We start from the raw sequence: 43,497 nt of genomic DNA, 5'->3' as shown, positions 1-43,497 counted from the left end.
ATTTTTAATCCAATCTCGAAATAGCTCTTGAAAATGCTCTGGGTCAAGGGCTCTATAAAAGCGTCGAAATGTGTCATCACTTGGTATGCCATTTTTGTAAGGTAAATATTGTCTTAAATAATCTATCTTGGCCTTGCCAAAATCCTCTACATCTTGCCAACCTTCAGCACCACAAATTGCAGCACTAAGTGTACATAACAAAATTTCTGACATCGTATATAAACGATTACGTGTTGATCGTGGATCATCAAGTGAAATAAAAAAATCTAAAAATCCTTCTTCCAGCTTCATTCCTATATCCATTTAAATGAAGCTAGCCTCTCATTATTTACCGATTTAAGCTAGATTTTTTTCATGAGGTGGCCCTGCTTAAGAATATTATAGGGCTGGCTCTATGGAAGCCAATTGCCTCTTCACGGAAAAACGAGCCCCTATCCATCCAAGTATAATAGAAAAAGCTATAAGTAACAAGATTTGTCTTATCGATAAACTAGTTAGCGGATAGTGCATTTGATAAACAACGGTGAGGCGATTGATTACCATTCCCAAGCTTAGGATAAAAATATTTACTAAAAAAACAGCAACCAAGGCTCCCGCTAAGCCATACCATATTCCAGAATATAAAAAGGGGCGGATAATAAAGGGATCGGTTGCGCCAACAAGTTTCAAAATTTGAATTTCTTCGTAGCGATTTTGGATGGCTAAACGTAAAGTATTACCAATAATTAATACCACGGCTAAAGCTAATAAAACTAACATCGCATTAGAGAGCTTGGTGGCAAAACCTAGAAGCGTATGTAAACGCCCCACCCACTCCATATCCACTTTGGTTTGCTCTACTTTCGCAAGCTTACTTAATTGACGAGCTAACATGTCTAAATTAGCGGCAGAATCAATATCGATAGTCGGAGTCACCTCAATCACTGCCGGTAAAGGGTTTTCCGGAAGATAATGCATAATATCCTGCATTCCTTCCTGCGCCGTAAGTTCGGTTAATCCCTCCTGGGCCGATTTTAAAGACGCATGCCCAACACCCGCTGTCGCCTGGACTTGCTCTAACACCGTTTTTTCTTCATTTTCGCTTAAGGCAGGTTGCAAATATAATGAAAGATGCCCATTCCGTTTCCACCCCGAGGTGAGCTGGCTGATGTTATCAGTAAAAACCCAAAATAACGCGGGCAAGGCTAAAGCGATGGCAATAACAATAACAGTCATTAGGGTAGCAAAGGGTTTGCGACACAGTAAGTTGAGGCTAGATAGGGCAGCTTGCAGATGATAGCTTAGAATAGACTGTATTATTTTTAGCACATTCGCCCCTCACGCAACATCAAAATACGATGCTTCTTACTCGCGATTAAGGCCAGATCATGAGTCGCTATTAAAATACTCACCCCAACCTGATTAAATTGTTCAAAAATCGTCATGATTTCGGCAGAAAGTTGCGGATCTAAATTCCCGGTTGGCTCATCAGCCAATAATAAAGAAGGCTTATGGACCACTGCCCGAGCTAAGCCAATTCGCTGTTGCTCACCACCGGATAAATGCATAGGAAGCATTTTTTCTTTATTCAATAAGCCGACCATATCTAAAGCGGCATGAACACGTTTGGCTATCATAGGATAAGACAAGCCTTGTATTTGCAAGGGCAGAGCCACATTATCAAATACGCTTCGATCATTGAGCAATGAGGGGGATTGGAAGGTGATGCCTAAGCGACTTCGGTGGGCTGCCACATCTTTTTTGTGAAGCTGATTCAAACGTAAACCATTAACTGTTAATTGGCCAGAAGTTGGCCACTCCAATAAGGCAATAAGCTTAAGCAAAGTGCTTTTCCCAGCTCCTGAACGGCCAGTGAGAAAGGCCATTTCCCCTTTTTGCAAAGAAAAATTAACCTGGCTGAGCGCTTCAAATCCTCCCGGATATCGTTTACTGACCTGGTCAAATGTGATCATCATTAAAATAGTGCACCAACGAATTGCTCTGCATCAAAGGGTCTTAAATTATCAATACCCTCACCTATCCCTAAATATCTAAATGGTAAGCCTAGCTCGTTAGCTATGGCAAATAAGATCCCACCTTTCGCAGTTCCATCAAGCTTGGTCATAGTGATTCCGGTTAACTGGACTGCTTCGTGGAATTGTCGGGCTTGAACTAAGGCATTTTGACCGATACTCGCATCCAGAATCAGCATGGTCTCATGAGGAGCCTTAGCATCCAATTTTTGCATCACCCGTTTTACCTTTTTTAACTCTTCCATTAAATTACTTTGAGTATGTAAACGACCCGCTGTATCTGCAATCAAAACATCTATCTTTCGTGCTTTAGCAGCTTGTAAAGCATCAAAAATGACCGAGGCACTATCAGCGCCGGTATGCTGAGCGATAACGGGGATACCATTCCGCTCCCCCCATACTTGTAACTGCTCGACCGCTGCAGCACGAAAAGTATCGCCGGCCGCAAGCATCACTTTTTTTCCTTGATTTTGCAGTTGCTTGGCGAGTTTGCCGATCGTGGTTGTTTTTCCTGCGCCATTCACCCCGACCATCAAAATAACATAAGGAGAATGATCCTCTGTAGCAAAAGAAAGTGCTGGGGAAACCCCTAAGATTTTTTGTAGGTGTTCTTTTAAGGCTTCATACACCATATCCCCATCAGATAATTGTTTTCGCGCTAAACCTTCAGTTAATTCTTTTAAAACCTTTTGGGTGGTTTCCATGCCGAGATCCGCACTGACAAGTAAGGTCTCTAATTCTTCTATTAATTCAGGGCTTATCTCTTTTTTTCCTAATAATAGACGCCCAATACCATCACCTAGTTGATGACGGGTTTTACTTAAACTGCGTTTAAAGCGAGCAAAAATACCTTCTTTGGGTACGCTTGATTCGACCTCATCTAGCGGCTCGATAGTTTCTTCTGACTCAATCGCAAGACTAGTTTCATCACTAACACTTTGATTTTCAATGCTATTTTCTATCTTTGAGTCTTGATTTCGTTTAAACCATTTAATCATTTAGTGTACAAATCCTGAGAAATGTGAAATTCTATCACCTTTTTCGCTTAAAGGTTAAGTTGTGTACAAAATACTTGCTACCCTATTCATGTTACTATCTTGCCAGACCTTCAGCCAAGTGCAAGAGTTTAAATTGAATAATGGCTTAAAAGTACTGGTAAAGGAAGATCACCGCGCTCCGATAGCTGTATCCATGATTTGGTATAACGTAGGCTCCGCGGATGAGCCCGGAGGAATTACCGGTGTTTCACATGCTATAGAGCATATGATGTTTAAAGGAACTGCTCAATATCCTTTAGGTATTTTTTCCAAGACCATTGCGGCCTTAGGTGGTAAAGAAAACGCCATAACAAATAATGATTATACCGCTTATTTTGAAAAGGTCTCAGCTAACCAATTAGCAACTTGCTTTGCCTTAGAAGCAGATCGCATGAATAATCTTTTATTGGATGCTAATGAATTTGCCAAAGAAATTAAGGTGATTCAAGAAGAACGACGAATGCGTACTGATGATAATCCGCAAGCACTCGCTTTTGAGCGTTTTTTAGCCACGGCCCATCTAGCTTCCGCTTATAACCACCCCGTCATTGGCTGGATGAATGACTTACAGCAAATGCAGGTTGATGATTTAAAACAATGGTATCAGCGCTATTATGCGCCCAATAATGCTACTTTAGTCGTTGTAGGGGATGTTAAACCTGAGGCAGTATTTTCCTTAGCCAAAAAATATTTTGACGCCCTTCCCTCAAAACCCCTACCCCACCGAGAATCACAACAAGAACCCCCTGCCCTAGGGAAAAAAAGTATTATTGTACATGGGCATGCCCAATTACCGCTGTTACTAATCGGCTTTACTGTTCCCAGTGTAAAAACGGCAGAGCGTCCTTGGGAGCCTTATGCCTTAGAACTTATTGCGGGTATTTTAGATGCCGGCAATGGCGCTCGTTTTACTAAAGAATTAATTCGGAAAAATCATGTTGCGGCTGGCGCAGATGCCTATTATAACCTCTATGCCCGTTATCAAACCCAATTTATAGTTTATGGCTCACCCAGTCAAAACCGCAGTAATGCAGATTTAGAACAAGGCTTTTTAGCACAGCTTAATCAACTTAAAACACAATTAGTCAATCCTCGGGAACTACAGCGGGTAAAAAATCAAATTATTGCGCAAAAAACCTTTGAAAAGGACTCTATTTTTGGTCAAGCCATGGAGTTAGGACTTCTAGAAACTACGGGGATTGGCTGGCAACATACAGATAAGTACAATGACGCGATTAATAAAATAACCCCGGAACAAATTAAAGAAACGGCGCAACGTTATTTTCAAGAGAATAATATGACAGAAGCTGAGTTAAAACCGATTATAGAAGGTAAATCATGAGTTCCTTTAAAAACATCCTGAGTCTTGTATTACTGGTTGTTACCCCCTTAAGTATTGCCAATACGTTTAAAACTGAGCACTGGACAACTAAAAATGGTGTAACGGTTGTTTTTTATCAAGCCCCTGAGGTACCCATGCTTGATATTAGTATAGCCTTTGCTGCAGGTTCGGCCTATGATCAAAAAAGCTACGGTTTAAGTGCCCTTACGGCCCAAATGCTCAATGAGGGCAGCTCGGGTATTGACTCAACTACTTTAGCAGAACAGCTTGATAATACAGGCGCTCAATTTGATACTACCACCAATAAAGACATGGTTGTCTTTAGTTTACGTACCTTAACCAGCAAAGAAGAATTAAACCAAGCGACCTCAACCTTTGCTCAAATCCTTAATCATCCCGATTTTCCGCAAGAGGCCTTAGAAAGAGAAAAAAAACAATTTTATATGGCTATTGCCCAAGCACAAAGCTCTCCTGACACCATGGCCACCGATGTATTTTTTCAACACTTGTATCAAGAACACCCTTATGCTCATCCCACCAATGGTACGGCTACTAGTATCAAAAAAATTAAACGCGAGGAGGTTGTTCAATTTTATAAACAATACTACGTAGCGAATAATGCAACTCTAGTCTTTGTTGGCGCTATAGACAGTCAAACAGCCCATCAGTTAGCGGATAAATTAACCCTGAATCTAAGTCCAGGAAAAGCAGCCGCCCCTATTGACAGAGCCCCTCCCTTAGCTGCGGCTAAACAGGTTCATCTCCCCTTCCCCTCTTCTCAAACTACGATACGCTTGGGGCAATTAGGGATTGATCACAGCAACCCCCATTATTTTCCCTTGATGGTAGGAAATTATATTTTAGGTGGCGCAAGTTTAACCTCAAAATTGGCCATAGAAGTCCGTGAAAAGCAAGGTTTAACCTACTCTATTGAGAGTCAATTCGTACCAATGCCTGGCCCAGGCCCATTTGTGGTCGCTTTATCCACTCAAAATCAACAAGTCAATGCTGCGGTAAGCCTCACTGAGGAAGTGCTTAACACTTATATACAAAATGGTCCAAGCCTCAATGAATTAGAAGCAGCCAAGAATTATTTAAAAGGAAGTTTTCCCCTCTCCTTAGCGAGTAATAAGACAATAGCCAGTTTACTTCTACGGATGACTTTTTATCATTTACCTGCTGATTATCTTGATACTTACCTGGATAAGATTAATAAAGTTACTCAAGACGACATCAAAAAAGCTTTTCAACAAGAAGTACATCCAAAGAAATTATTACAAGTTACGGTGGGGCAAGTTTGAAGCAAGTAATACGGATTATTGGTGGCTTATATCGCGGGAAAAAAATTCATTTCCCCGCGGTAGAAGGGTTGCGTCCTACTCCAGACCGGGTAAAAGAAACCCTATTTAATTGGTTAATGCATGATATTAAGGATGCACGTTGTTTAGATGCTTTTGCCGGTAGTGGCTCTTTAGGCTTTGAAGCCTTTTCTAGAGGTGCATCCAAAGTCGTTCTTGTAGAGCGCTCCTTGTCTGCTCATAATAATTTGCAAAAAATTATCAAAGAGTTTAATAGCTCTAATTTGCAGCTGATTAAAGAGGATGCTCGTACCTATCTACAACAAAGTAGAGAGCAATACGATCTTATTTTCTTAGATCCCCCTTTTGCGGAAAACTACCTTCCGAGCTGTGTGCAATCTATTGTGAAAAATAATTTATTAATCAAGGGCGGTCTACTGTATTTGGAAACTCCAGAAGAAATAGAGCTCGCACCTGAGCACTGGAAATTAATTAAATTAAAACGAGTTGGTCAAGTAGTTTCGAGCCTATTTGAAAAACTATAACTATATCTTGACAAGGAGCTTAGCTCCTGTTTCAATCAAGTCATACTTCTAGATATTAAGAACATTGAATGAGCAAGAAAATTGTCATGATGTTTGTGATTTCGACATTCCTCGCCGGATGTCATCATGTTACATTTAAAAAACCTCCGATGAATAACCCCAGTGATGATGCCTCCATTAAATTAGCAGAAGCAGCAGTCTCTGTGAGTGATTCTATGCTTGAGATGGCTAAAATTGAAAAGGTCATCACCCCCCCCAATAAAGATAATACACTGACCATTCCTAATGCTTACAATCTGCAAGCCAGGGCTAGTGTTGACTGGTCTGGTCCCGTTGAAGAGCTCACAGCGCGGGTTGCGAAATCAGCTCACTTCAAATTAAGAGTGTTAGGTAAAGCCCCTGCTGTTCCTATTCTTATTAGTTTAAGTATCAAAGATCAAAGTCTTGCCGAAATTTTGCGTAATATCGATTATCAGGCTGGAAAGAAAGCCTATATTTACGTTTACCCTAACAGTCAGGTTGTTGAGTTACGCTATGCGAAAATCTATTCCTAGTAGTATTACTGCTATTGCTTTATCCTTAATCCTAGTGGGATGTGGTTCTTCTCGGGGTAATTTAGGGGATACGGGCTCTCTAGAGGGCATTCAAGCCATGGCTAGTCCTAAATACACGCGCAATAAGAAAAAGCAAAAAATTGGTAGAGTGCGTGAGATGGCTCTTAAAGAAATTGCACTAAGTTTAGGAGCTCAAGCGGGTCTTGCTTGGCGTGCTAAAATTATTGACGAAGCGTTGACGAAACAAACCAGAAATCTAGATACTATCTATGATTTTAATTCTTTAGTATTAGAGCATAATATCTTGCCTCCTGTATTGCTTGAAGGCCGCAATACACTTAATTTAGCGGATGAGCAAAGTATAAGAATTTCAGATCGCACTTATAAAGTGGCAAAACAAGCACATTTCATTACGACCCCACCCACATGGCGCCAATATTTATGGATGGATTACATGAAGCCTGAGCCGCCTAACTCTACCTTGTTACCAAAAACCAAGATAGAGAAAGACGTATGGTGTATTTATACTGCTAGAGGTTGGAAGAAAGGTATAGAGCAGGCCAATACTATTTTAGAAGAAAGTTTAGCACGTCTCAAAGAGGATTTTGGTGGAATAATCCTTTATAGAAAATTACTAGCGATGAATATGGTATCACCTCCTTATGTATCTCATACGGATTTAGGGGTGACGGGTGATGGCTCAGAAATTCGTATTGATGATCGTGTACTGAGGATTACTGCCCTCCCAGCGCTTAATGTGAATAGTGATGAGTGGAAAGCGGCTGTTGCTAAAGATGAAAATGCCCTGGAGCAATTCAAGAATATGGAAAAAGTCGCAAATCAGTCTAAAATTATAATTACCAACAAAGCTTGGCAACCTGTAATTACACCAGTCAACTGATTAGAAACTATGAGCAATATTCGACTAATGCCCGATGAACCAACGCGCTTTACTCCAGTGTTTATGGACAAAATGCTGGAGCATGCGGAAAGTTTAAATGCCTCGGATATCACCATTCAAACCGGTGAGCCTATTTTTGCAGAAGTTTATGGTAAATTAATTAAAATTACTAACCGACGCCTATCGAATACCGAGTTGGGTGATTTAATTAACGCTATTTATGGTCCTAACGCGACTACTCAACTTCTCTCTGGTCAAGATATAGACACGCATTATGAATTTCGCCCGAATCGTGGCGTTCGTTATCGTTACCGGGTTAATGGAACAGCCTGTTTAGTTGAAGGCCATGACGCCATTCAACTTACTTTAAGAACCATTCCTACCACGCCACCGCATATCAGCATGATGAACTTGCCGGATAATGTGCTGGAGGCCGTAGCTCCGCAAGAAGGGATTGTATTTATTACCGGGGCAACTGGCTCAGGAAAATCCACTCTCCTTGCCTCGATCATTCGCTCACTTATAGAAAATGACGACTCGCATCGTAAAGTACTGACTTATGAATCACCTATTGAGTTTGTTTATGATGAAATCGAAACCGTTTCTGCAGTGGTTAGCCAATCAGAAATTCCACGTCACTTGCCTAATTTTGCTGATGGAGTTAGAAACGCATTGCGCAGAAAACCTCGTTTAATCATGGTGGGTGAGTGCCGTGACGCAGAGACGATAAGTGCTGCACTAGAGGCCGCATTAACCGGACACCCCGTTTATACCACGCTTCATACTTCAGGGGTGGCGGAAACTATGCGACGATTGGTTACCTCCTTCTCTGGTGAAGAGCGCTTAGGAAGAACTATTGATATTTTAGAAACTATTCGTCTTTGTATTTGGCAGAAATTAGTCCCTACTGTAGATGAGAAGCGAGTAGCCTTACGCGAATATCTAGTTTTTGACGAAGAGGTTCGCGATATTTTACTTGAAAGTGATCCCAATGAGGTGACATCTGCAACCCGTAAGTTAGTCCGTCAACGCGGCCAATTGATGACCCAAGATGCAAAAATGAAATTTGAACAAGGCATTATCAGTGAACGAGTCTACAAGCTCATCATCGCTGGCGCCAAAGAATACCAGCAATAAGGATTCTATTGCTCTAGTTACACTCCAGCGTCGCGCTGCTTGCGCATTCCTAAGCTATACTAAATAAAAAGAAAATTCGCTCAGTTATACATTATTGATAGCGCTTAATTTTCCTGGCAACTATGGCCAGAAAATTAATAAGGATAAACGTGTCCTCTACATTCCAACCATTATTTAAAAGTAAAACCTTTTGGTTTGCTATTGCTTTAGCGATGTGTGATTCTGCCGCAGGTACTGTCGGAAGTATTTACGGCTATAGTATCATTCTGTCTAATTATCCGGCCAGCGCTCTTATTTATTATATCGTACTACAAACTATTGTAACCTCACTCTTACGTGGCATCGGTTTACGTTTACTTACTAAAAACTATAAAAAAAACGCGTTAATCCAATACCTAGGTTTTGCCTTAGTTTTCTTGATGGGGATAATCCTCATGCAGTTTAAGGCTTATGCTATACCTTTTGTGGTGGCTATCATTACATCAGGAATCACCTCTCTAGCAACGATTATTTGTTGGAGTATGCTCTCGTTAGCTTTTGGGATGCGCGAATACAAAAGTGTAGCTAAATATTGCAACCAAGCTGCATACTTAAGCTCCATTATCTTTAGCTTTGTCGTACCACTACTAGTATTGTTTTATTCTAACACTTCTTTACTAATCTTCGTTACCTTAATGCTCATACTATGCGGACTCGCGATTTGGAAACTACCAGTTTACCAAGAGGATAAAAAACCACAAGGTAACAAAAAAATTAAGCCTAAAGCCATTAAATATGCTTTGTATTATTACATGATGCTCTTTACTGTCTTAATCACCACCATTATGGGTGTTAGTCAATACATTATGAGAGTTGAGTCGGCCTCCTATTTTACCCATGAACAATTAAGCTCCTTTTTTGGTTATTTTTCTGGAATTACTAATTGTATTGGCCTGCTCATCGCCTCAACCTCTGAACGAGTATTAAAACGTTTTGGCTTACAAGGACTACTTTACTCTATCCCTTTAATTGCCTTGGTTAACGCTCTTGCTGTTATTTTATACCCTAGCTTTTGGACTATTATTGCTTTAGGCTCCATCCGATCTATTTTTGGTTTTAGTTACGGAGCGTATAGCGCGGAAATTACTTTAAATATTTTACCAGCAAGCATTCGGTTTATTACCAAGGCCAATATAAAATCCACCGCCAGTGTTGTGTCGATGATCTTACTCGTAATTTTTACGTTGGGGAAAACTAGCGTTTATTATCTCACCTGTTGGATTCTTCCTCTAGCTCTTATCGCCCTGTTCTTTGCTTATAAAGTAAAACAATATTATAAGGTTACTCTACAACAAGAATCAGCCTTTAAGCGCTTTAACATCCTCGAGGAAATTAGCCCCGCCACCCAACCTATTTTACAAGACATAGCAATAAAGGCCATTCAAGAGCCCGATATCTATACCGTGTTTTATGGTTTAGATCTAATTAATAAACTCTATGCTGATAAGTCGCTTCCCTTAGCAGTTTTTAATTTGCTTGAGCATAAGGATGGTCTCGTACGTAATGAACTTATTAATCTTATTCGCTCGAGAGAATCACCTCATGCCCTAGCTTTTTTAATAAAGCATCTGCCAGGGGAAACCGAGTTAGAGCTCCAACGCAAAATGATTGAAGAAATAGCGCGCCTAAATTTGGATGCTGCCTTTAGCGTTTGCAAGACAAGTTCCCATGACTTATTTTTTCCAGTGATTAAAAATTTATCCGACTTTCTTAATGCTGTTGATAAGCAAGAAGCCTTAAACTATTTTGCTAGGCTCAGTCAAGATCCCAATCCCATACTACGAAAAATGTTAGCCTCATTTATAGGCGCTTTTAAAATTAAACCCTTATCCATTCATTTAAAAAGCCTCATCTTGGATAAAGATAATAGCGTGAGCGATGAAGCCTTACGAGCAGTTGCGCTCATTGAAGATGAGTCCTTGATTCCTGAACTAATTAACTTCATATTAAGTAAAAAAAATATTAGGTCTCAATTGGCCCTTCTCTCCTTTGGAAAAAAAGCACTACCGCACTTATCATCGGTTGCGTTTGCCCCAAGACAAAGTAAAACCATTATTAAATTAATTTCTTTGATTTCAGCAAGAGAAGCGGAGGACGCATTAATCTCAATCGCTCAACAAGGGACGATGTATCATCGCAGCATCGTTGCCAACTATGCCAATGCGCGGGCATGTAAACTAGTGTCAAGTTATGCGTTTAAACAAAATGCCTATACTTTGATGGAAGAGGAATTTAGTCAGGTATTAAGGCTGGAAGAGAAAATAAAACACACCAAACAAGCCGCGGTACAAACAGAAATAAAATTGCGAATTACTCTTGCCAAAACTATGTTTATTCAATGGCTCGCCATTGCCGTCTCTCCTAAAGAAATCAATCAACTTCTCACCTCGTTGATCCAAAACCAAAAGGAAAATGAACAAGTATTTGATAAAGCAATTGAACTTTTAGAACTCTATGTTCATGATAAGAAAATAAGTGCTTATATTTCCTTTTTATTTGAACATAAAGAAATAGGACTTAGCGATAAATTCCCCCTTCCCTATAAAGATCTTTGGTTGGAGCAAATTATGAAAAATCCAGATCAATATTCCCCACTGCTCTCTATAGTTTTTGAATTGCGTTCCGTGCGCTTATTTCATGATTTACCCGCTGAACTATTATTGGCACTTGCTGAAGATGCTCAATACTTGAACTTCAATCCAGGAGAATTAATTTTCGCTAAAGATGATCTTTCTGATGGTTTATACTGCTTAACCCAAGGACAAGTGGACATTATCCGCGATGAAAAAACTGTAACAACAATTATGCCACCTGGTTTTTTTGGAGAATTGGCCTTATTAGATAATGCAACTCGAGTAGCAAGCGCGGTAGCACAAACCTCATGCACTGTCCTCTTTATTGAGAAAGATGTATTTAACCGGATAGCCGATGATGTTCCCGATATCTTACGCACAGTGATTAAAATAATTTTAGAATATTTACGTAGCAATCTTGAGCATAGAACTTAAATCTACTGACTAGTAAACTAGGCCAAATTAAGTATGATGGGAGGACAGCAATAAACCAGGATGTTTTAATGATCTTAAAAAAACCCTACACCCTGTTATCCTTTTCCCTTCTTATTTTTCCTTTGGTAACAAGCGTTTATTCCTCCACTAAGAATCAAAGCCCCTCACCTACAATCCGTTTAAAAATTGTAGGAATTAATGATTTCCATGGCCAAATTAGCACTGGAAGGCTAGAGGGAAAAGCAGAAGTAGGAGGAGCTACGGTTTTAGCGAGCTACCTCAAAGAGGCTCAAAGTAGCATGGCGGAAAATACGATAATCACCATCATGGGTGATTTAGTAGGAGCCTCACCTCCTGCCTCGGCGTTATTGCATGATGAACCGACTATCTTATTCATTAATAGTCTTGGAAATAACCATTGTACAAGTCAAGAGCGCATGAATCCGGAATGTAATATTGTCGCAACTCTTGGAAACCATGAGTTTGATAAAGGACAACAGGCACTTTTAGACTTAATTTATGGCGCAGGCAAACCACCGATTAATAATTGGTATCCTATGGCTGAATACCAAGGCGCAGCCTACCCCTATATATCCGCTAATATTCTTAATGCAGAAACCAATAAGCCCATGTTTCCTCCTTATATTATTAAGCAAGTGCATGGAATTCCGATTGCCTTTATCGGAGCTATTGTAAAAAATACCCCTGAAATGAGTTTCCCTGCTCATATCAAAGGTCTTAAATTCATCGATGAGGCCGAGGCAATTAACTCCTATCTTCCTGAAATTAAAGCCCAAGGGGTAAACATTATTATTGTATTAATTCATGAGGGCGGAGAGCAAAAACCCTATGAGGGCCCCACGCAACAGGACACGGAGGTCCATGGGGCGATTAAAGAAATTATTTATCGCTTAAATGATGAGGTTGATGTGGTCATGGCGGGGCACACCCACCAATTTATGAATGCGTTCTTACCCAACCACCATGGCAAACAAGTTCTAGTAACTCAAGCCAATAGCTATAGCAGCTCCTATGCGGAAGTTAGTTTGGATGTGGATGAGAAAAATCACCACCTAGTGAAGAAAGAGGCAAGGATAATAACTACTTTTGCTAATCAGTGGCCAGGTACAACACCTGATCCACAAACTCAGTATTTAGTCGACTTAGCAGAAAATAAAGTGGCCCCTATCATTCAAGAACCCATAGGCAGCGCTTACTACCCTTTATTAAGAAAGCAAAATGCAGCGGGCGAGTCTAACTTAGGGAATTTAGTTGCTGATGCATTTAAAAAAGCTATGAATGCTGATCTTGCTGTCCATAATATCCATGGCCTACGCGCTGATATCCCTGCAGGAGCAATTACTAAAGGAGCCGTCTATTCTGCCCTTCCGTTTGCCAATACTGTGGTACTAGTTAGCCTAACAGGACAAGATATTTATGATCTATTGGAGCAACAATGGCAAGGCAGCTACCCTAATATGCTGCAAATATCGGGTATTACCTATACTTATGATACGAAGCAACCCCTGGGTAAACGAATACAAGGCATTGAATTGTTTAATGGACCTTTACTACGAGAGAAAGTTTATACTATTGCTACCACTGATTTTTTTGCTAATGGCAGTGGGGTGTTTTCAGTTATGAAAAAAAGCAAAATGCTAAAGCAAGGTGATAGCGATTGTCAGGTTCTTATCGATTATATTAAACAAGGCGCCCAACCGATTAAAATAGAGATTGAAGATAGGATAAAAAGTACCTAGCTACCACTTGGAAATGAGCTAATAAGCCCTAATGAACAAATCCCGAATTGGGTAACAATTCGGGATTTGGAAGTGAGTATTACAGTGGTTTGGGCACAGGGCCTCCACCTCCTCCGGGAGGGGCGGCGCCTCCAGGAGGGGGAGAGCCGCCTTGGGGCGCTGAACCACCTGGAGGTTTAGCGCCACCACCTCCTCCACCGCCGCCTCCGCCGCCCTCATCACCACTTGAAGCAGTAACTTCACCGGAGGATGCGCCCTCATTCATTTTCTTCCTTAAGCTGCCAATGGCTTTCTGAGCATGAGCACCCATTTGTTTATTCATTTGACCTTGAGCATCTTGAGTAGCCTTAGAAGCCTCACCCATTTTGCCTTTAACCATTTCATCACCCCATTGGGCAGATTCACCGCCTAAACTTTCAGGGCTTCCACCAATCCAACGCAGTACTTTATCGGGTAGATAAGAAATTAGCGTAAAGGCTTTTTGTACTAGGGTGATATACATTGTAGTATACACAAGTATTGAGAAGAAGAAGGCAAAAATACCTGCCCAGTCACTGTAGCCGCCCGTACCGGAACCGCCACTAGTTCCTCCCGTTAAACTGTTTCCATAGTCAGAGTTATGTTGGACTTGGGGAAGCAATACTTGCGCAGCACTAGGTTTTTCTCCAGGTGCTTGCACAAAACTTATGGCATGCTCAAAACCTGCATTGAGCACCCAAACACTGACATAAGACAAAGCAATGCCTGAGATATAACCAATAATCATCATCGCCGGTCTTAAAAAGACGTTCATCAGTAACATGATCGCCGCTTCACCCTTACCAAAGGCATCATGCCCTTCTGGATGAGTGACCCCGAGCGCAACAATAGGAGCCGCCACCATAGCCTCAATCACCGAAATAAGCCAAGCGATGGAGCCAAAGGTAAAAATCATATACGGTAAAATTGGAATATAGTAGGCTGTCGTAAAACCAATGCTCACCATAATACCTAACCAGGCAAGGAATAATGGGGCTACCAACATTAACAGTGCTAATACCACAGGGCCAAAGATAGAAATAGCGATCATAATGCCTAGGATCATAAGCCATAAATTACCGGCGAAATTGATGTAATAAACGCCCATATTTGCTAGAGCAACAATGGGGTTGGCTCCTGGTTGAGAAATCATCGCTAAGCCTGCTTGGAAAATTTGCGCCAAGGCTTGTAGTGGAATCATGATAAAGGCCATGACCAACTGTTGTATAATTTGCCCAAAGATAGCTATAAAGAGGTTGAAAATAACTAAGACTACCGCATTATAGAAAAGATCCCCTAATAGCGCTCCTAAGCAGAAAGAGAACATGAAGGTTTTTACGTTACCACAACTAAAGGTCATGGGTTTTAAATACTGATTTTCAGGGTTAACATTAACGTTTAACACATCAGCAAATTTTAATTGATTATAAGCCCCGGGTTGTCCTGCAGGCCTTACCATTAAGGAATTATCGACAAACCCATAGACACTTATTGACTTAGAATCGGTTTGCGCATTTAAGGTTTGTTGAGTACTGGTGAACGTAGGTTTGGTAGCCTCAGGGCTTCCTTGAATAAGATTGGCTATTAATTTAACTCGGCTCTGGCCATTAAGTGCGGCGCTAACAAAAGAGTTATAAAGTTTACCAATGGTGGTGGAGCTTACAGTGCTAACTGTCGGATCAGTAGTAGTGCTATTATCCAGACCACTTTCCGTGTCAAAACCCGAACCATTTTGCGCACTCTCACTCGTTGCATTACCATTTAATTTTACTAAGTCAAAAAAGTAAGCCCCCGCCATCATCCAGCCTTGCGCATTGGCATCAGCAATAAAGCTTCTAGAGTTAGCACCATGTTGGGTGGTTTGAATGGTAGCAATCAGACGTAAAGTGGGTTGAATTACCCCATTATAATCCTGGATTGCTCCAGCAAATTCAGTACCATTAAATAAGGCGCCCCCGCAAGAAGAATAAGCAGGATCGGGTCCCCAAGTTGTACAACTAGAATCGTTTGAGTTTGCTGACAAACAGGTTGAACCATTTGCGGTATAAGGAATACCATACTGCTGTAAGGCATAGGCTGTACAACTATTTGTAGCCGGAGTAGTGCTCGTATTTGAGTTGAACGAAGGGTTATTATCCACCATCGTTTGGGCCACTAAGGATAAATCGCTGTACATTTGTTGTAAAGCAATAGCCCGCGATAATTGCGCGGTCTCATATTCAGAGCTTGTTAAGGTCACAGTGTCTGTGGTTGTTGTCTTCGCTCCTAAACCGGACCAAATTGCAGCGCCCGTTTCTTTATTAGTTCCCATACCAACGGTAGTGTTACTACCACTAGGACCTGCGGGTAAATTTTGCATGGGTTTCCAGGTGACCACCCCACAGGTTCCATTAAGCGCTACATAGCTACCAGTGGTAAAGTTAGGCATGGGCATATTATAGTTGCCCTTACTATCAAGCGCCGGTGGGGGGTTAGAACCCTGGTAAGTAACAAAATTTACGGAAGAAAGAAAATTAGGAATAGACTCTGTACATAAAGCGGTAAGTCCCGCAGGCACATTTATCTGTTTATCGATATCTTTACATCGGCCCGCAGATCCTTGATCAATTGTGCGCTGTATTTCTAATTGCTTTTGTAAACCTAGCATACAGACTTGCCCCACCAGAATCGTGAAGGCACCATTAGGGAGGGCTAAAGCTTTGCCATTTGCCTGATCGAGTAAACTAAGCCCGGGGTTTGGTTCGGCCTGAATAATTACCCCGCCCCTATTTAAATAGCTTAAGGCCGCCTGCCATACCTTATCGGCTGCACCAACACCTTGCACCACTACCCACATAACAAAAATTTGCATTAGACAATAGCCCGATGCTTTAGGGATAAGTAAGCCCAGGCCTAAGGTTGAGCGCAGAGGTATCCATATAGAGGACCATTTTTGGCCTAACATTTGCCCTTCATGGGCCGTATTCATGGTAGATACCATGAGTGTATACATAATAACTATGCCGCCTAAGGCCAGTACCGCGGAGTTAAATACCGTAAAAATTGCCCCCATTATTTGGCTACCGGAGCTATGTAACACACCATCCACAGCACCAAATAAATTGCCTAAAAAGACTACCGAGTAATCGCTAGCGGGAGGAGCAAAGGTTAAATTTGTACCATCATCAGCGAAAGCTAAAATGGGAAAAAAGCTCAAGAGTACCATTAACAACCGTTTATTCATTCTTTCGCCCTCAGAAAACCTTTTTTTAACCACTCATCAAGTGAGCATCCCAATTTACGGTGCTTAATTTGGTAATACCAAAAATGATAGCGAAAAGCTAAGGCTAATGCGATCATCATTACAATTAAACTAATTAAGGCGGCGCGAAACGTGCCAAAAAACAAGTGATAGCCCGAATAAATAAGTATGGCAAAGGCCAAGGTCGACATCAACAAGCTCAATCGATATAAAGCTTTTTGGCGTACTAATAGATCTTCATCAGATAATTTAAGTTCTTTTTGCGCGGTTTCAAAGGATTCTGTTAAAGCAGGATTGGCATTCTCATCGTCAATTTCCTCTTTTTCAACCATAAATAAGCGGCGAAAAATGCTTCCTAAAAAAGAAGTAAATGATTTTGTTCTTTCCCAATCAAACCAATAAGGAATATTGATGATGCTAACTACTACTCTTACAATTCTCGAGCCAGATTTCTTTTTCATAATTTTGCTTTTTAAGTAATGGACTTTTACCCTTCATAATATACTATAGTAGAATGTAGGGATTTAATCCATTAAACAATCACTGTAAAAAAAGAGTAAAAAATGCCTGATCTTAGTCATGAAGCTTCTGCTCAATATTGGTTTGAATATTTAGACCCAATGATTTATCGTGTTATTACCTTTATGGAAAGTGTTGAGGATTGGACCCTCGATGGAAATCCTGAATTTGAAGCCGCTATGGATCAGTTAGGAAAAGAGCTTGACGATATAGAAAAGATAGATATGGGCTTATTGGCTGAAGAAGAAAAGTTTATTCGCATTGTTGGTAATATCAAATCAGGTCGCGGTTTACGTTTACTGCAAGCGATTGATACGGTGCATCCAGGGAGTGCCTCAAGGATATTGATTCATGCAGAAGAAACGAGTCTTGGAAGCTATGATCCTGCCGGGTTCTTTTTAAAAAGAAATATTGTATTTGAACGATTAAGGTTGTTATCGCGAGTTTTTTGTCAGTATCGATTAAAACTTGTTTTACGTGCACTTGAAGGGGATGAATAATAATGAAATTAGGAAAATTTGCTGTAGCTAATCTACTGTGTCTAACGATGATGTCGGCCACAGCCCAGAATTACAATAACAACGACAGTCAAGCACAACAAGACACCAGCAATAATACCGGAAAACTGCTGCAATCGGTGATCAATTGGGCGGCACTCTTGGGGTTTGAGGTTGATCCAGAAAAAGTCCAAAGCACTCCACCCATAGCTGATGTACAACTAACGAGCTATGCCAATACCTCCTTACTAGAAACTTTAGTATACAGTACTTTTTTTGGCTCTATTCCAACGACAACACCGCCGATCACATCATCTAATAGTAGTTCTAGTTCCTCAGGCCAACAAGGTGTAGGGCTCCCATTTTTACCCCAATCCAAAACGACTGAAACTATCAATGCTGCATCCAATTTAACCTTCAAAAACTATAATGGCAGTAGTGGTAGCAGCAGTAGTAGCGGTTCGCAAGTAGCATCCATTTCAGCAAACCCACTAGTGGATCAACCCCCCTATCAAGCAGATCCTGTAAGCCAAGCCATATTTAACATTTTAGGTACGCCAGATGTCAGTGCTTGTAGTGCGAATACGCAAAACCCGCAACAAAATGTCAGTAACTCCACTAATCCTATTAAGTCGTTTCAATCATCACAACCCTGCTCTATAGCCCCCACCATGTTCCAATCGCAATTAGTAGAGAATGTGGTTGGAGTACCACCAAGCCCATCGGCATTTTATTCAATTGCCAGTAATGCAGCCATACTTCCACAGCTGAACAGTAATTCCTTAATAGCTCCTTTAAATTACTCCTCCGACCAGCTTAATTTCAATACAACACCTCCTTCTGGAGGCGAGGCCTCAGCCGGATTAAGTGCGACAACTCAAGCAGAACTTGCAGCTAATTTCATTAGATACGCATCAGGCTCAGTAAGCCCAACCATTTTACCTAACCAAAATACCTATCAAGCTGTTTATAACGCTGCCGTCAATGCCGGGGATTCTCAGCCACAAATGCAGGCCATTTTAAGCACCTATCTGACCAACCTCCGTATTTATGCCGCCCAAAGTTCTGTCGGTATCGGTAACCTATACTATATTCTGTCCCGTAGATTACCTCAGCAACAAAATGGCTCCGGTCAAAACGGCGAAAGCGGTCAGCAAAATAGTCAGGCCTTAAATGAATATAACATGGCAACCTGGCGGATATTCCAAGTAGGTGGGGCAGCTGCAACAGGTTCCTCTGGTTCTTCATCATCAGGTTCAGGCAGCGGCTCAACGAGTTCAAGTGGCAGTTCAGCACAAACGCAATGGATAGAAAAAATTAATAGTGCAGGCTCCGCTACTGTCCAAAAAGAAATCGCAATTTTGCTGGCAGAAATAAATTATCAACTTTATCTAGACAGACAAATACAAGAGCGGATGTTAATGACTACCTCGGTTTCATTATTGCAAGGTACCAAGGCAACTCAACCAAGCTCAGATCTATCGAATCAAATTACTGCCGCATCCACCGCTATGCCTCAGTAATCCAAATCTAAAAGACCTTGGTTTAACGAACCAGGGTCTTTTTTTTGTCTTGAAAATTTCCCTATTAATTCAATAGTGCTATTCAGTTAGCCCTAAAGAAATAGGATGCAAAAAGAGAATAACATGTTATTATTCTGAGCAATTTAAATAGCATAAGAATAAAGCTAATATGTCCAAACCCTATGTCTTTTATGTTGATGGCATGAGCTGCATTAGCTGCAGTAACACGATAGAAAACTCTGTACGCAAAAGCAGTAAACAAACTATAGAATACTTCCATGTTGATTTAACAACGGCAGACCCTAAAAAAACCACCATCATTTTAACAGAAGATAATGAGTCACCAGAGCTTATTTGGGAGCAATTAAAAAATCATATTGACGATGTAGGATTTACTTGCAGAGATGCAAAATACCAACCCCCAGTCCAGCAAAAAAAACTAAGTGAAAAAAAAACAACCCTATTAGATTCGTTTAAGCACTTCGTTTCTTCGCATTGGTTTCTAGGTATTATGGGTTCGACCGCAGGGATTGCTTTATTAATTACTTTTTTGACCGCCACCGGTTTGCCTTTAATAACCATGATAGGCTTAGCTAGCTTCAGTACTATCCTTACTTTAATCCTAGGAGCTAATTCTTATTATGATGCGTGGAAAAAATTAACTAAGTCCCAAACCCTGACTATGGATAGTCTATTTACTATCAGTACGCTTACAGTTTTAATCGTATCTACGGCCTCTTTCTTTGTTCCTTGGTTACCCATGATGTTTGAAGCAGGCTTGCTGATTTATGGGTTTCGCCATATTGGGTTAGCTATCGAAGAAAGTCTTAAAGAAAAAATTCATCCCGGACAATTTAAAGACAGAGCACCGCAAACTGTTCGTCTTGCGTTAAAAAGTGGGATGCATGAAATGCCTTTAAATTACATCAAAGCCAAAGACATCATTGAAATCTATCCAGGGGAAATCATTCCGCTTGATGGACTTTGCGAACAAGAAACGTCTATTTACAACACCATCATTAGTGGCAAAACTGATCCGCAACACTACCGCCAAGGAGCCAAGGTGTTAGCTGGGATGCGCTTAGCTAATGACGCAAAACCCCTTAAAATTCTCGTTCTCAATAATGCTCAAAAATCCTATCTTGCACGTCTGGATGAGGGTATTGAACAATCCATGCTTGAAAAAGCCCCTTTAGAATTAAAAACTCAAAAACTATTGAGTTATTTTGTTCCCTCAGTAATTGCCATTGCTGCCCTTTCAGGCATAGCACTCAGTTTCTTTTTCCCCGCAGCGGTTGCAATTCAAAGCGCTATTTCCGTATTAGTAAGTGCCTGTCCTTGTACTCTTGGACTAGTAATTCCCTTAGCGGTAAAAACAGGAGTTCATAAAGCTGCAGACCATGGCGTTTCGTTCAAAAGTACTAAGGCCTTGCAAGAAGCAGAGCAGATTGACACCGTTATTTTTGATTTAAACGGCACATTAACTCATGGTATTCCCAGCGTAAAAAACTATGAATTATGTGCGCCAAAGGCCTTAAGTTTAGAAGAGTTTTTTAGCATCGCTGCGGCTTTAGAATCTTCTGCAGATCATCCTATTGCTAAAACAATTTACACCTATAGCCAAACTTATAACCCTAAAACTCTTAGCATCACGCAACTGAATAAAGAACATCACTCAGGTGTAAGAGCTGTGATTAATAATGACCATTATGCTATTGGCGGCTCTGCATTAATGCACCAACTAGAAGTGGATATTAGTGCGCAAGAAAAACTTAAACTGGAAGCAGGTGATAGCCTGGTTTATTTGGCAAAAAATAAGGAGCTTTTAGGTTATTTAGTGCTTACAGATCCTATCCGTAAAGATGCACATCAAACCATTAAACAATTAAAAGCTCAAGGCAAAGAAATTTATCTTTGCACAGGCTCCGATGAGCTCACTGCCCAACGCTACGGTCAAGCACTAGGTATCGCTACACAGAATATCCATGCAAATTGTCTGGCAACGGCCTTGGATGAACAGGATCAAGCAAAACCTAAACTAATAAAATTGCTCCAAGCAAAAAATAAAAAAGTGGCAATGGTAGGCGATGCAGCAAATGATACCCATGCCCTTGCTGCGAGTAACTTAGGCATTGCCGTCTTATCACAAAACAGCGATGAATTAGCCCAAAAACATGCGGGGGCTGTTATTCAAAAAGACAGTTTAACGCCTATTGCCAATCTTTTTGAGTTATCCAGACAGACGGTAAGCAATATTAATCAAAATTTAATGATGAGTATTGGCTATAATTTAGGGGCTTTACTCATTTCCGGCGGCTTATTGGTTACCGCAGGTTTAACTATTAGTCCCGCTATCGGGGCTGCATTAATGGTACTCCAAGCATGTATCATTTTAGGGAATGTTTATCGGTTTAAACAACAACCACTAAGTCACCTTGCTGAACCACAAGAAGCTCTTTTAATGCCCTCTTCGTTTCAACAAATGCAGCATTGTGCAAGTATGCGTCCAGTGAACAGCAATAGTTCAGAAATGCAATGTGAAGAGACTAAGCAATGCACGACGTCGATTTTTAAGCCCAGTATTAAACCACGAATTGAAGAAGAAGAACCCTTAAGTTGTTGTCTAATTAAATAGGAACTGAATATTGTACTTAGATGAATAGTAATTAATAATAGCTCATTAGCAATTAATATAAATGACAAAGGGATTCTCATGGCATACAGTAAAATACATCCAATTGCCTTAGGCTTAACTCTTGGGATTTTAGCGGGTCTAGGAACCCTTTTTGCCGGATTATTAGCCAACATCTTCTTTAATGGCAAACCCTTTGTTACTACGGTAGGTTCAATGTATGTCACTTATAGCCCTACCATCCAGAATAGTGCTATTGGCGGCTTAATGGCTTTTCTAGGCGCTCTGGTTGGAGGCTACGTTGCAGCCTGGGTTTATAATATATTATGTGAATATATTTAATTGATGGCATAAGATTCTTTATAACCCTGGATAATTGCTAAGCAGAGTCCGCTTTTCTTGACAATTAACATCATGGGCCTTAGCATTCATTGATTAAGAGTTAGAGGATATACAATGACTATTGACCGTTTGCGTAGCTTAGTAAATGAAGATTTTGACGCGGTTAATCATCTCATTATTGATAAAATTCAATCCGATGTTGGTTTAATTCAAGACTTATCACAACATATCGTAGAAAGTGGTGGCAAACGTTTACGCCCACTTCTTGTTCTTCTAAGCAGTAATGCCTGTGGCTATCAGGGAAAACATCATATTACCCTGGCGGCAATGATTGAGTTCTTCCATACCGCGACCTTATTGCATGATGATGTCGTAGACGAATCCACCTTAAGAAGAGGCAGGGAAACCGCAAATAGTATTTGGGGAAGTAAGGCCAGTGTCTTAGTGGGTGATTATCTTTTGACCCAATCGGTAAAGCTCATGGTACAAGTCGGTAATCCTGCTATTTTAGATTTAATCGCAGATACCTCCCATCAAATCAGCTGTGGGGAAGTAAAACAACTGACTAATCGTCATAACCCAGGTTTAGAATTTAATGATTATTTTGATGTAATTCGCTCTAAAACGGCTCTTTTGTTTGCAACCGCCGCCTGTATTGGCCCTATCCTTAGTGATGCTAATCAAGAAATTAGAGATAGCCTTTATGCTTATGGCCTGCATCTTGGAAATGCGTTCCAACTTATTGATGATGCGCTTGATTATTGCTCGGATGCTAAAACGATGGGTAAAAATGTTGGCGATGATCTAGCCGATGGTAAAGCAACCCTGCCGCTTATTCATGCCTTAAAATATGGTAATGACACCCAGAAAATGCAAATTAAAGAAAGTTTACAGCAAGGGAGCTTAAAATATCTGCCTGAAATTCTTGCGGCTATTGAGGACACCCAAGCAATTGCTTATACCCAAAAAGTAGCAACCCAAGAAATTGATTTAGCATTAACCTCCTTAATGGTATTACCGGAATCAGAATACAAAACCGCCTTGATTGATTTAGCGCATTTTGCCATTAAACGCACCTACTAAAACAAACTGTAGTTAGCCTGGAGCACTAAGTTCAGGCTTATACCACAAACCTAGCAAAAATATATTCATCTTCCTCAGATTCAGCCCGTTATATAGCTGAACAAGCGCCGATTAAAATAATTAGCCCCTGCTAATTTTCTGTTCTATACTCTATTACAACACGGGTCATTATAAATGGCCTAGGTACATGCTAAGATTTAAGATATCCTCAACACGATGTTTTGCTTTTGGATAGACAGAAGAATTCATGACGAAGTACACACTATTCAATTAGCATCAAATGCATGCTCGAATCTATAAGGTTTATTAATGAATGCTGGCGTCTTGAAAAAATATCAGATTGAAACCTATGTATTAATTATCTTCCCGATTTTATGGATTCTTGTCTCAGGTTTTTTTGAAAAGCCGTGGTTTTCTATTATCCGCTCAGATCACTGGGATCTCTGGTCAAGAAGTTTGTTTTTTGGCGGTGATATGCTTAAGCTTGGTTTTATTGTTATTTATATCTATCTTTATTTTAAATTATTTATTTGGTTAAGTGGCTTTATCCGTAGGAAACTCTTTAAAGAGCAAATCCCCGCTTCGACCAATATGAAATTATTTTTAGCAAGCTTTCTCTATATGACTTTTGCAGTGTTCTGCGCTACCTTACTCTTAATCTACACGGTAAGGCAATCTTCTATGCTCTCATCAACTTCTAAAATGATTTCATCCAGCGAGCTCTATATGCAAATAGATCTACGGCTGTTTCCCAAGGATCCTCGCATTCAGATGGTTGATTTTTTTACTCATTCAAGTTGGGATTTTTGGCTTACTTATATTTACCGGAAATTAGACTGGGTTTTTGCCCTGGTACTGATAGGGCTGGTCTTATTCAAAAAAACCTTATTTAGAAAGTACCTGCTCGCCTTTTTTCTTGCGCCAACCATCGCCCTCCCTATGTGGTTGGCAGGGCCTGCAATAACCCCCAATGAGATGTATCGGGTAAACATGTTTTCAGTGCCTGCGGTGACGCCCTATCAAGAAGCATATAAAAAACTTACCCTAGGACCTCATTTAGATAAATTTTTAAATTACGTTGGTGAGAATATTGAAAATCCAGTGCAAAAATACCCCATAATTTCCACTAATCCCAGTATGCATGTATGCTGGGGTTTTCTTATCACTTATTTCGCTATACTTTTATGGCGACCGCTGGCCTTTATTTTTATACCTTGGTTTGTCCTGACGGCCTTATCGACAATTTACACTTTTCAACATTATCTAATTGATATTCCAGCCGGTATCCTTTGTGCAATCATCACTCTTATGGCTACTAGTTATCTATTAAAATTCGAGCAAAGATATTATACCGGGGATTATCGAGCACTCTACTTCCTAGATGTTTTTCAGGAGGATGCAAAAAAATGCCTCAGTTTTATCCGCAACTACAAGAAAAAAAATGCGCTTAATCTTGGTTCCTCTGCGAATTTAGAATAGGTTTGCTTTGCCTAAAGCAAAAACGAACTATTTTAGAGAAACTTGTTTTGCCTTTAGGAAGGGCACCAACTTATCGAGTAGTCCACTAGCCAGGTTCTTGCACGCTTAGCATTAGCGGTTTAAATGCATTTAGATCAGCAATAAAATCTTCATCCATCCGATAGAGTAATGAATCATGCTCAAGGCGTTCAATATAACCAAATTCTTCTAGTTTATGTGCTAAAGCTAAGGTCTCCTCCCCTAGATCATAGCGTAGGCGTGGTACTGAGGAATTCATAATTGCTAACTTATCAACAATGAAAAATTCGCGTATGTTTTTATACTCGGGATCACTAAGATTACTCTTAATTAAATTCATTAGATAGGGATAGTGTTCGAACAAAAACGCCATATCATTATTTTTTTTGGTACTCTGATTATTAAAAGGGGACTCATTAGTTTTGTACTGTTGGTAATAATGATAGCCCACTGCTCCTAAACCACAGCCAATAAACAAACCGAATAGAAAACTCATCATGCACTTATTAGATAAATAACCACAGTATAACATTGAGAAAAAAACAAACAATATTGCGTTTAATTTTATCTCTGTTCGAGATGATTTTTTGCGAGGCGCCCTTCAATGAGCCTATATAGGCCTATAAATTGTAGCGTAGCGTAATTTATAAAAATTTAATCAGTTGTGGTGTTTTACTTTTTCTTTATTTGTTTTAAGCTCCTCATTATTAACTACAAAAAAATCATAGCTATGTTTTATCGCTTTAAACAAGCTTTCTACCTACTTGCTCTATTTTTCACTTACTTTCTGCTTTTCCATTTTTTAATTTTGCAAAAATTGAATAATGATTTTAGCTCCTTTTATAGTGCCGCTTTAGCTTACCTTGATCATGCTAACCCTTATCAGCATTTATCAACCGCTTTTTTAATCAAACCAAGTCCCCTTGCGGTTACCGTTAATCCCCCTTTCTTTATCCTATTATTTAGCCCATTAACTGCCTTTGACTACCCCACTGCCTCACTACTTTGGGCCATTAGTTCGTTAATCTTGGGAGTCGTAGGTTGGCTACTGTGTTTTTATCTAAGCACGAACCACAGTTTTTTTAAACAGAATTGGTTCAATTTAATCCTCATCTATTTAGCCAGCTATGCCTGCCTTATCAATACCAGCTTTAATCAAGTTGCAGGCTTTTTACTTTTTTTAATTATGTTAGGTTATTATTTTTTAATAAAACAAAGGGATTATACTTGTGGCATAGTTTGGGGGCTTGCCGCTGCCCTTAAACTGTTTCCGGGTTTATTTTTTATCTTTGTCTTGGTAGAAAAACGATACAAAATTTTTTGGACGATGAGCACTGTTTTTATCCTTGCCTGGTTCCTGCCCTTATTCACACGAGGTAGCGAGATTTATCTGCAGTTTTTTGCAAACTTAAGTGAAATTATTTGGTATGGCAATACATGGAACGCCTCCCTTCTTGCCTATCTCTTTCGCGTTTTCGTCGATATGAATCACCCTACTAATGTGTTGATGATCAAAATTATTTATCAATTATTGTTTATTATGATCTTAGTTTATTATATTAAAAAGCTAAACCAACTTAAAAACAAAATACACTACGGTTTTAGTCTGAGTCTAATTATCATGCTCTTACTAAGTCCCTTTGGCTGGATGTATTATTTCGCTTTACTTCTCCCCGCCTTAATTTTAATTTATCAAACCTTCGCCCAAGAAGAGACCCAGCGCCGAATTACTATCTGGTCAATTTGTCTTTGCCTTATAAATTTACCCATAGAGAATATTCAAGCTCGTTTTATACCCTCCCTCTTCTCCAAGCTTAGCCTATCCTCTATTTATTTTTACGGCTTATTGATGGTATTGGCGTTATTCTTTTATGTGATTAAATTTAATCCCCAACCTTTGCAATTTAAAGCAAAAAGCAATACAGGCTACCTAAGACCTATTGAGTTTATTTTATGTTTTTCCGTATTGGTGGTCTTTGCTACCTTGACCAAACATTTTCAGCAATAAGTTCTGGCGATATTGAAGGGATGAAAAACAGAGCTAGTCTTAGTAAGGGCTTAGGGACGAAAAACTCGTCCCCATGAGCCTGATTTTCTTAACCTTAACTATAAGTAAGATCAATCCATCATAAAAAAAGCGGTGGGTGTTCCTGATAACTACTTGCTAATGATTTCTAACCCACCCAAATAAGGTTGCAGTGCTTTGGGCACGTGGATGTTTCCTTCTTTATCTTGATAATTTTCCATGATTGCCACTAAAGTCCGACCGACAGCTAAACCAGAACCATTTAAAGTATGCACTAATTCAATTTCATTAGTTTCAGGATTTTTATACCGGGCCTTCATGCGGCGAGCCTGGAAGGCTTCCATATTAGAGCAAGAAGAGATTTCACGATAAGTATTTTGACTGGGTAGCCACACTTCTAGATCATAGGTTTTCGCAGAGCCTGCTCCCATATCACCGGTACAAAGCGCCATAACGCGATAAGCGAGATTTAAACGTTGCAGGATAGTCTCTGCATGGTGGGTTAATTGCTCTAATGCGTGATAAGAATCTTGTGGTTTTGTAATCCATACTAATTCAACTTTTTCAAATTGATGTTGTCTTATCATCCCTTTGGTATCTTTACCATAAGAACCCGCTTCACTGCGAAAACACGGTGAATGACAGGCATGGCGAATTGGTAACTGCTCAGCGGGAACAATCATATCACGTACGGTATTAGTAACTGGAATCTCGGCCGTAGAAGTTAAATAATAACCATTATCCACGTTGAGTTTAAATAAGTCTTCTTCAAATTTGGGTAACTGGCCAGTACCTAATAGACTATCCGCATTAACGATGTAGGGGACATAAATTTCCTGGTAACCATGTTCTTCAGTGTGAATATCTAACATGAACTGAATCAAGGCGCGGTGTAGACGCGCAAGCTGGTTTTTCATCACTACAAAACGGCTGCCGGTGATTTTAGCTGCTAGAGCAAAATCCATTTGCCCCAAGGCTTCGCCAAGTTCATCATGAGAACGAACAGTAAAATCAAAACTAGGAACACTACCCCAGCGACGAACCTCTTGGTTTTCTGTCTCGTCTTTACCGACCGGGACAGTCTCATGAGGGATGTTTGGCATGGTTAAAGTAAGTTTTTCAATTTGTTTTAAAAGGCTTTCTAGCTGTGCCTTTTTTTCCTCTAGGGCCACCCCTAACTGAGAAACATTGGCTCGCATGGGCTCAATGTCTTCACCGCGGGCTTTTGCTTCACCAATGGCTTTTGACTTAACATTGCGTTCATTTTGTAAGGCTTGGGTTTCCACTTGTAAACTTTTGCGCTGTTCTTCTAAAGCATTAAATTGCTCTACATCAAATTTATAGCCGCGTTTTGCCAATTGTGCGGCAACAGATTGTGGATCTTCTCGAAGTAATTGACTATCTAACATGAATGGACACTCTAAAATTAAGGTTGATGAAGGGCAGCTAAGGCCGATCGGGCTAATAGTGCTCCTATTAATACCATAGCTAAAGCACCTACATTATTTAACATAATGTTAGCACCAAGCTTCAGCCATTGACTTTCTTTAAACAGCAATAAGGTTTCAGCGGCAAAACTGGAAAAAGTGGTGTAAGCCCCCAAAAAACCGGTAAAAAAGAATAAGCGCCAGTATTCTCCCGCATTATAGCGGCCAACTAAAAAGGTGAGAAGAAAACCAGCCATAAAGGATCCTAGGCAGTTGACTAATAAAGTCCCATAAGGAAAACGCAAACCCCAGGTATTTTGAGCATAAAGTACAGTTAAGTATCGAGCGATTGCTCCTATTGAGCCACCTAAAGCTACAAAAAAATAAGGAGCAATCATCATTGACTTACCTCACAATGCCTCGTGTAGATTGGTTTAACGCATCAATTAGAGGAAGAACCTCAGGACAATCTGCTTGCATTACTTCTAATTCAGCCACCGCTTGTTGCACGGTTAAACCCTTACGGAAAATAATCTTATAGGCCCTGCGTAAACTATCAATCGCCGAAGAAGAAAATCCTCTTCTACGTATACCTACAGTGTTTATTCCACAAGCAGACGTAGTATGGCCTGCAATCATAACATAAGGCAATACGTCTTTAGTCACGTAGGTGGCTCTGGCGATAAACGCATAGGCACCTACGTGGCAAAATTGGTGTACTGCAGCATAAGGGCCTATTGTGGCAAAATTATCTACGATCACATGACCAGATAAAGCGGCATAATTAACCATGACAATTTGGTCGCCTAACATGCAATCATGACCTATATGACAATAAGCCATTAAGAAATTACCATTACCAATACGGGTAATTCCTCCACCTTTAACGGTACCGCGACTAATCATGCAGTATTCGCGGATAACGTTATTATCCCCTATTTCCAAACGCGTAGGTTCACCTTTATAGGTAATATCTTGTGGTTCATCGCCCACTGAGGCAAATTGGAAAATTTTATTATTTTTACCAATCGTAGTTGGTCCTTCAATAACAACATGGGGCCCAATCCAGGTATTTTCCCCTATCTCTACGTCTGCACCAATAATAGTGCCTGGACCAATGCTTACTCCGGCTGCAATTTTAGCAGAAGGATGGATTATTGCGTTTTCATCTATCACTTTTTTACTTCCTTAGCCGCACTTAATAGGTCAGCAGAACAGGCTAATTTATCACCAACGTAAGCTTCGCCATGCATACGCCAAAAATCTCTTTTTTTACCAACCATTTTAACTTCTAAACGTAATTGATCCCCAGGGATTACTACTTGCTTAAAACGTGCATTATCAATACCGGCAAAAAAATGAAGGTATTCATATCCTTCCTTAGGCTCACGCGATAAGTTAGATAAAATAGCACTTGCTTGAGCTAATGCTTCAAGCATTAATACACCAGGCATTATCGGATTACCTGGAAAATGCCCCATGAAAAAGGGTTCGTTCATGGTCACATTTTTAATAGCATGTAAATAATCAAAATCTTTATAATCCAAAACTCTATCCACCAGTATAAATGGATAACGATGAGGTAATAAATTTAGAATCTGATTTATATCTATAAATTCACTCATATCTTATTCTCATTGAAACACAGGATTTTAATGATGGGCTATTATCTAGTGTTTAAGGGTTTGAATCAATTATAAATTGTAAAATTGTATTAATTAGTGTCAATTTTCACTATTTATTTTACGTTCAAGGGTGGTTAACTTAGTGATGTAATCATCTAGACGTCTAAAACGCGCTGCATTTTTACGCCAACGCTGATGCTCATGGATTAAGGTACCTGAAGAATAAATACCTGATTTTGTTAAAGATTTATTGACTGTAGACATCCCACTGATCACCACATCATCGGTCAAACTGATATTGGCAGCTAAACAGCTCGCCCCACCTATGATGCAATCATTACCAATAATGACATGAGCACCAAGTACCGCACATCCAGCAATAGCTGTATGCGCTCCGATATAAACATCATGAGCGATATGCACTAAATTATCGATACAGACTCCCTGTCCAAGATAGGTATCACCTACGGCCCCCCGATCAATAACCGTATTAGCGCCCAGATGAACTTTATCGGCAATAATAAGCCCGCCTAAACTTAATCCTTGTTGCCAATGGCCATGCTCCTTAACATAGTTATAAGGCGCAGCACCTAATACAACACCGGCATTAACGACTACATCAGCGCCAATTTGGGTATTACTGTGTACAGTTACCTGACAATCTAAATAACTGTTTTTGCCAATGGTCACCGAATTATGGATACACGAGTGGGCGCCAAGGTGTACGCCGTCAGCTAATTGGACATTCTCGCCAACCACAGCATAAGGCCCAATGGATACATTATGACCAATTTGCACCGAAGGATGGATGGTCGCGCTTGGATCAATAAAGGCGGGCTTCACTGAAGGGGTAAATAAAGTGGCTATTTGTTTGATTGCAGCTAAGGGATCGCTCACGATGATGGCATGGCTAGGACACCAAGCAAGATGCTCTTCTTTTAACACAATAATGCCGGCTTGAGTGCTACGCAAAGCATCTTTTAAAAGAGGATTATCGAAATAAGTTATATGAGAGGCTTGGGCTCGAGTGAGTGACGATAAACTAGAAATGGCGTACTGGGCATTACCATGCGCTACGCCATCTACTAGTCGTGCTAATTGTTCTAAAGTGAAGCCACTAAGGTCGTTCATTGATTAGTTGATTGCTTTCATCACTTTATCTGTTACATCAAGAGCAGCTACGCTAAATGGAGCAGCATCTTTTTGTACAATCAAGTCGTACTTCTCTTCTTTAGCAATTTTGCTGATTGCTGCGCGTACTTTAGTATATAAGCCTTCCATCGCTTCGTTATGAGCGGTGCTTAACTCTTGTTGATATTGTTGACCATCACGCTCAAATTGTTGTTGCGCTGCAAGAATTTTCTTTTCTAAATCTTTCTTTTGGCTAGCAGTTAAAATAGCGCTATCACGCTTGAATTTTTCCATATCGCCTTTCAAACTCGTTTCAGCAGCAACTAATTTATCACGACGTGGTTTAAATTGCGCTTCTAATTTTTGTTGAATACTTTTCATTTGACTTGAGGTTTGCATGATTTTTTGTAAATCAACGACCCCAATTTTTGCTGAGTCAGCAAAAACGCTGGTAGTCAAAATACTAAAAAATAATGCGATTAACAATGCACCAAAACGCTTCATATTTATCTCCTAATTTAAAGACTGGGATGCTAGCACAATTCGCATAAGGTTGCGATATGTACAGCATTCATTTCATCAATCCTAAACCAGTCCTGAAGCTCAATGCAAGGGGACTGGTAGGATCATTTAATTTCTTCTTGTTTTTTCCTTAGAAACCAGAGGATAACGCAAATTGGAACAATTGCGTTTGATCGGTTGGCTGTGGGTTTAACGCTTTAGCAAGACTAAAGGCCAGGGGACCGAAGGGCGAGCGCCATTCAACAGAGATACCCGCTGAATAACGTAAAGGCCCTGCTGCAGTACCTCTTAGAGCAGCCGGCGTACCATTGGCAAACACGTTACCCACATCAGTAAAAATGGTCGTTCTGAAACTATCGCGGCTCAAAGGATACGGTAAAATAAGCCCTGCAGTGCCATTGACTAAGAAATTCGCCCCCATGGAATTACCCATATTATCTAAGGGGCCTAAAGAGTAACTGTCATAACCACGTACCTGTCCTGGTTGGGCCGTACCCCCAGCATAAAAATTCTCAAAGAATGGTAAACCATCATCATTAAAGGAGTTTCCATAACCTACATTACCTAGAATAGAAAAAATCCATCCTTTAAAGAGAGGATAATATAAATGGGCTTGATAAGAACTCTTATAATAAGTTAGCGATTGAGAGGTTGCAGGTAAAGCCACAAAAGCAATTGCCTGTTGGTTAAATCCCCTCGTAGGATAAGGCATTTGATCGTAAGTGTTTCTACTCCACCCCGAACTCAAACGCACCTCTTGGAAATGCTGGCCATATAAATTAACAAAATTTTGAATCGGTATAACCAAACCCACGGACTTAATGTTAACGTCCTGGTAGCCATATCCAAGCTGGAAACTACTTGTTTCACCTAGTGGGAAGTTATAATTAATATCGCCGCCATAGCGATCGGAGCTATAGGTACTTACATTAAGGTTTTGCGGGTCGATTCGTGAGTAATAAAGACTTGCACCCCGTCCAACACCGGTATCGGTATAGAAAGGATTATAATAATTTACGGAATAATCTTGTCCCCATTTACTGGCATTAAACGCAGCACCCATTGAGCGGCCAGTACCCATAAAATTATGCTGGTTTACCGAGGTATTAAATTGATAACCGTTGGTACCATAACCTATCGAGGCACTCGCTTCTGCAGAAGGGGCTTCCTCCACCTGCACGTCCAAATCCACCTGGTTATTCGTACCTGGTACTGGGTTTGTTTTTACATCAATATTTTTTAAATAACCGAGTAATTTTAAATGCCGCTCCGATTCTTTAATATTATGTAGGGATAATAAACCACCCTCGTCCTGACGAATCACGCTACGTAATACGTAGTCACCAGTTTTAGTATTTCCATGGAAATTAATACGTCGAACATAAACATGCCGACCTGGCTCAATCATAAAGGTGATAAACACCGTTTTATTTTCTTCATCAATGCGTGGTTCTGCGTTAATAGCCGGGAAACCATATCCCACATCACCTAAAGCTAAACCAAGGGCTGAGATAGTTTCCGTTACTTTTTTACGAGAAAAAACATTCCCTTTTTTGACTTGAACCAAAGAATCAAGCTTTTTTCTAGGTAAAATTAATTTACCCGCCAAATCATACCCTGAAAAATGATATTGGGGCCCTTCTTCAATATGAATGTTAATGTATACATCTTTACGATCCGGAGATAATAAGACTTGCGAAGAAATAATATTGAACTTTAGATAACCTCGATCAAGATAGAAAGATCGCAAGGCTTCTAAAGAGGCATCCATACTCGCTTTAGAGTACTGATCTTTTTTAGTAAAATAAGTAAACAAATTGCTAGCACTTAGTGCAAACTCAGGCATTAAATCATTTTTAGTAAAATCATGGTTACCAATGATATTAATTTCTTTAATTCGAGAAACCCGTCCTTCTGAAACGGTAATGGTAATAGCGACTCTATTTTCAGTTAAAGAAGTAATTTTGGTATCAATACGAGAATTATATTTACCCCTTGATACATAAGCTTGTTTTAACTCTTTTTCTAAACGCTCAAGGGAAGATTTTTGAAAGATACGCCCTTTAACTAGGCCCATTTCCTTCAGGAAGTCTTTCATTTTATCGCTAGGGATTTCTTTATTGCCTACTACAGAAATGGAACCAATAGTTGCCCGTTCCACGACATTAACTATTAAAGTATTTCCTTGACGTTCCAGGGAAACAGACTGGAAAAAGCCCGTATCGTATAAAGTTTTAATGATCTGACCCGTGGAACTTGGACCAATTTCTTCACCGACTTGCACTGGAATATAATTTAAGACTGTCCCCGTAGAAACGCGTTGCAAACCGGTCACTTTAATATCGCGCACAATAAAGCCATCTTGAGCAGCCATAGTTTGTGTGGACCAGACTAAAAGGGTAGAACAACAAACGCCTAATACTAATTTATTACTGACTATTTTCATTATTATTTTACGTCCACTACTACGTGCACAGGAATTAAAAAAACAAATTCTGCCGCACAGCAAAAATTGAATCCGTTTTATAGGAAGTGGGGACTACTGTCAAGTTTCCCTTTCACTAAATTTGAATTGTTGTTAAAAAATTGACCTGGAGCTTAACTCGTTAATCTTGAAATGTCATTCGTAAGCGCTATAAACATTAAGGCCATAACAAAAGCTAAACCAATATAAACCCCGACCGATTTTACACTATCTGATAAGGGTTTCCCTCTAATAATTTCCAAGACATAATATAACAAATGCCCCCCATCCAACATAGGGACGGGTAATAAATTTAAAGCGCCCAAGCTAATGCTCACCAACGCTAAGAAAAATAAATAAGAAACTAAACCACCCCGCCCTGAATCACCGGCGCCTTGGGCAATACCAACAGGGCCGCTAATGGTATTTAATCCTAATTTTCCAGTAACTAATCGTCCCATTAAGACAAAAGTAGTAGAAGTCAAATCAACCGTTTGTTTAAAGGCCGTTCCCAAAGCAGAAAGAGGCGCCTCGCGCTGTAAACGCAACCAATGGGCGGGCCAATTTACTTTTTGCGAGCGCACCCCAATAAAGCCGGTTATGGTGCCATTGTTGTTTTGAGAGCCTATAGTTAGCGAGATTTCACTCAATTTTTTATCGCGCATCACGCCTAAAAGAAGGCTTTCTCCAGGATGATCACGGACAAAATCAACTAAAAACATCCAGTCGTCGAGAGGCTTGTGGTTAACGTTTACTATTTTATCGTTCAGACGAAGTCCTGCCTTGTCAGCAGGTGAGTCAGCAACTACCTCACCCACTATGGGAGGTATACTAGGAATAAAGGGCTCAATGCCTAAACTCGCCAAAGGATCAGGCTTTTTCTCATCCATTTGCCACTGGCTTAAGGGCAACGATAGGTGTTGGATTTTTCCATTGCTTAGAGATTTTACAGTGAGATCTACTGTTGCATCAGAACCAACTAAAGGCATTAAGGAGTATTGGAAATCACGCCAGCTATTAATCTTATCGTCATTAAGAGCAATAATTTCTTGTTTTGAACCTAAGCCGGCCCGAGCCGCTATACTGTCTGGTTTCACCGATTCTATTATTGGTGCTAGAGAATGCATACCAATAATAAGGACCAGCCATAAGGCAAAAAATGCAAAAATAAAATTAAACAATGGACCGGCAATAACAATCGCCATCCTAGCAAGAACAGGCTTATTATTAAATGCTAAATGCTTTTCTTTTTCATCGACAGGGCCTTCAGATTCATCCAGCATTTTGACATAGCCGCCCAGCGGGAACAAAGACCAGGCATATTCAGTCCCTTGCTTATCATGCCAACGAAATAAAACTTTTCCAAACCCAAAAGAAAAGCGTAAAACCTTAACCCCACACCAGCGAGCTACTTGGAAATGACCATACTCATGGATGATAACTAATACGAGTAAAGCCAATAAAAAATACAATAATGTCAATAACATAATGCCTTCTCAAAAAATAGGCCTTAACCTTGTCTATTAGTTAAGTATAGAGCTAATAACTCAGATCGCTGCGGATTACTATTATTTTGGCCAAAATTAACAAAAGTCACACCCAATCCCGCTTCTCGAATCCTGCTAAATCAATTCTAGTTATACATTAAAAAATGTTTATTCCAAAATAAAAAAACGGTAAGGCGGCAATCAAACTGTCTAATCTATCTAAGATGCCACCATGGCCAGGAATTAAAGCCCCAGTATCTTTTAAATTGCAACGTCGCTTTAAGATACTTACAAACAAGTCACCAAAAATTGAAATAATAGCTATTATTATGGCCAAAGCAAACCAAGAAACCCAAGACGGTGGCTTAAAATAAGTTAAACCGGCTAATGCGACGATAAAGACTAAAACTAAACCACCCATGGCCCCTTCCCAAGATTTACCAGGACTTACTTGCGGAATTAATTTATGTTTTCCGCAACGTTTTCCTGCCAGGTAAGCGCCAATATCTGCAGCCCAAACTAAGCAAAGTAGATACAAAATTAAGGCTTTACCTTGGGGTAAAAAATAAAGATGGATCAGACTTTGCAAAAATAAAGGTAATACAGTCAAACTAGCTATAGCCACGATTGGAGCATGTCCCCAATAGGCTTGGGATTTAGGGAAGCTAAGAATGGCGCAAAAAATACCGAGCCACAGCACTAACCCTAGGGTTAACCAGAGGTTAAATAACTCACCACAGGCCCAAAGGCCCAACAACAACAATCCTAAAAAGCTCAGTTGCATGGTTAAATTGGTTAAAGGAATTAATTGCCAGCATTCTCGCCCGGCACTCAGCAGTACCAAAACTACTAGCCCCATGAGCAGCCAAGTAGGCCCATAAAATAAAATTAACAGGACTAAAGGGATTAAAATAAGTGAAGTAATTAAACGTTGCATAAACATAATGAAAGCCTTATCAAAAGGTAGAAACTTGCCCAAAACGTCGTTTACGTTTACCAAAAGACTCCAAAGCAAGTTCGAGTTCTTTTTGATTAAAGTCAGGCCAATGAACTTCAGTAAAATAAAGTTCGGTGTAGGCTAATTGCCATAAGAAAAAATTACTAATTCTTAACTCACCACTCGTGCGTATAAATAAATCAGGCTCAGGTAACTCCTTAGTATCTAGAAAAAGCGAAAACTGTTCTTCGTTGAGTTCATTAAGCACTAACTCGCCATTGAGAACAGCCTGAGTCATTTTCTTAGCAGCAGTCAATACATCCCACTTTCCACCATAATTAACTACTATGTTTAGAGTAAGTTTTTGATTATTTTTGGTTACTTCTTCTGACTCAGTCATTTGCTGTTGCAAAAGCGGCGATAAACGCGTTCTATCACCGGTAAAACGCATTTGCACCTCATTCTCATTAAGCGCATCTAATTCATTTTTTAAAGCCTCAATAAAAAGCTCCATTAAAAAATTGACTTCATCAGTAGGACGTTGCCAATTCTCAGAGCTAAAAGCAAACAAACTTAAATAAGGAATTTTTTTTTCTAGACAAGTACGGATCATTGCCCGAACCGACTCCACACCTGCCTTATGACCTTCAATACGAGGTAAGCCACGACTTTCTGCCCAACGGCCATTACCATCCATTACTATAGCGATGTGTTTAGGTATTTTGTAATCCAAAACGCTTCTTCCTACAACTTAAAATGGCTGATAGTCTAACCGCTTTAGGATAAAAATTTAAGTGGTAAAGCAAAATCAATTCTGTATAGTATTGATCTGTTTTAGCTTATACCTTTTTAAAAAAAGATCAGGTAGCAGCTCTATCTAATGATTAATATTCATTTTTATGAGGGATACATGAAAAAATATTTATCGTCACTACGCCTTCTTTCTAGCTTATTTACTGTTGTCGCGTTTAGTTGCTCTCCCCTTAGCCATGCAAACAATGCTAAGCCTTTTTCTTTATCAGAATATTGGGCTGCAGGCCAAAAAGTAACCTTACAGTTCAATACCGAAGAGCCAGCAAAAACCGACATTCCCTTACATTTAAAGAACAGCCTGACCCTGAATTATGCGGATATTATAAGCCTAGGCGATTTATATGGTATTTTAGGTAGGCCCATTAGCCATGGTATTGATGAAAAACAACGACAAAGGCGTTTTAAAGATGTTTTTGACTCGTTCGCCAAAGCGCCTTTAGCGGTCCATGAAGTCAGCGACCTTAATGCAGTAATAAAAGAAGAGTTACAGCTCGTAGAAACAGGAATACGCGATGGCGAGCCGGCTGAAGAAATATACCAGCGCATCGGAAATAGTATAGGACGAGAAATAAACTGTATTACTGGCGGAGGCTGTGCTCAATATGGATGGTGGCTGTATCCTGGGCGCTATTTGTTACTGGCCCTCGAAGATTTTGATCACTTTAGCCCCAATAATATTGTAGTCTACACGCATGGTCATCAGCTGGCCTTAGCTCAAGCACTAAAAGCAAAACACAGTGGCAACCGCAGTGACTTAGAACAAGCCTATGCCATGGAAGCATTTGCTGCCCATTACCTTTCGGATCAATTTACCGCCGGACATTTAAGAACTCCGAGGGAAGAACTTAATCAAGTAGTTAGCCCGGCCGTTTTAGGCTCTTTATTAGCCAGCTACATGCATCAAGAAGAAAATAAATACGGAATCCATGTGCGCAATGCGTCTGGAGTGCAATGGGTGGTTTACGGCGATACCTCTTATTTTAACCCCTTAAACCAAGTTAACCGCAATATGCTCTTAGCCGCACTGCAAGAATCTGCTGATGAGTTATTTGCTACTTATTACACCGGAATAGCGCCAGAGCATTTTGTAGCTTTAGATATGATTCCTTTTCCTGAACCTTTTTATAAAGAAGATAATTTAGATCTCGCCCCTATGTTTTATTGGGACGATAAAAGTAAACAATTATGGCGTAGAGTCGATTTATCCAACCCCTATGATAAACACTGGACCAACAGTTGGTGGGGATGGAGTACACTAGTGTTGTTAAAAAACCAATACGGAATAAGCTCAACACATCAATTAAGCTTAACTCAATACCTAAAACCCTACATACCGGCAGCGGTTAAGGATGATTTGCTAGGAAGTGACACCGCTCTTACCTAAGGGTTTTCTTTCGATAAGGAATTATAAAGTCTTGATTGCTCATTGAGGTTTTAGCCTAAAAGCTAAGTCTGGGGGCTCACTGCCCTTTTAGGTAAAGAAGAACTATACCTAGAAAGTCCGCAGAGGTATACTGGGGCAAATTTATATTATTGATATTTAGGACTTTATTATGGCAGCAAATAGTCCCGTAGTGCTGATGATTCTCGATGGCTGGGGTTACAGTGAGCAGCAGAAATATAATGCAATTGCAAAGGCTAATACCCCGCAATGGGATGAGTGGTGGCTAAACTGCCCGCATATCCTCTTAGACGCATCCGGCGTATCAGTAGGTTTACCGAATGCTCAAATGGGTAATTCGGAAGTGGGACATATGCACATCGGCGCAGGTCGAGTAGTTCAGCAAGATTTTACCCGCATTAACGATACTATAACCCAAGGTAAATTAACTGCAAATCCGGTGCTAGACGAGTTGACTCAATACTTAATTAACTCTAAAAAAGCTCTTCACCTTATGGGGCTATTATCGCCTGGTGGAGTACATAGCCATGAAGAACATTTATTTGCCCTTTTAGGGTTATGTCACCAGAAACAAATAAATAAGGTTTATTTACATTTATTCTTGGATGGCCGAGATACGCCCCCCCAAAGCGTTCTAGCAAGCATAGCGCGGTTAGACCAACTTATTAAAAACTATTCTTTAGGTAGGATAAGCTCAATCACTGGCCGCTATTATGCCATGGACCGCGATCAACGCTGGGAGCGTGTAGAGCCAGTCTATCAGCTTTTAACAGAAGGACAGGCTGCTCATCACTTCACTAATGCCCAAGAAGCAATTAGCTTTTTTTATCAACAAAATCTTAGTGATGAATTCATTCCTCCCTGTAAAATTGGCTCCTGCCCAGCAATTCAAGAGGATGATGCGGTTTTATTTTTTAATTTCCGTGCTGATCGAGCTCGACAATTAACGGCCGCCTTTATCGATCCTAATTTTAGCGGCTTTTATCGAAAAGTAAGGCCTAAATTGGCTTATTTTGCCACTATGACTGAATATGACAAAAATTTGCCAACCACGGTACTATTCCCTCCTAGCGCCATGAATAATACTTTAGGAGAAGTACTTGCTAAGCACGGTTTACGCCAGTTAAGAATAGCGGAAACTGAAAAATACGCGCACGTTACTTTTTTCTTTAACGGCGGAAAAGAACAACTCTTTCTCAATGAACAGAGGACTTTGATTCCCTCCCCGAAAGTAGCTACTTATGACTTACAACCAGAAATGAGCGCACCGCAATTAACTGACACCCTAGTCCAAGCCATTCAAGATAAGGCTTATGATGTAATAATTTGTAATTATGCGAATGCAGATATGGTTGGTCATAGTGGGAATATTGAAGCAGCAATCAAAGCCGTAGAATGCTTAGATCACTGTATGAGTAGAGTTTGGCAGGCGCTAAAACCCTTGCAAGGAAAACTATTAATTACCTCAGATCACGGTAACGCCGAAGAAATGTTTGATGAACATACCCACCAAGCCCATACGGCGCACACCAGTGAACCCGTGCCTTTTTTATACGTAGGAGGAGGTTGGCATTTTAATACCCAGCAAGGCAACCTCACCGATATTGCACCTACTTTGCTTCATTTATTAGGGATTACCCCACCAACTGAAATGACGGGGCATATATTATTGGAAGAAAATAATGGTTAACTACCAGCTCCTACGAGTGAGGCTATTAGCACTCCTAGTGTTGACGATTATTTTTTTACTACCCTTAAATGCGGATAGCACTGGCTCGTCTTCGGTTAGCCAAACCCAAAGTAAATTAAAACAAATCAATAATAAAATTGAGCTTCTTAAACGGACAATAGCCTCAGCGCATGATCGACGAGGCGCATTAAATAAAGAATTGGCCGGAACCGAAAAACAACTCGGTGAGGGTATTAGAAAACTGCGGCTTATCCAACACAACATGGATAAGACAAAACAGAAAATTATGGCTCTGCAAAATAAAATCAATGCGTTAAACCAGCAATTAGCCATGCAACAGCATATGTTAGCTGGGCATGTCCGCGCCCGTTATCAAATGGGAGAATATCAACCGCTAAAGTGGTTATTGGATCAGGAGACACCTCATAAAATCAATCGACTATTAACTTATTATCTTTATATTATCAAATCTCGCCAAGAACTCATTGATCAAATTGATCTTACCCGCGAAAAGCTTACTAAGAATAATGAACAGTTAAACAATGAACTAGCCCTAAATCAACAATTAGAAACCCAATTACTAGCTCATCAACAGCAATTTGAAAAAAATAAAAGTTACCATACCGCCTTAATTGACTCTATCGATGAGGAAATTGAAAGCACCCAAAATACCTTGCTTGAATTTGAAAAAGATAAAAAAAATCTATCTCGTTTACTAGTCTCCTTAGCCCAACGCAGTGTCATTCAGAACACTGTTCCTTTTATTAAGATGCGCAAAAAATTGCCGCTGCCTGTTCTTACTCAGCGTAAGAGCTTGAAAAAGATGAATCAAGGCGTGACAATTTTTGCCGATGAAGGAACTGCCGTCACCGCCATATATCCTGGAAAAGTAGTCTTTAGCGATTGGCTTAAAGGTTATGGATTATTGCTGATTATTGATCATGGGCAAGGCTTTATGACCTTATACGCTCACAATGAATCCCTTTTTAAACATAAAGGCCAAACGGTCAGACAAAATGAACAAATTGCTAGTGTTGGTCATAGCGGCGGGATTAAACAAAACGGTCTATACTTTGAGATAAGGCTACGAGGAAAAGCAATTTCGCCATTAGATTGGCTAGCTTAAGTAGTATGTTTTGTAAGAATGGAGCAGCTGGATTTGTTCCTTGTATGAGTAGAACCATGAACTACTTGTACAACAGGTACCAGAGGCTGTTTTTTTATAGGTAAGCATTCTTTGTAAATAGAAGACGCTTGAAATTGCTTACTTTAATGGGCTACTTGGCATTTAAATTGCATTTTAAAATCAATAATAACAAGTAGGTGGCTGATTTTGTGGCCTTGCATCCGAGGAGATCGCTATGGTTAAAAAAATACTTCCCCGTACTTTGGGTATAGTGTACGCGTTTACATTAGCAGTACCATTAATCGGTTTTGCCGCTGATGATTCGGCTACAGAGAATACTACCGCAAAGCGGATTCCTTTGGAAGATGTGCAACGCTTTTCGAATGCAATTAGTGAAATTAAAAAATATTATGTTAAACCTGTCGACGATAAAGAATTATTTGATAATGCTATTCGAGGCATGGTGGGCAGTCTTGACCCGCATTCAGCTTATCTCGATGAAGAAGAATATCAAGAACTCCAAACGTCAACCAGCGGTGAATTCGGTGGTTTAGGTATTGAAGTGACCATGGAAGATGGGGTGGTGAAAGTGATTACCCCGCTTGTAGATACACCTGCCTTTAAAGCAGGTATTAAATCAGGTGATTACATCATTAAACTAGGTAAAGAATCAGTACAAGGCTTGACCTTAAAAGATGCGGTCAATTTAATGCGTGGAAAAGCCGGTTCACCTATAGAACTTACCGTATTACGCAAAGGGGCAAGTAAGCCTTTAACTTTTGATCTGATCCGGGAAGTGATTCAAATTAAAAGCGTCAAAAGTAAACTACTAAGCGAGGGCTATGGTTATGTGCGTTTAACCCAATTCCAGGCTCAAACCGGTAAAGATATGTTAAAAGCGATTGCCCAATTAAAACAACAATCTAATGGCAAATTAAAAGGTCTCATCTTAGACCTAAGAAACAACCCAGGAGGTTTGCTTGATTCAGCAATTCAAGTATCCGATGCCTTTTTAAGTAATGATAAATCAGGTAAGCAAGAACTTATTGTATATACTGAAGGACGTTTACCTGGCTCAAAATTTACTGCCTTAGCGAATCCTGGGGATGTTTTAGACAATGCGCCTATAGTTGTGCTTATTAATAACGGTTCTGCCTCAGCGTCAGAAATTGTTGCCGGTGCTTTAAAAGATAACAAAAGAGCCCTAATTTTAGGTACCAAAAGCTTTGGCAAAGGTTCGGTACAAACAGTACTACCTCTAGACGCTAAGACGGGAATAAAATTAACCACAGCGCTTTACTACACTCCATCAGGAACGTCTATCCAAGCGAAAGGGATTGTACCTGATATCGTCGTAGAGGAAATGGATGTACCTAAAACTGCCCAAAAGAAATCAGATTTAACGGGATTTAGTGAAGCAGATCTGAGTGGCCACATTATCAATAAGAACAACACTGAAAATAAAGCAGCTAAAAATGAGGTGGATACTAATTTAATCCATGAAGACTATCAATTATACGCAGCCCTAACTGTCCTGGAAGGTATGGCTCTAGCGGTAAACCGTTAATCACTCTCTAAAACTCAGCGCCTGGTGTGCTGAGTTTACCCGCACAGCCTCTTCATTAGCTTATTAAGAGTATTCCTACCCGTAGGTAGTCCTTCATCTAAGCCTGGCAATGCAGCAGTAAATTGTTTTTTATAACCAGTATTTATATTTTATAGTCTATTTTGAATTTTATGTTATAACTCATGTTACGCACATAAACTTGTAGTTTGACTAAAAAGCATTAGAATTCCGCCCTTAATTTTAGGGAGGGAATTAAATGGATATGCTTGATCTTTATAGTGATTATTTGATTTTC

General features: G+C 40.0%; 36 protein-coding genes. 19 read left to right on the top strand and 17 right to left on the bottom strand.

Going from position 1 to position 43,497, the window contains the following annotated elements; genetic code table 11:
* The 4 genes from ELY15_RS01800 to ftsY all read right to left on the bottom strand — a co-directional run.
* Positions 1–291: ISAs1 family transposase (locus ELY15_RS01800; RefSeq protein WP_158617399.1), on the bottom strand; the 291-nt coding region annotated here is incomplete at its 3' end.
* An 87-nt stretch (positions 292–378) separates the two neighbouring features.
* Positions 379–1,308 (bottom strand): permease-like cell division protein FtsX, encoded by a 930-nt coding sequence (gene ftsX, locus ELY15_RS01795; protein ID WP_127097949.1) that lies wholly within the window; start codon positions 1,306–1,308, stop codon positions 379–381.
* On the bottom strand, positions 1,302–1,952 hold the full coding sequence (ftsE, locus tag ELY15_RS01790) for a cell division ATP-binding protein FtsE (RefSeq protein WP_127097952.1): 651 nt from the start codon (positions 1,950–1,952) through the stop codon (positions 1,302–1,304). Before ftsE ends, ftsX begins: the two co-directional genes overlap by 7 nt.
* Positions 1,953–1,954: 2 nt before the next feature.
* The gene (gene ftsY, locus ELY15_RS01785; RefSeq protein WP_127097948.1) at positions 1,955–3,010 is read right to left on the bottom strand and encodes a signal recognition particle-docking protein FtsY; all 1,056 of its coding nucleotides are present in this window, start codon (positions 3,008–3,010) and stop codon (positions 1,955–1,957) included.
* 61 nt (positions 3,011–3,071) lie between these two features.
* Between ftsY and ELY15_RS01780 the strand changes: the two genes are divergently transcribed.
* From ELY15_RS01780 to ELY15_RS01745, 8 genes are all read left to right on the top strand, one after another.
* Positions 3,072–4,391, top strand: coding sequence for a pitrilysin family protein (locus ELY15_RS01780; protein WP_127097947.1), 1,320 nt, complete (start codon positions 3,072–3,074; stop codon positions 4,389–4,391).
* On the top strand, positions 4,388–5,692 hold the full coding sequence (locus ELY15_RS01775) for a pitrilysin family protein (RefSeq protein ID WP_127097946.1): 1,305 nt from the start codon (positions 4,388–4,390) through the stop codon (positions 5,690–5,692). Before ELY15_RS01780 ends, ELY15_RS01775 begins: the two co-directional genes overlap by 4 nt.
* Positions 5,689–6,234 (top strand): 16S rRNA (guanine(966)-N(2))-methyltransferase RsmD, encoded by a 546-nt coding sequence (rsmD, locus tag ELY15_RS01770; protein ID WP_127097945.1) that lies wholly within the window; start codon positions 5,689–5,691, stop codon positions 6,232–6,234. Before ELY15_RS01775 ends, rsmD begins: the two co-directional genes overlap by 4 nt.
* A gap of 68 nt (positions 6,235–6,302) precedes the next feature.
* Positions 6,303–6,788 (top strand): type IVB secretion system lipoprotein DotD, encoded by a 486-nt coding sequence (gene dotD, locus ELY15_RS01765; RefSeq protein ID WP_127097944.1) that lies wholly within the window; start codon positions 6,303–6,305, stop codon positions 6,786–6,788.
* On the top strand, positions 6,769–7,689 hold the full coding sequence (locus tag ELY15_RS01760) for a type IV secretion system DotC family protein (protein ID WP_127097943.1): 921 nt from the start codon (positions 6,769–6,771) through the stop codon (positions 7,687–7,689). The genes dotD and ELY15_RS01760 overlap by 20 nt, the downstream gene beginning before the upstream one ends.
* Positions 7,690–7,716: 27 nt before the next feature.
* Entirely contained in the window at positions 7,717–8,826 is a 1,110-nt protein-coding gene (dotB, locus tag ELY15_RS01755; RefSeq protein WP_127097951.1) for a Dot/Icm type IV secretion system ATPase DotB, read from the top strand.
* A gap of 149 nt (positions 8,827–8,975) precedes the next feature.
* On the top strand, positions 8,976–11,873 hold the full coding sequence (locus tag ELY15_RS01750; RefSeq protein WP_158617398.1) for a cyclic nucleotide-binding domain-containing protein: 2,898 nt from the start codon (positions 8,976–8,978) through the stop codon (positions 11,871–11,873).
* A gap of 68 nt (positions 11,874–11,941) precedes the next feature.
* Positions 11,942–13,633, top strand: a complete 1,692-nt coding sequence (locus ELY15_RS01745) for a bifunctional UDP-sugar hydrolase/5'-nucleotidase (RefSeq protein ID WP_127097941.1) — start codon at positions 11,942–11,944, stop codon at positions 13,631–13,633.
* Between the two features lie 79 nt (positions 13,634–13,712).
* On the opposite strand, the gene dotA is transcribed toward ELY15_RS01745, so the two are convergent.
* Together dotA and icmV are read right to left on the bottom strand one after the other, a co-directional pair.
* The gene (dotA, locus tag ELY15_RS01740; protein ID WP_127097940.1) at positions 13,713–16,874 is read right to left on the bottom strand and encodes a type IVB secretion system protein DotA; all 3,162 of its coding nucleotides are present in this window, start codon (positions 16,872–16,874) and stop codon (positions 13,713–13,715) included.
* Positions 16,871–17,353: a type IVB secretion system protein IcmV gene (gene icmV, locus ELY15_RS01735; RefSeq protein WP_127097939.1), complete on the bottom strand. Its 483-nt coding sequence runs from the start codon at positions 17,351–17,353 to the stop codon at positions 16,871–16,873. The genes dotA and icmV overlap by 4 nt, the downstream gene beginning before the upstream one ends.
* A 102-nt stretch (positions 17,354–17,455) precedes the next feature.
* Between icmV and icmW the strand changes: the two genes are divergently transcribed.
* The 6 genes from icmW (at position 17,456) to ELY15_RS01705 (ending at position 24,967) form a co-directional block, all read left to right on the top strand.
* The gene (gene icmW / locus ELY15_RS01730) at positions 17,456–17,911 is read left to right on the top strand and encodes a type IVB secretion system protein IcmW (protein ID WP_127097938.1); all 456 of its coding nucleotides are present in this window, start codon (positions 17,456–17,458) and stop codon (positions 17,909–17,911) included.
* Between the two features lie 2 nt (positions 17,912–17,913).
* A complete protein-coding gene (locus ELY15_RS01725) occupies positions 17,914–19,431 on the top strand; it encodes a type IV secretion protein IcmX (protein WP_127097937.1) in 1,518 nt (505 codons plus the stop codon).
* Positions 19,432–19,600: 169 nt separating this feature from the next.
* Positions 19,601–22,066 (top strand): cation-translocating P-type ATPase, encoded by a 2,466-nt coding sequence (locus ELY15_RS01720; RefSeq protein ID WP_127097936.1) that lies wholly within the window; start codon positions 19,601–19,603, stop codon positions 22,064–22,066.
* Positions 22,067–22,144: 78 nt separating this feature from the next.
* Positions 22,145–22,405, top strand: a complete 261-nt coding sequence (locus ELY15_RS01715; RefSeq protein ID WP_127097935.1) for a hypothetical protein — start codon at positions 22,145–22,147, stop codon at positions 22,403–22,405.
* A gap of 114 nt (positions 22,406–22,519) precedes the next feature.
* Complete coding sequence (locus tag ELY15_RS01710) at positions 22,520–23,488, top strand: polyprenyl synthetase family protein (RefSeq protein ID WP_127097934.1); 969 nt, start codon at positions 22,520–22,522, stop codon at positions 23,486–23,488.
* Positions 23,489–23,797: 309 nt separating this feature from the next.
* Positions 23,798–24,967, top strand: a complete 1,170-nt coding sequence (locus ELY15_RS01705; protein ID WP_127097933.1) for a phosphatase PAP2 family protein — start codon at positions 23,798–23,800, stop codon at positions 24,965–24,967.
* An 85-nt stretch (positions 24,968–25,052) separates the two neighbouring features.
* Here ELY15_RS01705 and ELY15_RS01700 read toward each other — a convergent pair whose 3' ends face one another.
* Entirely contained in the window at positions 25,053–25,484 is a 432-nt protein-coding gene (locus tag ELY15_RS01700) for a hypothetical protein (RefSeq protein ID WP_127097932.1), read from the bottom strand.
* A gap of 318 nt (positions 25,485–25,802) precedes the next feature.
* Here ELY15_RS01700 and ELY15_RS01695 point away from each other — a divergent pair, with 318 nt between their 5' ends.
* A complete protein-coding gene (locus tag ELY15_RS01695; RefSeq protein WP_158617396.1) occupies positions 25,803–26,993 on the top strand; it encodes a glycosyltransferase family 87 protein in 1,191 nt (396 codons plus the stop codon).
* A 149-nt stretch (positions 26,994–27,142) separates the two neighbouring features.
* On the opposite strand, the gene serS is transcribed toward ELY15_RS01695, so the two are convergent.
* From serS to ELY15_RS01645, 10 genes are all read right to left on the bottom strand, one after another.
* Entirely contained in the window at positions 27,143–28,420 is a 1,278-nt protein-coding gene (serS, locus tag ELY15_RS01690; RefSeq protein WP_127097930.1) for a serine--tRNA ligase, read from the bottom strand.
* A gap of 17 nt (positions 28,421–28,437) precedes the next feature.
* Positions 28,438–28,839: a fluoride efflux transporter CrcB gene (gene crcB / locus ELY15_RS01685; RefSeq protein ID WP_127097929.1), complete on the bottom strand. Its 402-nt coding sequence runs from the start codon at positions 28,837–28,839 to the stop codon at positions 28,438–28,440.
* 4 nt (positions 28,840–28,843) lie between these two features.
* Positions 28,844–29,614 (bottom strand): acyl-ACP--UDP-N-acetylglucosamine O-acyltransferase, encoded by a 771-nt coding sequence (gene lpxA, locus ELY15_RS01680; protein ID WP_127097928.1) that lies wholly within the window; start codon positions 29,612–29,614, stop codon positions 28,844–28,846.
* Positions 29,611–30,063, bottom strand: a complete 453-nt coding sequence (gene fabZ, locus ELY15_RS01675; protein ID WP_127097927.1) for a 3-hydroxyacyl-ACP dehydratase FabZ — start codon at positions 30,061–30,063, stop codon at positions 29,611–29,613. The genes lpxA and fabZ overlap by 4 nt, the downstream gene beginning before the upstream one ends.
* Before the next feature lie 99 nt (positions 30,064–30,162).
* Positions 30,163–31,194 carry a UDP-3-O-(3-hydroxymyristoyl)glucosamine N-acyltransferase gene (gene lpxD, locus ELY15_RS01670; RefSeq protein ID WP_127097926.1) on the bottom strand — a complete coding sequence of 344 codons (1,032 nt, stop codon included), beginning with the start codon at positions 31,192–31,194 and terminating at the stop codon, positions 30,163–30,165.
* A gap of 3 nt (positions 31,195–31,197) precedes the next feature.
* A complete protein-coding gene (locus ELY15_RS01665) occupies positions 31,198–31,698 on the bottom strand; it encodes an OmpH family outer membrane protein (RefSeq protein WP_127097925.1) in 501 nt (166 codons plus the stop codon).
* 148 nt (positions 31,699–31,846) lie between these two features.
* The gene (gene bamA, locus ELY15_RS01660; protein WP_127097924.1) at positions 31,847–34,162 is read right to left on the bottom strand and encodes an outer membrane protein assembly factor BamA; all 2,316 of its coding nucleotides are present in this window, start codon (positions 34,160–34,162) and stop codon (positions 31,847–31,849) included.
* A 152-nt stretch (positions 34,163–34,314) separates the two neighbouring features.
* Positions 34,315–35,667, bottom strand: a complete 1,353-nt coding sequence (gene rseP, locus ELY15_RS01655; protein WP_127097923.1) for an RIP metalloprotease RseP — start codon at positions 35,665–35,667, stop codon at positions 34,315–34,317.
* A 157-nt stretch (positions 35,668–35,824) separates the two neighbouring features.
* Positions 35,825–36,610 (bottom strand): phosphatidate cytidylyltransferase, encoded by a 786-nt coding sequence (locus ELY15_RS01650; protein ID WP_127097922.1) that lies wholly within the window; start codon positions 36,608–36,610, stop codon positions 35,825–35,827.
* Between the two features lie 13 nt (positions 36,611–36,623).
* Positions 36,624–37,337: an isoprenyl transferase gene (locus ELY15_RS01645; protein ID WP_127097921.1), complete on the bottom strand. Its 714-nt coding sequence runs from the start codon at positions 37,335–37,337 to the stop codon at positions 36,624–36,626.
* A 177-nt stretch (positions 37,338–37,514) separates the two neighbouring features.
* Between ELY15_RS01645 and ELY15_RS01640 the strand changes: the two genes are divergently transcribed.
* The 4 genes from ELY15_RS01640 (at position 37,515) to ELY15_RS01625 (ending at position 43,202) form a co-directional block, all read left to right on the top strand.
* Positions 37,515–38,801: a phospholipase gene (locus ELY15_RS01640; protein ID WP_127097920.1), complete on the top strand. Its 1,287-nt coding sequence runs from the start codon at positions 37,515–37,517 to the stop codon at positions 38,799–38,801.
* Positions 38,802–38,970: 169 nt separating this feature from the next.
* Positions 38,971–40,509 carry a 2,3-bisphosphoglycerate-independent phosphoglycerate mutase gene (gpmI, locus tag ELY15_RS01635; RefSeq protein ID WP_127097919.1) on the top strand — a complete coding sequence of 513 codons (1,539 nt, stop codon included), beginning with the start codon at positions 38,971–38,973 and terminating at the stop codon, positions 40,507–40,509.
* A complete protein-coding gene (locus tag ELY15_RS01630; RefSeq protein ID WP_127097918.1) occupies positions 40,502–41,635 on the top strand; it encodes a murein hydrolase activator EnvC in 1,134 nt (377 codons plus the stop codon). Before gpmI ends, ELY15_RS01630 begins: the two co-directional genes overlap by 8 nt.
* A 235-nt stretch (positions 41,636–41,870) precedes the next feature.
* Positions 41,871–43,202, top strand: a complete 1,332-nt coding sequence (locus ELY15_RS01625; RefSeq protein ID WP_127097917.1) for a S41 family peptidase — start codon at positions 41,871–41,873, stop codon at positions 43,200–43,202.
* Positions 43,203–43,497 lie beyond the last annotated feature (295 nt).

This window comes from Legionella sp. km772 (assembly GCF_003989735.1).
Lineage (GTDB): Bacteria > Pseudomonadota > Gammaproteobacteria > Legionellales > Legionellaceae > Legionella.
Note: the sequence above shows the minus strand (reverse complement) of the source record. Positions and strands in the feature narration are given on the sequence as shown.

Bases quoted from the DNA above. Each gene is read 5' to 3' on its own strand.
- ftsE (WP_127097952.1), bottom strand. From the start codon at position 1,952: ATGATCACATTTGACCAGGTCAGTAAACGATATCCGGGAGGATTTGAA.
- serS (WP_127097930.1), bottom strand. From the start codon at position 28,420: ATGTTAGATAGTCAATTACTTCGAGAAGATCCACAATCTGTTGCCGCA.
- ELY15_RS01745 (WP_127097941.1), top strand. From the start codon at position 11,942: ATGATCTTAAAAAAACCCTACACCCTGTTATCCTTTTCCCTTCTTATT.
- dotD (WP_127097944.1), top strand. From the start codon at position 6,303: ATGAGCAAGAAAATTGTCATGATGTTTGTGATTTCGACATTCCTCGCC.
- dotB (WP_127097951.1), top strand. From the start codon at position 7,717: ATGCCCGATGAACCAACGCGCTTTACTCCAGTGTTTATGGACAAAATG.
- rseP (WP_127097923.1), bottom strand. From the start codon at position 35,667: ATGTTATTGACATTATTGTATTTTTTATTGGCTTTACTCGTATTAGTT.
- ELY15_RS01715 (WP_127097935.1), top strand. From the start codon at position 22,145: ATGGCATACAGTAAAATACATCCAATTGCCTTAGGCTTAACTCTTGGG.
- ELY15_RS01775 (WP_127097946.1), top strand. From the start codon at position 4,388: ATGAGTTCCTTTAAAAACATCCTGAGTCTTGTATTACTGGTTGTTACC.
- ELY15_RS01630 (WP_127097918.1), top strand. From the start codon at position 40,502: ATGGTTAACTACCAGCTCCTACGAGTGAGGCTATTAGCACTCCTAGTG.
- ELY15_RS01760 (WP_127097943.1), top strand. From the start codon at position 6,769: ATGCGAAAATCTATTCCTAGTAGTATTACTGCTATTGCTTTATCCTTA.
- ELY15_RS01665 (WP_127097925.1), bottom strand. From the start codon at position 31,698: ATGAAGCGTTTTGGTGCATTGTTAATCGCATTATTTTTTAGTATTTTG.
- ELY15_RS01700 (WP_127097932.1), bottom strand. From the start codon at position 25,484: ATGATGAGTTTTCTATTCGGTTTGTTTATTGGCTGTGGTTTAGGAGCA.
- bamA (WP_127097924.1), bottom strand. From the start codon at position 34,162: ATGAAAATAGTCAGTAATAAATTAGTATTAGGCGTTTGTTGTTCTACC.
- icmW (WP_127097938.1), top strand. From the start codon at position 17,456: ATGCCTGATCTTAGTCATGAAGCTTCTGCTCAATATTGGTTTGAATAT.
- dotA (WP_127097940.1), bottom strand. From the start codon at position 16,874: ATGAATAAACGGTTGTTAATGGTACTCTTGAGCTTTTTTCCCATTTTA.
- ELY15_RS01710 (WP_127097934.1), top strand. From the start codon at position 22,520: ATGACTATTGACCGTTTGCGTAGCTTAGTAAATGAAGATTTTGACGCG.
- ELY15_RS01725 (WP_127097937.1), top strand. From the start codon at position 17,914: ATGAAATTAGGAAAATTTGCTGTAGCTAATCTACTGTGTCTAACGATG.
- icmV (WP_127097939.1), bottom strand. From the start codon at position 17,353: ATGAAAAAGAAATCTGGCTCGAGAATTGTAAGAGTAGTAGTTAGCATC.
- ELY15_RS01650 (WP_127097922.1), bottom strand. From the start codon at position 36,610: ATGTTTATGCAACGTTTAATTACTTCACTTATTTTAATCCCTTTAGTC.
- lpxD (WP_127097926.1), bottom strand. From the start codon at position 31,194: ATGAACGACCTTAGTGGCTTCACTTTAGAACAATTAGCACGACTAGTA.
- ELY15_RS01705 (WP_127097933.1), top strand. From the start codon at position 23,798: ATGAATGCTGGCGTCTTGAAAAAATATCAGATTGAAACCTATGTATTA.
- ELY15_RS01720 (WP_127097936.1), top strand. From the start codon at position 19,601: ATGTCCAAACCCTATGTCTTTTATGTTGATGGCATGAGCTGCATTAGC.
- ELY15_RS01640 (WP_127097920.1), top strand. From the start codon at position 37,515: ATGAAAAAATATTTATCGTCACTACGCCTTCTTTCTAGCTTATTTACT.
- ELY15_RS01625 (WP_127097917.1), top strand. From the start codon at position 41,871: ATGGTTAAAAAAATACTTCCCCGTACTTTGGGTATAGTGTACGCGTTT.
- crcB (WP_127097929.1), bottom strand. From the start codon at position 28,839: ATGATGATTGCTCCTTATTTTTTTGTAGCTTTAGGTGGCTCAATAGGA.
- ftsY (WP_127097948.1), bottom strand. From the start codon at position 3,010: ATGATTAAATGGTTTAAACGAAATCAAGACTCAAAGATAGAAAATAGC.
- fabZ (WP_127097927.1), bottom strand. From the start codon at position 30,063: ATGAGTGAATTTATAGATATAAATCAGATTCTAAATTTATTACCTCAT.
- gpmI (WP_127097919.1), top strand. From the start codon at position 38,971: ATGGCAGCAAATAGTCCCGTAGTGCTGATGATTCTCGATGGCTGGGGT.